Annotated in this window: 72 protein-coding genes, 2 tRNA genes and 1 rRNA gene (1 of these 75 running past the window's edge); 12 read left to right on the top strand and 63 right to left on the bottom strand. The window is 56.7% G+C overall.

Annotated elements, in window-relative coordinates:
- From nrdI to WG936_RS05600, 4 genes are all read right to left on the bottom strand, one after another.
- On the bottom strand, positions 1–207 hold the 5' portion of the coding sequence (nrdI, locus tag WG936_RS05615) for a class Ib ribonucleoside-diphosphate reductase assembly flavoprotein NrdI (protein ID WP_339564999.1). The gene continues 219 nt to the left of window position 1, outside the view; 207 of the gene's 426 nt are visible here — the first part of the coding sequence; the start codon lies at positions 205–207; its stop codon lies beyond the left edge, outside the window.
- Between the two features lie 170 nt (positions 208–377).
- A complete protein-coding gene (gene nrdH / locus WG936_RS05610) occupies positions 378–611 on the bottom strand; it encodes a glutaredoxin-like protein NrdH (RefSeq protein ID WP_339565000.1) in 234 nt (77 codons plus the stop codon).
- Positions 612–1033: 422 nt separating this feature from the next.
- Complete coding sequence (ykgO, locus tag WG936_RS05605; protein WP_012732041.1) at positions 1034–1156, bottom strand: type B 50S ribosomal protein L36; 123 nt, start codon at positions 1154–1156, stop codon at positions 1034–1036.
- Positions 1157–1297: 141 nt separating this feature from the next.
- Positions 1298–2647, bottom strand: coding sequence for a sugar porter family MFS transporter (locus WG936_RS05600; RefSeq protein WP_339572363.1), 1350 nt, complete (start codon positions 2645–2647; stop codon positions 1298–1300).
- Positions 2648–2682: 35 nt separating this feature from the next.
- On the opposite strand from WG936_RS05600, the gene nadE reads away from it, so the two are divergent.
- Positions 2683–3525 (top strand): ammonia-dependent NAD(+) synthetase, encoded by an 843-nt coding sequence (nadE, locus tag WG936_RS05595; RefSeq protein WP_339572362.1) that lies wholly within the window; start codon positions 2683–2685, stop codon positions 3523–3525.
- Between the two features lie 43 nt (positions 3526–3568).
- On the opposite strand, the gene WG936_RS05590 is transcribed toward nadE, so the two are convergent.
- The gene (locus WG936_RS05590) at positions 3569–3988 is read right to left on the bottom strand and encodes a pyridoxamine 5'-phosphate oxidase family protein (RefSeq protein ID WP_339565003.1); all 420 of its coding nucleotides are present in this window, start codon (positions 3986–3988) and stop codon (positions 3569–3571) included.
- A 531-nt stretch (positions 3989–4519) separates the two neighbouring features.
- Between WG936_RS05590 and WG936_RS05585 the strand changes: the two genes are divergently transcribed.
- Positions 4520–5128, top strand: coding sequence for a hypothetical protein (locus WG936_RS05585; RefSeq protein WP_339572361.1), 609 nt, complete (start codon positions 4520–4522; stop codon positions 5126–5128).
- Positions 5112–6134 carry a helix-turn-helix domain-containing protein gene (locus tag WG936_RS05580; RefSeq protein WP_339572360.1) on the top strand — a complete coding sequence of 341 codons (1023 nt, stop codon included), beginning with the start codon at positions 5112–5114 and terminating at the stop codon, positions 6132–6134. The genes WG936_RS05585 and WG936_RS05580 overlap by 17 nt, the downstream gene beginning before the upstream one ends.
- A 118-nt stretch (positions 6135–6252) precedes the next feature.
- On the opposite strand, the gene WG936_RS05575 is transcribed toward WG936_RS05580, so the two are convergent.
- A complete protein-coding gene (locus tag WG936_RS05575; RefSeq protein ID WP_339572359.1) occupies positions 6253–6435 on the bottom strand; it encodes a hypothetical protein in 183 nt (60 codons plus the stop codon).
- Positions 6436–6769: 334 nt separating this feature from the next.
- On the opposite strand from WG936_RS05575, the gene WG936_RS05570 reads away from it, so the two are divergent.
- From WG936_RS05570 to WG936_RS05560, 3 genes are all read left to right on the top strand, one after another.
- Positions 6770–7216: a hypothetical protein gene (locus WG936_RS05570; RefSeq protein ID WP_339572358.1), complete on the top strand. Its 447-nt coding sequence runs from the start codon at positions 6770–6772 to the stop codon at positions 7214–7216.
- A gap of 26 nt (positions 7217–7242) precedes the next feature.
- Complete coding sequence (locus WG936_RS05565) at positions 7243–7560, top strand: hypothetical protein (protein ID WP_339572357.1); 318 nt, start codon at positions 7243–7245, stop codon at positions 7558–7560.
- Between the two features lie 115 nt (positions 7561–7675).
- Positions 7676–8107, top strand: coding sequence for a hypothetical protein (locus tag WG936_RS05560; RefSeq protein WP_339572356.1), 432 nt, complete (start codon positions 7676–7678; stop codon positions 8105–8107).
- A 39-nt stretch (positions 8108–8146) separates the two neighbouring features.
- Here the strand turns inward: WG936_RS05560 and WG936_RS05555 are convergent, their stop codons facing one another.
- From WG936_RS05555 to WG936_RS12255, 48 genes are all read right to left on the bottom strand, one after another.
- Positions 8147–8608, bottom strand: a complete 462-nt coding sequence (locus WG936_RS05555) for a hypothetical protein (RefSeq protein ID WP_339572355.1) — start codon at positions 8606–8608, stop codon at positions 8147–8149.
- The gene (locus tag WG936_RS05550; RefSeq protein ID WP_339572354.1) at positions 8595–9128 is read right to left on the bottom strand and encodes a hypothetical protein; all 534 of its coding nucleotides are present in this window, start codon (positions 9126–9128) and stop codon (positions 8595–8597) included. Before WG936_RS05550 ends, WG936_RS05555 begins: the two co-directional genes overlap by 14 nt.
- Before the next feature lie 5 nt (positions 9129–9133).
- Entirely contained in the window at positions 9134–9373 is a 240-nt protein-coding gene (locus WG936_RS05545) for a holin (protein WP_339572353.1), read from the bottom strand.
- Positions 9373–9600: an Acb2/Tad1 domain-containing protein gene (locus tag WG936_RS05540; protein ID WP_339572352.1), complete on the bottom strand. Its 228-nt coding sequence runs from the start codon at positions 9598–9600 to the stop codon at positions 9373–9375. Before WG936_RS05540 ends, WG936_RS05545 begins: the two co-directional genes overlap by 1 nt.
- Positions 9600–10976: a peptidoglycan DD-metalloendopeptidase family protein gene (locus tag WG936_RS05535; protein WP_339572351.1), complete on the bottom strand. Its 1377-nt coding sequence runs from the start codon at positions 10974–10976 to the stop codon at positions 9600–9602. Before WG936_RS05535 ends, WG936_RS05540 begins: the two co-directional genes overlap by 1 nt.
- An 81-nt stretch (positions 10977–11057) precedes the next feature.
- Positions 11058–13301 (bottom strand): hypothetical protein, encoded by a 2244-nt coding sequence (locus tag WG936_RS05530; RefSeq protein ID WP_339572350.1) that lies wholly within the window; start codon positions 13299–13301, stop codon positions 11058–11060.
- Between the two features lie 12 nt (positions 13302–13313).
- Complete coding sequence (locus tag WG936_RS05525) at positions 13314–13820, bottom strand: hypothetical protein (RefSeq protein ID WP_339572349.1); 507 nt, start codon at positions 13818–13820, stop codon at positions 13314–13316.
- Between the two features lie 5 nt (positions 13821–13825).
- Entirely contained in the window at positions 13826–14230 is a 405-nt protein-coding gene (locus WG936_RS05520; protein WP_339572348.1) for a phage gene 29 protein family protein, read from the bottom strand.
- The gene (locus WG936_RS05515; protein ID WP_339572347.1) at positions 14230–15903 is read right to left on the bottom strand and encodes a Gp37-like protein; all 1674 of its coding nucleotides are present in this window, start codon (positions 15901–15903) and stop codon (positions 14230–14232) included. The genes WG936_RS05520 and WG936_RS05515 overlap by 1 nt, the downstream gene beginning before the upstream one ends.
- Positions 15888–16757, bottom strand: coding sequence for a phage tail protein (locus WG936_RS05510; protein ID WP_339572346.1), 870 nt, complete (start codon positions 16755–16757; stop codon positions 15888–15890). The genes WG936_RS05515 and WG936_RS05510 overlap by 16 nt, the downstream gene beginning before the upstream one ends.
- Positions 16758–16759: 2 nt before the next feature.
- Entirely contained in the window at positions 16760–21862 is a 5103-nt protein-coding gene (locus WG936_RS05505; protein WP_339572345.1) for a phage tail tape measure protein, read from the bottom strand.
- Positions 21863–21877: 15 nt separating this feature from the next.
- Positions 21878–22180 (bottom strand): hypothetical protein, encoded by a 303-nt coding sequence (locus WG936_RS05500; RefSeq protein WP_339572344.1) that lies wholly within the window; start codon positions 22178–22180, stop codon positions 21878–21880.
- Positions 22181–22311: 131 nt separating this feature from the next.
- A complete protein-coding gene (locus WG936_RS05495) occupies positions 22312–22668 on the bottom strand; it encodes a hypothetical protein (protein ID WP_339572343.1) in 357 nt (118 codons plus the stop codon).
- A gap of 108 nt (positions 22669–22776) precedes the next feature.
- Positions 22777–23343, bottom strand: a complete 567-nt coding sequence (locus tag WG936_RS05490) for a hypothetical protein (RefSeq protein WP_339572342.1) — start codon at positions 23341–23343, stop codon at positions 22777–22779.
- Positions 23344–23354: 11 nt separating this feature from the next.
- Complete coding sequence (locus WG936_RS05485) at positions 23355–23810, bottom strand: hypothetical protein (protein ID WP_339572341.1); 456 nt, start codon at positions 23808–23810, stop codon at positions 23355–23357.
- Positions 23807–24073 (bottom strand): hypothetical protein, encoded by a 267-nt coding sequence (locus tag WG936_RS05480; RefSeq protein WP_339572340.1) that lies wholly within the window; start codon positions 24071–24073, stop codon positions 23807–23809. The genes WG936_RS05485 and WG936_RS05480 overlap by 4 nt, the downstream gene beginning before the upstream one ends.
- Positions 24042–24257, bottom strand: coding sequence for a hypothetical protein (locus tag WG936_RS05475; RefSeq protein WP_339572339.1), 216 nt, complete (start codon positions 24255–24257; stop codon positions 24042–24044). Before WG936_RS05475 ends, WG936_RS05480 begins: the two co-directional genes overlap by 32 nt.
- Positions 24238–24627, bottom strand: coding sequence for a hypothetical protein (locus WG936_RS05470; RefSeq protein WP_339572338.1), 390 nt, complete (start codon positions 24625–24627; stop codon positions 24238–24240). The genes WG936_RS05475 and WG936_RS05470 overlap by 20 nt, the downstream gene beginning before the upstream one ends.
- On the bottom strand, positions 24621–25019 hold the full coding sequence (locus tag WG936_RS05465; protein WP_339572337.1) for a hypothetical protein: 399 nt from the start codon (positions 25017–25019) through the stop codon (positions 24621–24623). Before WG936_RS05465 ends, WG936_RS05470 begins: the two co-directional genes overlap by 7 nt.
- Before the next feature lie 11 nt (positions 25020–25030).
- The gene (locus tag WG936_RS05460) at positions 25031–25372 is read right to left on the bottom strand and encodes a hypothetical protein (protein WP_339572336.1); all 342 of its coding nucleotides are present in this window, start codon (positions 25370–25372) and stop codon (positions 25031–25033) included.
- A 2-nt stretch (positions 25373–25374) separates the two neighbouring features.
- Complete coding sequence (locus tag WG936_RS05455; protein ID WP_339572335.1) at positions 25375–26346, bottom strand: major capsid protein; 972 nt, start codon at positions 26344–26346, stop codon at positions 25375–25377.
- A 23-nt stretch (positions 26347–26369) separates the two neighbouring features.
- Positions 26370–26996: a hypothetical protein gene (locus WG936_RS05450; RefSeq protein ID WP_339572334.1), complete on the bottom strand. Its 627-nt coding sequence runs from the start codon at positions 26994–26996 to the stop codon at positions 26370–26372.
- A 3-nt stretch (positions 26997–26999) separates the two neighbouring features.
- A complete protein-coding gene (locus WG936_RS05445; RefSeq protein ID WP_339572333.1) occupies positions 27000–28145 on the bottom strand; it encodes a hypothetical protein in 1146 nt (381 codons plus the stop codon).
- Positions 28142–29467, bottom strand: a complete 1326-nt coding sequence (locus tag WG936_RS05440; RefSeq protein ID WP_339572332.1) for a phage portal protein — start codon at positions 29465–29467, stop codon at positions 28142–28144. Before WG936_RS05440 ends, WG936_RS05445 begins: the two co-directional genes overlap by 4 nt.
- 3 nt (positions 29468–29470) lie before the next feature.
- On the bottom strand, positions 29471–30085 hold the full coding sequence (locus WG936_RS05435) for a terminase TerL endonuclease subunit (protein ID WP_339572331.1): 615 nt from the start codon (positions 30083–30085) through the stop codon (positions 29471–29473).
- Positions 30054–31127, bottom strand: a complete 1074-nt coding sequence (locus tag WG936_RS05430; RefSeq protein WP_339572330.1) for a terminase — start codon at positions 31125–31127, stop codon at positions 30054–30056. The genes WG936_RS05435 and WG936_RS05430 overlap by 32 nt, the downstream gene beginning before the upstream one ends.
- Positions 31117–31581, bottom strand: coding sequence for a hypothetical protein (locus tag WG936_RS05425; protein ID WP_339572329.1), 465 nt, complete (start codon positions 31579–31581; stop codon positions 31117–31119). Before WG936_RS05425 ends, WG936_RS05430 begins: the two co-directional genes overlap by 11 nt.
- Before the next feature lie 607 nt (positions 31582–32188).
- Positions 32189–32797, bottom strand: coding sequence for a hypothetical protein (locus WG936_RS05420; protein ID WP_339572328.1), 609 nt, complete (start codon positions 32795–32797; stop codon positions 32189–32191).
- 3 nt (positions 32798–32800) lie between these two features.
- A complete protein-coding gene (locus WG936_RS05415) occupies positions 32801–34006 on the bottom strand; it encodes an HNH endonuclease (RefSeq protein WP_339572327.1) in 1206 nt (401 codons plus the stop codon).
- A 645-nt stretch (positions 34007–34651) separates the two neighbouring features.
- Positions 34652–34888 carry a hypothetical protein gene (locus WG936_RS05410; protein WP_339572326.1) on the bottom strand — a complete coding sequence of 79 codons (237 nt, stop codon included), beginning with the start codon at positions 34886–34888 and terminating at the stop codon, positions 34652–34654.
- Positions 34885–35367: a hypothetical protein gene (locus tag WG936_RS05405; protein WP_339572325.1), complete on the bottom strand. Its 483-nt coding sequence runs from the start codon at positions 35365–35367 to the stop codon at positions 34885–34887. Before WG936_RS05405 ends, WG936_RS05410 begins: the two co-directional genes overlap by 4 nt.
- On the bottom strand, positions 35364–35750 hold the full coding sequence (locus WG936_RS05400) for a hypothetical protein (RefSeq protein ID WP_339572324.1): 387 nt from the start codon (positions 35748–35750) through the stop codon (positions 35364–35366). Before WG936_RS05400 ends, WG936_RS05405 begins: the two co-directional genes overlap by 4 nt.
- Positions 35743–35928 carry a hypothetical protein gene (locus tag WG936_RS05395; protein WP_339572323.1) on the bottom strand — a complete coding sequence of 62 codons (186 nt, stop codon included), beginning with the start codon at positions 35926–35928 and terminating at the stop codon, positions 35743–35745. The genes WG936_RS05400 and WG936_RS05395 overlap by 8 nt, the downstream gene beginning before the upstream one ends.
- Complete coding sequence (locus tag WG936_RS05390) at positions 35915–36286, bottom strand: RapZ C-terminal domain-containing protein (RefSeq protein ID WP_339572322.1); 372 nt, start codon at positions 36284–36286, stop codon at positions 35915–35917. The genes WG936_RS05395 and WG936_RS05390 overlap by 14 nt, the downstream gene beginning before the upstream one ends.
- A 151-nt stretch (positions 36287–36437) precedes the next feature.
- A complete protein-coding gene (locus tag WG936_RS05385; RefSeq protein ID WP_339572321.1) occupies positions 36438–37136 on the bottom strand; it encodes a hypothetical protein in 699 nt (232 codons plus the stop codon).
- The gene (locus tag WG936_RS05380) at positions 37126–37362 is read right to left on the bottom strand and encodes a hypothetical protein (protein WP_339572320.1); all 237 of its coding nucleotides are present in this window, start codon (positions 37360–37362) and stop codon (positions 37126–37128) included. The genes WG936_RS05385 and WG936_RS05380 overlap by 11 nt, the downstream gene beginning before the upstream one ends.
- 165 nt (positions 37363–37527) lie before the next feature.
- Complete coding sequence (locus tag WG936_RS05375; protein WP_339572319.1) at positions 37528–37833, bottom strand: hypothetical protein; 306 nt, start codon at positions 37831–37833, stop codon at positions 37528–37530.
- Positions 37830–38111, bottom strand: a complete 282-nt coding sequence (locus WG936_RS05370) for a hypothetical protein (RefSeq protein WP_339572318.1) — start codon at positions 38109–38111, stop codon at positions 37830–37832. The genes WG936_RS05375 and WG936_RS05370 overlap by 4 nt, the downstream gene beginning before the upstream one ends.
- Positions 38112–38333: 222 nt before the next feature.
- Entirely contained in the window at positions 38334–38738 is a 405-nt protein-coding gene (locus tag WG936_RS05365; RefSeq protein ID WP_339572317.1) for a hypothetical protein, read from the bottom strand.
- Positions 38738–39376, bottom strand: a complete 639-nt coding sequence (locus WG936_RS05360; RefSeq protein WP_339572316.1) for a hypothetical protein — start codon at positions 39374–39376, stop codon at positions 38738–38740. The genes WG936_RS05365 and WG936_RS05360 overlap by 1 nt, the downstream gene beginning before the upstream one ends.
- A gap of 256 nt (positions 39377–39632) precedes the next feature.
- Entirely contained in the window at positions 39633–39791 is a 159-nt protein-coding gene (locus WG936_RS05355; RefSeq protein ID WP_339572315.1) for a hypothetical protein, read from the bottom strand.
- Positions 39769–39987, bottom strand: a complete 219-nt coding sequence (locus WG936_RS05350) for a hypothetical protein (protein WP_339572314.1) — start codon at positions 39985–39987, stop codon at positions 39769–39771. Before WG936_RS05350 ends, WG936_RS05355 begins: the two co-directional genes overlap by 23 nt.
- 107 nt (positions 39988–40094) lie before the next feature.
- Entirely contained in the window at positions 40095–40331 is a 237-nt protein-coding gene (locus WG936_RS05345; protein WP_339572313.1) for a hypothetical protein, read from the bottom strand.
- Positions 40328–40552 carry a hypothetical protein gene (locus WG936_RS05340; RefSeq protein ID WP_339572312.1) on the bottom strand — a complete coding sequence of 75 codons (225 nt, stop codon included), beginning with the start codon at positions 40550–40552 and terminating at the stop codon, positions 40328–40330. The genes WG936_RS05345 and WG936_RS05340 overlap by 4 nt, the downstream gene beginning before the upstream one ends.
- Positions 40549–40746: a hypothetical protein gene (locus WG936_RS05335; protein ID WP_339572311.1), complete on the bottom strand. Its 198-nt coding sequence runs from the start codon at positions 40744–40746 to the stop codon at positions 40549–40551. Before WG936_RS05335 ends, WG936_RS05340 begins: the two co-directional genes overlap by 4 nt.
- Entirely contained in the window at positions 40730–40867 is a 138-nt protein-coding gene (locus tag WG936_RS05330; RefSeq protein WP_339572310.1) for a hypothetical protein, read from the bottom strand. Before WG936_RS05330 ends, WG936_RS05335 begins: the two co-directional genes overlap by 17 nt.
- 76 nt (positions 40868–40943) lie before the next feature.
- Positions 40944–41126, bottom strand: coding sequence for a helix-turn-helix transcriptional regulator (locus WG936_RS05325; RefSeq protein ID WP_339572309.1), 183 nt, complete (start codon positions 41124–41126; stop codon positions 40944–40946).
- Positions 41127–41209: 83 nt separating this feature from the next.
- Positions 41210–41452: a helix-turn-helix domain-containing protein gene (locus WG936_RS12255; RefSeq protein WP_445227935.1), complete on the bottom strand. Its 243-nt coding sequence runs from the start codon at positions 41450–41452 to the stop codon at positions 41210–41212.
- 78 nt (positions 41453–41530) lie between these two features.
- On the opposite strand from WG936_RS12255, the gene WG936_RS05320 reads away from it, so the two are divergent.
- The 3 genes from WG936_RS05320 to WG936_RS05310 all read left to right on the top strand — a co-directional run bounded on the left by WG936_RS05320 (position 41531) and on the right by WG936_RS05310 (position 42724).
- Positions 41531–41950 carry a helix-turn-helix domain-containing protein gene (locus WG936_RS05320; protein WP_339572308.1) on the top strand — a complete coding sequence of 140 codons (420 nt, stop codon included), beginning with the start codon at positions 41531–41533 and terminating at the stop codon, positions 41948–41950.
- Positions 41934–42341: an ImmA/IrrE family metallo-endopeptidase gene (locus tag WG936_RS05315; RefSeq protein ID WP_339572307.1), complete on the top strand. Its 408-nt coding sequence runs from the start codon at positions 41934–41936 to the stop codon at positions 42339–42341. Before WG936_RS05320 ends, WG936_RS05315 begins: the two co-directional genes overlap by 17 nt.
- A gap of 137 nt (positions 42342–42478) precedes the next feature.
- Positions 42479–42724: a hypothetical protein gene (locus WG936_RS05310; protein ID WP_339572306.1), complete on the top strand. Its 246-nt coding sequence runs from the start codon at positions 42479–42481 to the stop codon at positions 42722–42724.
- A 136-nt stretch (positions 42725–42860) separates the two neighbouring features.
- Here the strand turns inward: WG936_RS05310 and WG936_RS05305 are convergent, their stop codons facing one another.
- The 5 genes from WG936_RS05305 to pgm form a co-directional block, all read right to left on the bottom strand.
- Positions 42861–44210, bottom strand: a complete 1350-nt coding sequence (locus WG936_RS05305; RefSeq protein WP_339572305.1) for a tyrosine-type recombinase/integrase — start codon at positions 44208–44210, stop codon at positions 42861–42863.
- A gap of 179 nt (positions 44211–44389) precedes the next feature.
- Positions 44390–44462 (bottom strand) — tRNA-Ala (locus tag WG936_RS05300).
- Between the two features lie 174 nt (positions 44463–44636).
- Positions 44637–45359, bottom strand: a complete 723-nt coding sequence (locus WG936_RS05295) for a thioredoxin domain-containing protein (RefSeq protein ID WP_339565004.1) — start codon at positions 45357–45359, stop codon at positions 44637–44639.
- Between the two features lie 38 nt (positions 45360–45397).
- Entirely contained in the window at positions 45398–45877 is a 480-nt protein-coding gene (locus WG936_RS05290) for a MauE/DoxX family redox-associated membrane protein (protein WP_339572304.1), read from the bottom strand.
- Between the two features lie 55 nt (positions 45878–45932).
- Positions 45933–47594 carry a phosphoglucomutase (alpha-D-glucose-1,6-bisphosphate-dependent) gene (gene pgm, locus WG936_RS05285; RefSeq protein WP_339572303.1) on the bottom strand — a complete coding sequence of 554 codons (1662 nt, stop codon included), beginning with the start codon at positions 47592–47594 and terminating at the stop codon, positions 45933–45935.
- A gap of 287 nt (positions 47595–47881) precedes the next feature.
- Here pgm and WG936_RS05280 point away from each other — a divergent pair, with 287 nt between their 5' ends.
- The 3 genes from WG936_RS05280 to WG936_RS05270 are packed head-to-tail and all read left to right on the top strand — an operon-like array spanning position 47882 to position 49924.
- On the top strand, positions 47882–49300 hold the full coding sequence (locus WG936_RS05280) for an alanine/glycine:cation symporter family protein (protein ID WP_339565007.1): 1419 nt from the start codon (positions 47882–47884) through the stop codon (positions 49298–49300).
- Between the two features lies 1 nt (position 49301).
- Positions 49302–49619 (top strand): fluoride efflux transporter family protein, encoded by a 318-nt coding sequence (locus tag WG936_RS05275; protein ID WP_339565018.1) that lies wholly within the window; start codon positions 49302–49304, stop codon positions 49617–49619.
- Complete coding sequence (locus WG936_RS05270) at positions 49616–49924, top strand: fluoride efflux transporter FluC (RefSeq protein ID WP_339565008.1); 309 nt, start codon at positions 49616–49618, stop codon at positions 49922–49924. Before WG936_RS05275 ends, WG936_RS05270 begins: the two co-directional genes overlap by 4 nt.
- 79 nt (positions 49925–50003) lie before the next feature.
- On the opposite strand, the gene WG936_RS05265 is transcribed toward WG936_RS05270, so the two are convergent.
- The 4 genes from WG936_RS05265 to rrf form a co-directional block, all read right to left on the bottom strand.
- Positions 50004–51386 (bottom strand): GntP family permease, encoded by a 1383-nt coding sequence (locus WG936_RS05265; protein ID WP_339565009.1) that lies wholly within the window; start codon positions 51384–51386, stop codon positions 50004–50006.
- Positions 51383–51910, bottom strand: coding sequence for a gluconokinase (locus WG936_RS05260; protein WP_339565010.1), 528 nt, complete (start codon positions 51908–51910; stop codon positions 51383–51385). The genes WG936_RS05265 and WG936_RS05260 overlap by 4 nt, the downstream gene beginning before the upstream one ends.
- Positions 51911–52093: 183 nt before the next feature.
- Positions 52094–52166 (bottom strand) — tRNA-Ala (locus tag WG936_RS05255).
- 87 nt (positions 52167–52253) lie between these two features.
- A 5S ribosomal RNA gene (rrf, locus tag WG936_RS05250) occupies positions 52254–52371 on the bottom strand.
- Positions 52372–52379: the final 8 nt, after the last annotated feature.

The following is a 52379-nucleotide window of genomic DNA, read 5'->3' as shown; positions in this document are numbered from 1 at the left end:
GCGGATGACTTGGACCGGCACTGGGCGTGGATTGTCTCCAGAAATTGACGCTCCGCCGCCATAGGTCGGGCAGACAAGTACATAGGGTTCATCCACTATCAGCGGTTCTTCCGCCTTCAACAAGGGGATTCGTGCGTGCGGAAGGCCAAGCTTTTCGACGAACCGGTGCGTATTCCCAGTGGCGGAAGAAAAATAGACGATGAGCATTGCTTTCTCGCTAATCTACTGCGTCTTCGCCGGGCATAAACTGGGCGAAGACATAAATAAAGGCCGCCGGTTCAAAGAATGAACCTAGCGGCATGGTCTCCCGTGTTCTTTGCGAGCCACAGTGATGCGACTCGCCCTCTAAGGATGCTGGGAGAGGAAGATCTTAAGTCTTAAGCGACTTCTGCAGCTAGGCTACGGATGCGTTCTGGGCGGAAACCGGACCAGTGTTCACCGTTAACCTCAACCACTGGGGCCTGTAGGTAACCAAGGGCCATGACATAGTCACGAGCGTCATCATCAAGACTGATGTCGACGATGCTGTAATCCAAACCTGCTCGGTCCAGTGCCTTCTTGGTTGCGGTGCACTGTACACATGCTGGCTTGCTATAAACGGTGATTGCCATGTTGATCGATCCTTAGAGAGTTTGGTGATTTTTACTCCACCAGCAGGGCCCGAGTTTCGCATGTCCGGGCTTTTCGGTGACAAGAAAAGACACTATACGTTGTGGTAAAAAAGCGCAATGGACACTAGATATAGTAGTTACAAGGATGATATTCGCAGGAGACGACGCTTTAGAGCACTACATGTTGCGCTCAGCCAGCCAAGGTAATTACATCGTTGTGCTCCCAAAGAACTACACCCATGACATTTCCCCAGCTCGCCCAAAAGTGCGTTATCGAATCGTTATCTACCGTTCACTGAAAGGTCAAATTCGCTGGTAATGACCAGTTTGTCTCGGCAAGCACTTCGTCTCCATGCAGCGAAAGCAAAAATCCGCCACCCTACCCTCACAGGTAGAAGTAGCGGATTCAAAGCTGGATCCAATTAGCCCTGACGAGCCTTGAAGCGTGGATCCTTCTTGTTAATGACAAAGACCTTGCCATGACGACGCACAACCTGGGCGCCCGGCTTGTTCTTCAGCGACCGAAGGGATTTACGGACCTTCATTCGGGCGCTCCTTTCTTTATTGCGCGATTTGTAGGAAAGTTCACTGCGGGAATGCAGCAACTCAACAATGGCAGGCAGCTTTTGCCAGCCATGACACGAAAAACTATGTTAACCGACGCGCCCCCTAAACTCCAAAACGCATCAAACCCCCTCCGTACGCCGGCGCATCTCAGCCGAAATATCTGCAAGATCGCGACCGGTAGTTTCTGGCACAGTGACCCGAACAAATACCAAGGCAGCAACCCCCAACACTGCGAACAGTAGGAATGAGACTGGACCTCCAACAGCATTCACCATCGGCAAAAATCCTTGGGCTACCGCCCAGTTTGCCAGCCACAACCCAAGGCCCGCGATCCCCATCCCGAGCCCACGAGCCTCAGCAGGAACCAATTCGCTGAGCAACAACCACGTGGTCAAAGACACCGCCGACTGTTGAAACGCAATGAAAGCGGTCATGAGAAGCAAGACCATCCAGGAAGCGCGAATGTCGTGCTCTGCGAATCGATACGCCACTGCAAGCAGCACTAGCGACAACGAGGTCCCACTCAACCCGATTGTGAGCAACCTACGACGTCCAATTCGATCCACCAACATCATGCCTACCCAACAGGACACAACGCTGACTGCACCTATCAAAATGGAGGTGTACACGGCATTCTCAGTCGAGATCCCCACCATATTCATCATTTTCGGAGCGAAGTAGACGATCGCATTAACGCCGGTTATTTGCTGTGTAATACCCACCAGAATGGCCACCACCACAGCACGTCTGATCCACTTTTCCCGCAGCGCCAACCGCTCGGCAGCACGCAGCTCTTTAGCTGAGGTTCCGCCCCCAACCAGCTCTGTGTACGGAATCCCAACCCGAGCAGCAATGCGCCGCGCATCTTCCTCCAGGCCGCGACGCCGAAGCCACACCGGAGAATCGGTCATAAACAGCATGCCAACTGCCAGAATGAGACCAGGTACCGCGGCGAGCCCCAGCATCAAACGCCAATTTCCAGTATGCGCAAGCGCCGAATTGGTCAGGAAAGCTAACAACTGGCCGACCACGATCATGAGCGTGTTGAGCGAGACGAGTTGCCCTCTGATCTGGGCAGGCGCCATTTCCGAAATGTACATAGGCACAACGATTGACACTAGGCCTACGGCAAATCCCAGCAACGTGCGAGAAGCTCCAAGTTGCAGCACCGAATTCGAAAGCGCACAGGCTAAGGATCCGAAAACGAAGACTAAACCGCCACCGATCAATGTACGTTTTCTGCCAAACGCGTCCGCAACTCGGCCTCCCAATAACGCCCCCACTGCTGCCCCAACCAACAGCATGGATGTCACAGCTCCCTCAGCAGCGGGCGACAACAGGAAATCACGCTCTATATAAAGGAGTGCGCCAGACATCACTCCCGTGTCATAACCGAAAAGGACGCCACCCAAGGCTGCGACGGCGGCTACGAGACGGGCATAACCAGGCACCAATTCTTGTTTATTCACGCTCTCAACCCTGCCACTTCACTATGCTCGGTGTCATGTCGCATTCCGCAAATTCCACGCGTGCCGAGATCATCACTGCACTGCACACCAAGCCGCAGATTGCTCCAGCCGAGGAGATCCAGCAACGAGTGAATTTTCTGTGTGAATACCTGAAGTCCTCCGGCATGAAGGGTTACGTTCTCGGCATCTCTGGTGGCCAAGACTCCACCCTGGCTGGGAGATTGGCACAGTTGGCCGTCGAGAAGCTGCGCGCAGATGGCTACCAAGCCGAATTTTGGGCAATGCGCCTACCCCATGGTGTTCAGGCCGACGCTCACGATGCGGACATCGCGTTGGACTTCATTCGCGCGGATCATGAAGTGACGGTGAATATTAAGGCCGCGACCTCCGCCATAGAAAAGGAAATTGCTGCTGCGCTTGGGCAAGATTCCCTCGGGGACTTCAACCGCGGCAATGTCAAAGCGCGTCAACGCATGATCGCGCAATATGCACTTGCTGGTGAAAAAGGGCTTTTGGTCATCGGTAGCGACCACGCCTCTGAAAATGTGACCGGTTTCTTCACCAAGTTCGGCGATGGTGGCGCGGACATCTTGCCGCTGTTTGGACTATCCAAGCGCCAAGGCGCAGCTTTGCTGGAAGAACTAGGAGCGCCACAATCGACTTGGCGCAAGGTCCCGACTGCGGACCTCGAAGACAACCGACCGATGCAACCAGATGAGGAAGCATTGGGGGTAAGCTACCGCGACATCGACACCTATGTGGAGGGTGGCGAGACGCTCCCCGCTACAGCGATCGAACGCATCGAGCACCTGTGGCGCGTCGGCCGTCACAAGCGCACCACTCCGGTGACGCCACAAGATACCTGGTGGCGCGAGTAGAGCGGCCACCGAGCGCCCTGCTAGCCGACGCTTTTAGGGACAACTAGTAGCGCTCGGGCTCCTCGCCCAACTCGAAGAAGCGTCCAGAGATCTCCCGCGGCTTAATGCGAACAAAGTTGTACTTCAGCGTCGGAATCCACGGCTTCAGCGACAACGAATCCGCACGGTCAATCTCTTTGGTAGAGGTGAGAATGGTGGCATCGCCGCGGACGATGACCGACCACGCGGTGCCATCGCTAACTTGGTCAGCCTCGAACAACACCTCGTGATTTAAGGCCACGGTGAACAGCTTGTTGCCCTCTGCCGAGCGGAAGTAGATTTCTTCGCCATCCAGCACAAAGTTGACCGGATAAATATCGAATTGGTCATTGCGGTGCACTACCAAACGGCCTAGTTGTACGCTGCCAAGCTTCTCGAGTGCAGCTTCACGATCCAAAATACGGACAGAGGAGTTATCAGACATAGTTCCATTGTTCCACCGCGCCCCGTTCAATGTCTGCTCGCTCCGCCAGCGGGGGTAAGGGGCAACTACTCTCCCGCGCTACCAGTAGGTTGTCAATCATTGAAGGCGCAGCTCGGATGAGGCTAGAACTAACCTAAAGTGCTCAACGATCGTGGTTTCCGACCGGATGTGACAAACGCGAAACACTCCACACCAAGAGGTGTGGAGTGTTCTATTTTGTGGAGCTAAGGGGACTCTTACGCAAGTGTGGATCTACCTGCAACAACGGCGAATTCAAATCCTGCAGTGGGGGAAGCGTGGGGCTTACATGCAAACTTCACACCGATTTTCCGGCGCGACAGACACACTCATGACGGAGGAATGTGAGCGCCTGGTGTCCGATGCACAAGCACGTGAAGTGTTGGAGGCGGAGCGCCTGCGGTCGCGGGGCAAGGTGATTGGTTAAGTGCCCAATCTCGCATGTTTCATTGTGTGGTATATTATCGGAGGTAGCGATATTTTCTTACCATTTGAAACATTGGAGCTCGCGTTATGCGCCATTCGCCAGAACAGTTTCATGAGACGATGAACAAGCTTGCCGCGCCGGTTCAGTTCGCTCTCACACAGGGAATCAAAAAAGCGCGGAAGGCAAACCTGGGAGCGTTTCGAGCAAACAAGAAGTCGTTGCTGTCCCACATCGTTCGGAGTGGCGCCTACGACTACCTGCATGACAATCCCGTTGAAGGATTCACCTTGGACGAGGGCGCTCACAACTTAAACCAAGCCGTTTGCCTCCGCGAAGAAGACACTGGCCTCGAAATCAGGCTCGCGAAAATCAAACGGCTGAGCTTGGTTGAAAGCCCCATCCCCCAACTTGATCAAGACCCTGTGATCCAACAACAACTGGCCCTATACGAGTTGGAAATGCAATCGCCCGGTCTGGCATTTATCAGCTGGGAACAGCCCAATTCGGTAGACTCCTACGATTTCAGTCTCTTGGCCATCAGGCAATCACGTAAGGGAAACATTCGCAAGGGAGAAGCTGACCTGGCGATTCAACTCTCTCCCGGTCAATCTGAGATGATCCCTAAGACCTCTTTTGACCCCAATGCGATCTACAACTATGAGCTAGAAGACGAGAAGAATGAGGATTTTTCATAGCCAGCGGTTGAAGGACCTGCGTCATTCCATGGGCATGACGCAGAAGGAATTCGCTCAGCACCTCGGATGTACCCAATCGTCGCTCTCCGAAGTGGAGAATGGACGCAAGGAGAACCACGACCTCATCCAAAAGGCAGTTTTTGCATTTAAGGTTCCTTCCTCCTACTTTGAAGCGTCCCCTTCTCGTTACGGATCCGGTGCCCTCAATTTCCGTACACACAAAGTGCCGGCAAAAGTACAGGACGCATTTGCTTCAACTTTCTACGAAGCCGAGCGAGAGCTACTTTCAGTACCCTCTAACACGTCTGTCATTCATCTTCTCGATGCCGACCTGAACGATCGAACCGCTCCACTTCCACTATCCCTGATCGAAACTGCGGCGATTGAAACCAGAAAGCGGCTAGGAATTCCAATTTCAGGTCCCGTCTTCAATGTCACCCACGCGATCGAAAATGCGGGGCACCGGGTCTGTACCATCACCAACAATTTCGTCGATATTTCTAGAATTGATGGAGCATCTAGTCCAGCTTTCAATCCCGAAGGACGTGGCCTAATCGCCACAACCGAGAAACAGGACGGTGGCCGCGTCCGATTCACCCGCGCCCATGAGCTCGGCCATCTAGTCCTCCACACGTCAATCCGACCTGGCATCGAAAAGGTACGTGAATCGGAAGCAAACCTGTTCGCGGGCGCATTTCTCGTTCCAGAAAAGGACGCTCGGGAATTGTTCAGCGAGTACTTGACGCTAGAAGGGTATGCGAGAATCAAAGCCCAATACGCCGTCTCAATCGCGGCACTCATCATGCGGGCGCATCACCTCGGCCTCGTATCTGCGAAGCGCTACCGCTCCCTGTTCATACAGCTAAGCTCCCGAGGCTGGCGAACTGAAGAACCCGTTGACATTCCGGTGGAATGGGCAACTAGTTTTGAGTCTTTCACCCGAGATCAGTCTCCATCGCAATCAAACCTTGACGCAGTTGTGCACGTAGATTTTCGCCAAAAATAGATACTGCCCCGCGCGCACTGGGGGAAGTGCCGCGGGGCGTGGTCCGGAGCTATCGGGGGACTGCTCGACAGACATCTCAATCTTAACGCGGACCAGATGACGTCGCTCGTTAAGTTCATTACCCCGGCTCCTTTGCCCAATTCGAACCTTCTGCTGGGAACAGATACTTGGCGACGACGGTAGCCAGACCAACGACCTGAACTATCGACGTAGTAAGCCACGCAATGATGACATTCTCCGGTAACGCCTGGTGGCGGACAACCACTTGGATCGTTGCATACGTGAAAAAACCCAGGTTCATTAAGAACTTGGGTTAGCAGCATCTCGCATCATTTCCCAGGTGGCAATGGCCGAATAGCTGGAATTGCGGGTACTGCTGGAATGGGCTTTCGGGCAGGATACGGGGAAACCTCCCCCCTTCAGCATGCGCGGGCAGCCCACCTAAACTAGACTCCCCGTCGTCAGGTCGCAGCCTCCCCCAGGCTCCCTGACCACGCCCCGCACCACCCCCCCGGTGCGGGGCACTTACTTTTTTGTGGCCTCCAACACCTTAGCACGCATAGTATTGCGCGTTACTACTAACGCGTGTTACTATCAGTTTATAGGCAAGAGAGATACAAACAAAGGAAAAGAAAATGAACACCAACTTCACCACCATCAACGAAACCGAATACTTCAACATCGTAGAATGCACCGAAGCGTTCCACCACTACATGCACGGTGACTACAGCAAGGGCGGCTTCTACATCCAAGCCAAGAAGAACGGCGCGACCAAGAACCTCCGATTCGCCACCGCAGAAGCTGCCCGCGAATACGCCATCAAGGGCGAGCAGCAAGCCCTCGCTACCCTCCCCCAGCGACGCGCACAGGCAGAAGCAATCAAGGCGCAGGCCAACGCGCCTAAGCCAGCGCTGAAGGGCAAGATCACCAAGCGTCAGGCCGAACTCATCATGAAGCTCATCCGCGACGGTCGCCACACCGAGGGCGGCTTCTTCTCCGGCCCTACCACGGTAGAAGGAGTCAATGCCATGACGAAGGATGATGCTTCTACCTACATCACCTCCCTGCTGGGCGACTACTAAACCACCAAATCAAAGGAGCACACGAAATGACCATTACAGTCGCAGACCTCGAAAAAGCCCGCTACGCCACCCACGAAAACGCCCGGGCCTTCATCGACACCCTCAAAAAAGAATGGGACGCAATCCCCAAAATCGAGCAGGCACAGATGATGTCGAGCCTCGACTGGGCAAATGGTGTGACGCGCAGCGCAGGCACTGGACGCAATGCGCTTCACCCCGACCTCGACACAGATGATTCCGGGGCTACGCTGCTTGACCTTTGGAGTGAAGCCCGTAAATGGATGGGTGATCACGCGGGCCAAGAGACGCGGAAAATGTACGCCCACAAAGCCTGGGCAGAATAGTCGCCGGATCGCATAAAAAAAATCCCCGCTAGTGCGGGGAATAGGGCCAATTGAGCAGTCAAGACGGCTCATCCCCGCGAGCGGGGAACACCACCAAGAATACACGAAAGACAGAATGATGTTCCAGGTACGAATGCTCACCGCCGGCACCTATGAGGGCCGCACCATCGAATCGGCAGTACGCAAGGCTTATGGCCCGGACGCGGTAGCTCGGAAATCAGCGGACATAAATGACCCTCACTGGGGGCAGGTAGTACAGCAGGTCGATGTGGCCTCATGGATGGTGCTCGATACAATCCGCGAGGTGGAAAAGCTCACAGTCGGAGACGCAGAAGAATTGGCCCCGATCCGCGAGCTAGGCTCCGAAATCTACGAGGCTAAGCGCACGCTCGAAGCCCTGGAGCGCGAGATGGAGCAGCGTATCATCCAGGCCCACGAGGACGGGGCCACGGACTACGCCATCTCCCAGGCCACCGGATACGACCCAAACGTCAAAGGTAGGGGCTACACGCAGCCCCGCGTGAAGCGCATCTGGAAACAGGCATGAAAAAAGACCCCCACCACCGCAATAGGTGATGGGGGTTAACTAGGCAGTGTGAGTTTTCCACTGCTCGCGGAATTCCAGATAGGTAATGAACCGCGGCGGAGGCAGCGTCACACCTGCATCAGCGGCCCAGATCTCAAGATCCCGGGCCCAGGCGATCACGTAGACGATGTATTGATGCTGCAGCCGCTCGCTATCGCGCAGCTCCTGGATCTCCGCCCGCAGATCTTTCTTGTCCTGTGCTGCCTGCGCGGAGACTTCATTCACGCGTTGCCGTAGATCGGCGATCTGACCTTGGGTCGTCGAGCGATCCGCTTCGATAGCGCGGCGTTTGCGATCCTCCAGCCAGCGCGCCAGGGCACCGAAAAACCACCAGATGCCGTCTAGTTTCGCCATTTTCTCACGTGAGAAGATCCCGAAGACAAACACCAGGAAAAGAAAGACCAGCAAAAACTTGCCGAGCGGTGAACCTCCTATCAGGTCGGTAAGATCAATCGTCTCCATTCCCTCCGCGCTTCCTCGCGGTCAGCACCGCGTCAATCAGGATCAGTGCCACGCACAGGACCGCCCACTGCGCCGCGAGCGACGCGTAGCTAGCGGGAAAACGCCAGTCGTCGACAGGCACAACGCAATACCAGTCGGCGACATTGCGTGCCCACCAGTGCGCGGGCTTTTCCAGGATCCCCTGCGACTGCGACAGCGGGATCCACAGGAAAGCCTTGCTTGTCGTGACCGCTGCGAAACCCGCGTTTGTGGCCCCCGCCAATAGACAGCCCAGGGCCTGCAGGCGCAGCCTGCCAACCAGCATCCCGACGATGATCGTAAGGGCAGAGACAAGGCAGGCCACGCCCCACACAATTTGTGGGATCTCCGACCCGACCTCGACGACGCCGATGGTGAAGATATCGCCCGTGAGGTAGTCGCTGGCAAACCCCAGAAGTCGGAAGACTCCGATGATCAGCAGCCAGCGGATTACCCACTCCATGACGATTTGGTCTTTCACCCGCTCACATGCGGCATTCATGGTGTTTACTCTTTCGCGTGGGCAGGTGGCGGGCTCACCAGCGACGCAGTACCCGGAGCACCGACATTAACACTCACGATGGAGCTTAGGACGGAGACAAGGGAGGCAGTCGCGGCGATCGCGAGAGCATCCATCCAGTCAACGGAGATGATGGTCACCCCAGCGCCGAAAACTACGAGGAGGGCCTGGGCGAATGTCTTGATGGCGCGCTCGCTGGTGTCGAGCCAGAAAGTCTTACTGCGCATCAGTGAGATCCTTCCTCGTCATGTCGGGCAATTGCGGCGTTGCCCCACATCATGGCTTCCTCCAGCTTGGTCAGTGCGAGAGCTTTCTCGCGACTGTCCGGCGCGGTCTCGTCAATTACTTCGGCGGCGCGTAGGCAAGCCTGCCTGATCGTCGCGTGGTTGGTGCGCTTTATCTCGGTGGTCGCTGGATGGAAATCGAACCGGGTCTTCAAATCTGGCGTCGCCATTACTGAACCCCCTCACCGATCTTGCGTGCCGCTGCGCGGTCAGCGTCGGTGCCCCAGATGAGCAGCGCGATCATATCCACGAGGGTCAAATGATCGTATCCCTTGGCGCGGATGGATTTGAGCAGGTAGGCGGCGGTGAATCCTGGGTACTGGCCTTCGTCGCGCCCGCCGGTCAGCTCTCGGCGGATCGCCTTGACGTCCAGTCCGATCGGGCCGACGAAGCCCTTGATGAAGTCGGCAATGGATTGGAAAAGGTTCATGTCGGTCTCGCTTTCTGTGATGTTGAAAAGGGCCGCGAGTTGATCTCGCGACCCACGGAATGCATTGACGTCGACCTCCGCAAATCCGGCGACGTCAGCCTTGGAGGAGAATTGGAGAATGTCGGGGCGACGGTCGCCGAGCGGGTACTTCCAGCCGTTGTGAGCATCGCCGCCGTCTGCCTGATAGATCTCACTTGGGGTTCCGTCCCGGTCGCCGCCGTAGTTGGAGCACCACAGCGCCCCGAGCCCGTCCATCGACGGCTCACCGCCCGGCATGTACTCCCAGTACCAGCGACCGCTGTAGACCCCAGGCACGTGATAGCCGCGGCGTTCCAGCTCCCGCTTGGCCTCCCACACATCCTCACCTGTGAGGAGCTTGCGGTACTCCGGCTCTGGGCCGACGCTTTCGACGTCGATCCAAACACTGATGTCACGGCGACCGCCCATCTGCACATCGATTACATCTACCTGCTGCGCGATACTCGTGCCTTCGCTCGGGGCCCGCAGGTACCAGTAGGCGCTGACCAGAAGCCCGGCGGACTCTGCGTCGGCAAGATGGCTGCGGAATGCAGTATCGGCGTGGGTGCCATCGCACAGGCGCAGGATCGCGAACTCCATCCCTTCGTCCCGCGCTTGCTTAAGGCTCATGCCGTCCTGGTGCTCGGAGACATCGACGCCGAAGATTGTGCCTGGTGCGCTCACTGGTGTGGCTCCTTCGCTTGGGTGAGGGCAGCCCTGCAGCCACACCTCCGGATCAATCCGCTGGCTACCGTATCCGCTCTGCCACACAGTCAGGTGCAGATGTGGTCCGGTGGACTGGCCATTGGAACCGACGTAGCCGATGAGCTGACCAGCATCCACCCAGTCACCGGGCGCTAGTCCAGTGGCGGAGGCATCCCACATGTGCCCGTATTCCGTGCATCCACCGCCCTCACTTTCGGGATGGTCGATAACAATCCACTGCCCGTAGCCGCTAGCAGCGCCGATAAACTGCACGGTGCCGCCAGCGCAGGCGTAGAACGGGGTGCCGTCCGGGGCTCCGAAGTCGAGGCCGCTATGGTGAGCGCCCCAGCGTGGGCCGAAACCGCTAGTGAGCGTGTACGCTTCTTGCTTCATGGGCCATTGTCTAGGCATACAAAGTCCTTTCATGAGAAAAGCCCCCACCGTGTGGTGAGGGCGTTAGTTGAGAGAGTGGGGCTAGGCAGGAATGATCTTGTCTGACCCTCCGACCTGGTACCAGGTCGATGACGGCGCAGCTCCATCAGTGACATACAGTCGCTGAGTTTCCAGCACCCACGCCATGGCCCCTGGTGCTTTGCCCTGGGTATTCACCGCGTGGGTGGCACTGGAAAGCTGTGCACCTGTGACCATTTGGTTACCCACACGCTGCCAGCCGGTCGCGCCCGTGCCGGAGACTTGGAGTTGTCCAGCTCCACCGCGCATCCACGTCCCACCCAGGGAGGTCCCGGACGCGGAATCGTACATCCCATCCAGGTGTGTGGAGTAGTCACGTGTCGCAGTAGACAGCCCGCTTGTGCTGAGCCGAGTTGCGGCGCACTGGGAGTAATGATGCGTTGCAGCGGCCGCTGCGGTGGTGGCGTTGAATCCCAGGCGGGTGATTTTCTTCGCTGCGACGGCATCTGCTTCACTCGCCCATGCGCCGTGCTGCGCCCCGTCTACTAGGACCTGTGAGAGCCACACGTCGCGCCCTGCGAGCACTACACCGTCCTGCGTAATTCCTGTGCTCGTCGTACTACCCGCACCTCGGATTGCTACCTGGTCGAGGCGAATCTGTCGCGCGCCTTCGTAGATGTACAGCCCAGTATTTGCGGCGTTGAGGATTTGCACCCCGGATACAAGAGCGTTGTAGGCGTTGATTCCTAGACCGATTCCTGCTGGGGAATCGATCATAATGTCCCGAATCAGCAGGTCAGCGAGCCATGGCATCGGCCATCCGCCAGTAAAATCGCTGTCGTTGCCGTCGGAGCGGTGGAATGAGATACCCCCGGCTTTGGCACCTCGGCAGATCACGCCTTGGACGATGGTCTGTCGTGGGAGTCCGAATTTACTGATCTGGTCGGCGACAGCAGCGCGGGCAGCTACGGGGTCGGTGACGCGCCCGGCGCTATCGCGGGGGACTTCTGGGTACATTTCGGACAGCATGTCCGTTTTAATGACAATGTTATTCAGTCCGTTGTTGTCGAAAATCACACCACCACCAACGAAACCGCCATCGACCCCGGCGAAAGCGTCCAGCCCGTCGCCCCCACGGGAGCCGGAATACCGCCCGCCGATCACACGCGGGTCGCGCGTCTTGACCCTAAATTTGAGATTGTCCAAATTCGCGCCCTGGGAAATACAATTCAGAAGCGTCACAGCCTCGGACGAATCAATGCGGTACCCGTATGAGCCCACTCCGGTCATGTCCTCGGCCACATTATTTGCCAGCGTCGCATCGACAGCCGTACCTTCCAGGGTGTCGCTAGCCCCACCGACCACCACCGATGCGGTGTGACCACCGGTAAAACGACAGCTAAGCGCCTGCGCCCCATTCGACCCCGGCATGACCCACACGCCGGATGCGTGCAGCGTCTGAGCTTGAGTGGACCGATGGACCGTAATCCCCTCTATGCTCCCGTCTACCCTGAATCCGGACGCGCCATGGCGGATCACCGCCCTGCTGCCAGGCGCCCCACGCAAGGTGGATCCTGCTGGCACATGGATCCCGCTAGGCTCGTCAAGCGTCACCTCAAGATTTTCCGGCCACTCGACGACATTCGATTCAGCGATAGCAGCAGATATCCATGGCGTCGCATCCTGATCGGAGGTGTACCCAGCGGGGATCCGGGCGGCAAGATTTACGGGACGTGAATCTGCTCGCACGTAGGTGCCATTGAGTCCGCTCTGAGTGAGATATGGAGGCAGAGGGGACCCTGCGGCAGATGCAAGATAGGCTTCATTAAGTTGATCTGATTTTTCTTCAAAGTCTTTTTGAAACTTTTCACCGACCATCTTTAGACCAGATAAAGCATCATCCTTCACAGACTCCAATTGGTTTTGCAGAGATGAGCGTGCAGTATCAAACTGCTTCAGCATCATATCTACAAAAGCGGTAATTGGCTTGACATAGTAAGGGCTCCAGTTAAACGCAGCGGAGATAAGATCTCCAATGTCTACTGAAGCTTCGTCTGGCAGCATCACTTGCCACGACGTTCCGTGCGCCGGTCCCCCTTCGAGAACAATTCGTGCTGGACCGGGCCTTAGCGGAGGAGTCTCTACGAAGCCCTTCGTCTCGTCCATTGGCATCCGGCAAAGCTCTGTTGTCGTGATGGATGACCGAGACGTCGCAGATGAATCCACAGCATGGACCACAAAGAAATTGTCTTTCTGGTCAAACGGTTGACCCGCGACGTTTTCGACTAGCCCTCTGATTACTGGCATTGAAGTCTCCTTTTATGCTCTTTGCTCAAGTTCTTCGACTCTGCGAAGCAGCACTTCGAAGTCGGTTTTTGGGACGTACTGAGATAAATCTTGCGGAGCACCAGCATCATCAAGCGCAGCCTGCAAACCAGTCACGTCAGCGATTGTGTGAGTGTGCTGTAGTGAAGCCTTTAGGTCGATCGCCTTTCGCAGCTCTTCAATCTGTGTCAGCGCAGGCTTGTAATCCTCATCCATCGCCTGAGCTAAATCCTGGAAACTTGGCTCTAGCTCCGGCGGAGGCTTCGGCGCGTCGAGCTCACCACCGACCGGTGGCAGCCCGACAATCCCGCGGAGGCCATTACGTAGAGCGCTGACAATGTTCTTGATGATCATGACGATTATGTCGAGAAAACTCACCTTCGCTTGGCCCCAGGCATTGTCAATCGGCTGACGCATGATCTGCTTCGCCGAGCTCTCAGTCATGCCCTGCAAGGTCTTCACCGTCGCGGTGTCCTTAGGCACTGCCCTATCCGGCACCATGGCCATTAAGTTCTCACCTCAGCTGTGTCCAACGCTGGCCCATACTGCGGCTGAGATATCAATCCCTCAGCTTCCAGCTTCTTTACCAGCTCGATCTTTTCTCGGCGGCTGAGGTGATCGATCGACGGCGCCGTGATCTCCGGCGGTAGCTCAGCGTCAATCGGCACCCATGTTCCACCAGCTCCAGCGAGCCAACTTGATTGGTCAGCAGGCGGAACGTATTTGATCTGCTGCTGGGTCAGGTCCAGGCGTGCACCGCAGTCGTAGAGTCGCTGCGATATCTGGCGCAGGATCTGAGGAGGCATCAGCAGCGGTGCCTGCTGCTCCAGCCCTGGCAGGCACACAAGCGCCCACAGGAACATTTCCTCGGGGTCATTGATATTGCACTGATCTAGAGTCGGGATACTCATTAAAGAACTCCTTGATCATGGACGGTTGAAATCAGTTCGCTCAGTTTTCGGATTGAGCGGGATGTCGGAGACTCCGCTGCCTGCTGGTCGCCAACCGCGATCTCCCATCCCATCCCCTCACGCGACCATGAGAACGTCAGATCCGAGACTTGCTCAACGACCAGCCGATCAGGGGGCAGACCAATGATGGTGGAGCCAATCCGGTCACCCAGAAAGAAGTGCCCAAGGCCGTTTTCTCCAATGAACCACGGCGCACCATCGGCGACTTTGAGCTTGTGCGAGGTGCGCGCCCTGGTCTCCCAGAAGCCCTCACGCATCGCGATCAATCCGCTCAACGTGTATGCACGGTCACCGCCCTTTGCGAAATGCTCGTGATAGTGAGACCAGCCTGCACGACGCGATCTGATCGGAGACTTGATGCTCATCCATGCGAGAATCGTGTCGCTATAGATGGGCTTAAGTAGGGTGTCGATGATAGTGCCGGCAGTCGGTTGAAAAACGAACATACCCAGGTTGTTCCCTGCCAGCTGGACGGCTGCAGAGATCCCTTCGTTCACGCCCGGCATTGAGTGCCCACCCGCGTTGACCTGTACCGCCTGCGCTGGCTCATGGACGAACTCCGCGGCCTCGACCCCAGTGATCGCACCATCGCGGTACGTCACGAATGGAGCTTGCGGCAGAGTACCCAGCCAATCTTTTCGCTTGTAGGCGTCAGGCATATCCGGGTTGGGGACTATCGTCTCGTCCTCATCGATGAGGTTTTCAGCGAGATTGGTGATAGTCCTGATGAATCCGGTGAAGATATTGCCACCAGTGCCAGCACCGGTCTCGCTGTAGCGCCCGGACTTGTCCACGATGTCGATCACCAGCGTGCCGTTGCGAAGGGTGGCACCCGGCCATGGAGGCTCATCCCCGTCGAGGAATCGCCTGCACTCCACCATCAGCTCCGCATCCTCAAGCGTCGGTGCCGCCATGTCATGCCAGAACTTAAACCGCGAGCTGGCGATAGTCCACGGACTATCGTCCTCTAGCAGTGATCCAGGTTTTACTACGATCGGCCACTCATCCGGATTGAAAGCCTGCGACCAGGAGGCCGGATCGAGAGGATCATCAGGCAGATGCCACAGCGAGGTATTGAGCCGCACGACGTTCATCAGCAGCATTGTTTTGAGCACCCATTTTGCTGGGCCTGCGAGGATCGAGACACGCGGGAACTGAATCGCCGCAGGTAAGAACGGATTTGACCAGCACTGAATCCGCTTTACTTCCTCGTAGTCATGGAGAAACTGCAGCTCTACGAATCGCTGCCCCTCTTCGGTCTTTTTCAGCAGATCCTTGCGGAGTCGACCACTCCATCGGGCACCGTCTTTATCCACCGTGAGATGGATATTTTCAGTCTCGCGCCCCTGATGATCGAGGACCCACTGGCTGAGGTGATGATGCACCGGCAATTTGAGGATGCAGCTGCCCGTGTCATTCTTGACCCACGTCATCGTCCCTTCATTTTCACCAGCGACGATTCCGCCAAATTTCCAGTCTCCATCCCACAGCCTGACCAGTGGAGGTGTGCGACGAGCATCCTCACGTCTCTTCCGCTGCCCCTGACAGGTCTGGAAAATTCGCTCCAGTTCAAGCTCAACCGCGGCAGAGAGATTAATTACGTCCGTAGCCATTCTTGATCACCTCCATAGGGTCGCCGCCAGTTCCTGACCATTCGGACCTGGCATGCAGCATCTGGTCCACCACCAGTGACTGAGACTGGGATCTCAGTCGGTGGTGTATGCGGCGGCACAGGATGCAAAAACATCACGCCAGCAAAGCGCCCCGCGATGTTGCTACCGTCAGCTGCCACATACGGCTCATTGAATGGGTACGTGTCGATACTCAACCCTTGACCTGCAAGCAAAGTTGGGGTGCTGATGACACGTGAAGCCCACCTGTCGTTGCTCCAAGAGAAATCCGGAAGAGTCCACTTCCCCGGCGCGCTGCATATCCAGTGCGGGTAAAGGGGTGTGTCGGTGGGGTTGGAGACTGTGACGAATCCGGATCCTTCTCCGGTGGGGGCGGTGAAGGTGTCGGTGTCAGTGTCCCCGACCCAGCGTGGCCAGGCGCCGCGCGCTTGCAGTACGTATTCTGCCTTTTTGATGGTGGTTGGGTCGTGTGCTCCGAGGTATTCGGGGATCTCGGTCATTCGCAGTGTCAGGGTGCGGAGGCCGTCTGATGATCTGGCTCGCAGCTGGAATTCGTCATCTGGGGTGCCGAGGGCTCGACGGAAGCGCGAGTCCTGGAGCTGGAAGTTGTACGTGGTATTGCCTTCAACTTCGACCGGCAGAACGACGTCAAAGGGCTCGGTGCGAAAGCCCATGTACGTTGAGCCTTCTTGGAAGGCCCCTTGTGTCCAGATTGCTTTCACTGGAGCTTCCAAGAGACCTTTGACGTCGGTCATCACTTCGACGCCCTGAGCGCCCTGAGCGTAGCCGTGGATATTCCAGCGGCTGCCGTCGCATCCAATCAGCTCAAGATCCATTGCTACCCTCCCAGGTGCTTCATTGTTGCCGCCAGTTCACGTGCTTCGAGCTGGCGGAGCAGGTCCCGACTGTCGGGGCCGTGCAGGTTGTAGGTGGTGGTGCGACTGCCGGCGATCTGAGTTTGTTGTGCGGTGGTACCGGCTGTCGAGGATTGCTGTGAGGCTTGGCCGATTCTGGTGAGCTGGTAGCCACGTCGGCGCGCCCACTCAGCACCTACACCGAGCGAGGAATCATCGTCAGGCAAGAAGAATTCATCCTTGTCCAGGCGATCCCCAATCAGGCGGAAGGCTCCAGGCGGGACTGCTGTTGCTTGCGACGCCGAGAGCATGCCTCCGCTGGCCATGGCCATGACATTGATGCCGAGTCGCTTTTTAATCTGCTCGAAAATGTCCCCGACTACAGCGGGTGGCTGCACGCCGGGGCGATCACCGACTACAGCTCGCGTCATTTCGCCGTACACCGCCGCCATATCGGCAGGGCTGGCTTCTCGCTTGCCCTGGCCTGTCTGCGGATCCACGATCTGCTCTTTCACCTTGGATCCGAGGGTGCCGTCCTTGTTGACCTTGTAGGTCTGACCTCCTCTCTCCGCTTCGATTTGACGCTTGAGCTTGTCAATCTCCTGCTGCTGCTTGGTGACAGCCAGCTCCGCCGATGCACGAGAAGACGGGCTTGACTTTTCGGTCAGCTCATTGACCTTCATCTGTTTGATCTCAAGCTCGGATTCGGCGTTCGCCAGCTTTGTCTCAAGCTCCATGATCTTCGCATCATCGACCTTGTTGACCTGCCCGCCTACGCCTGCAGCATCTCCTCCCTGCGCATCCTGGTACTGCGCATACGCGGCTAGCGCAGGCGGTGTGTCAGGAATCCCGAAGACTCCAAGAATGTCCTTGACCTGGCCACTAGCAAACTCACTCGCAGCAATCCCCGCGACCTGAGACCAGGACGTCGGAGCATTCGACTTCGAGGTGGTGCCAGGACTCGACCTGGCACTAGGCGTGTACGCCGAGGCGGAATCAGCGTCGTAATAGTCGGCATCAGATATTCCAGATCCAGCACCTGCTGCGAGCGGGAGATGGCGCTGATTTGTGTACTGGCTATGGTCAGCTCCAGCCGCGCCTCCACCGATCTGGCCGTTGCCTCGTCCGCCACCCATCTCGACGTTGACCCGTGAGCCGTCCTCAAAATGGATAGTGCCGGAGGTATGACCGCCCCACTCTCCGCCGTTGAACCAGCCGATCGCGAGACGAGGGCCACTGCCAAGACCCGGCAGGAATCCGATGCCGGCAAGCTTCTGATCCTCATCCATGGTGGCCATGTAACGACCATTGGTGGCTGGTAGACCTGCTGCGAACAGTGCTCCCTGTCCCTGGGTACTCGAACAATCACCCCAGTTGCTGCCAGAGAAGACGTATTCCGCCATCTCAAGTGACCGCGCTGCGCGCTGCCCGTTAACGTCTTCGCCTCGGAAGAAACGCAGCAACTCATCAGGTGAAGCGACGCGACCACCATCTTTATATCCCTGCAGCTTTGGGAATACACCAGCATTGATAGCTGCGAGCTCGCGATCATACTTCTGTGAGCTACGGCCATTAATGACCCACTCATTCGCGTCCAAGCGCGCCAACGGCATGCCGCTGGCATCCACGCCAAGAAAACCGTCAGTCTGTCCAGTGCCCGGCCCAGTGCCTGGCAGACGATAGCCATTGTGTGGCTTCGACTTACCACCGCTGGCATACTGCTGGCCGACAGCAGTACCACCGGAATCTGTTGCCCTACCGCTGCTGTAGTACTCTTTCCACTCCTGAATGCGGATCGTGACCGTCTTGTCTTTGAGAGAGTCAAGATGTGATTGAGAATCACGCACACCGGCTTTGAGCGGCTCGTTATTCACGTCTGCCGTCGGCTTGGCCAGCATGCTGCTCAGCAGATTTAGCTGATCCTCAGAGAGATTGATCCCAGCATCAAACAGCGCTTTATCAAGGTCAGCCTTTGGGATCGCTGACTCAGCAGTGAGCGCTGCCAGTTCACCGACCGCAATGTCCTTGCCCTTAAGGACCTCATCAATGATGAGCTTCGCTTGGGGCGACGGCTTCTCGATATCCAGGGCGTCGATAATGCCCTTGGCATGCTCAGCTGACCCATCGAGCTGAGTGGTGTCCATGAGGATTTCCATCTCAGCGACGCTGCCGTCAGTCTCCGGCATGCCAGTGTGCATCCACCAATCCAGCTTGTCGCGGGCTTCCTCATCCTTCATCGTGAGCTTGACTTCACCGGTTTCCCGGTTAATCGTCTCCACATCAAAGCCGAAAGACCTCAGCTGTTCCTGGGCTTCCTCGCTCTTGACGATGAGGTTCTTCGTGATCGGTGTGCCCTCAAACGTCTCCGCCCACGCACCGACTTGGGCAAGCTCAGCCTGTGCAGCGTCCGTTTCAACATCCGCGATGATTGACATCTTTTCAGGTGTCATCTGCATCTGCTCGAGTAGCTTCTGCCACTCTTCCGTGCCGATGCCCGCGGCCTGGCGCATAGCTTCCAGCTCATCACTGGACCTAGCGAAAACTGCATTCGCGTTCTCACCGGACGCTACGCTGCGCTGCATCGCACTGCCGATTTCGTTAAGAGCTTCGTGCAGGGCAACGCCGCTCTTAGCGGTGACGTCAATACCGCCCTCGGCGGTTAGCGATGCCCCTGCCACCTCATCCAGGTTCTCACTGACGTTAGCCAGTGTTTTGGTCAGTTCAGCTGCAGCCTGCTCGGCGGTGATGTTAATGCCGGCCAGCTCCATGAAAGCGGTGCGTAGCTTGTCGGTGCGACTAGCAGCATCCCCGGCTTGCTCACCAACTTCTTCAATTGCATGTGCAGCTTTTGCCCCCGATGGCCCGATGCGTTCAAAAGACTCTTGAGCAGCCAACATGCTTTCACGCATGCCATCAAGCTTGCTCACCAAGAACTCGCCACCGCGCCCTTGAGCCATAAGCTGCTCACGCAATGCACCATAAGCTTCTTCCGCCCCGATAGCCGTCGAAGCAAGATCCCGGTTAGTTAATCCCAGATCACGCAAGACCCCATCGGCAGCTTTGGCATCATCAGCGAGCTGCCGGATCTGCAACTCACCTTTGCGTTCGTCTGTTGACGTTCCTCCCAGCGATTCGAAGAAGTCTCCAGCTGCCAACTTCCCGCGCTGAAACCAACCAAGATCCTGGCTGGTGATGCTCGAAATTGACTGCCGCAGACTTTCAACAGATTTTTCAGCAGAGTCAATCGCCGCTCCACCCGAAGCCAGTACATCAAACATGTTTCGATAAGCATCGGTTGAAGCATGCGACAAGTTTTTAGACTCCGCCAAAACCGCATTCATCGCTTGCATGCCAGCTACAGCAGAACCCACTGCCATCGTTGCGCCCGTCAAAGCAAGAGCCCATGGTCCACCCAGAGCGCTCATAAGTCCAGACGCGCCAAGCTTTAGCCCAGCAAAGCCTCCAGCTACACCGCCTTTAAGAGCTCCTGCCATTCGTGCAGATCCAGCGACTACCGAATTCGTTGCCGATTTAGTCGCAAATCCGATCGCCTGCGACGATGTTGTGGCTGTCAGCGCATGGATTTTCCATGCTGTAGCAGCCTCCTTATGAGCAGCAGATGCTGCCATCAAACCGCTACTGGACTGGCGAGCTGCCGTAGCAATTGTCTGGAAGGCTGGAGATCGGGATTCTAGGACTGCGAGAGCCGAGCCCATTCGACCGATTTCAGCGCCATTGGCTTTTGCCAGGGACTGTTGGACCTGCATAGCTTCGCCAAAATTTCTGACGGCGCTGGTCCCCTTTGAAGCACGTCCTGGGAAATCAATCCATGCACTCAGTGCCAGGCCAGCAGCAGCCATTCCTGCGGCCTGAGCCAGTTCCTCATGTCCCTTGGCGAAATCAAGAGTGGCAGATGCTGCGGGCTGCAGTGCCTTCCCGATCTCGCCAATCTCACGCACAGCGACCTCAGCACCTTTTGCAGCTGAACTCCCAAGCTTTTCTAGAGACTTAGCGCCTAAATCCGCACCCTTGATCAAGCTGTCATCAATAGCTCGATAAACTCCGAGCGCTGCTGCTTCGGCGGCGTTTTCTAAGCGTCCGAGAGCGCCAGGCAGTCCTTTGTTGTTTTCCTCACTCAGTTTTGCGGCCTGCCCCTGACGGGTGACAGCCTCTTTTAATTTGTCGAACCCCTCCCCGCCCTGTACTGCTGCGACACCTGCAAGACGCATGGCATCGCTACCGAAAAGTGTGGCAGTCGCGGCTTGGTACTGTTCCTCGGTCATCGACTCTGATGCAGTCTGCAGCTGCTCCATGAGCGACCGCATACCTACAAACTTGCCCTGGGCATCGTATACGGTCAGCCCAAGGTCTTTGATCGCCCCTTGGGCAGGCTTGCTTGTATCCGTGAGCGCGAGCATTGAAGACTTGAGCAGTGTTCCTGCGTCGCTGCCCTGAATGCCTGCATTGGCGAGCATCGCCACGGATGTGACCGTGTCGTCTATGCTCACACCGAATTGGTTTGCGACGGCACCTGACTGCTGCAGGGCCTGCGCCACACCGTTGATCTCAGCGGAGGATGCGTTAGCACCGCCAGCAAGCAGATCAGAAACTCTCGCAGCTTCACCAGCTCCGAGGTTATACGCTTGAAGCGCCTGTGACTGAATAGTCGCTGCTGATGCAGCATCAATCTGAGCAGCAGCCGCCAGCTGCAAGGTTCCCTTGGCAGCGTCCATCGACTGCTCGACAGTAAAACCACCCTTAGCCAACTCCGTCATAGCAGCAGCAGCATCAGACGCACTCGTCGCAGTCAGGTTGTTGTCGTTACCAAGCTCACGTGCCTTGGCTGACACCTGGTCAAGCTGCGCACCGGTAGCCTGAGTAACGCCAGACAAGGTGTTCATCTGAGTTTGGAAGTCCATGCCAGCAGCAGTGATGCCCTTGAAAATCTCGGCGCCGCCCATAGCAACACCGAGACCCGCGCCGATTTTTCCGGCGATGCCAATGGCACCAGACAATCCGCTTTCGAGTTTAGGGCCAAAGCCCTTAACGTCAGGCTCGACGAGAATGTCAATCTTGCCACCGGCCATGGGGAACCTCCTGTGCTAGCTGTGTCTCATTGCCATCACTTCACGGAAAGTGGGCTTCTTCTTCACTGGTGCTTCTGCTTCCTGCCGCGCGAGTTTGTATGCCAAATACATCGCGTCTTGGAGAGCCTGTGGCCTGGCAGCGACGGGCTGCAGGAGCGGTAGTGGTGGGGGCTTGATTCCGAGCTTTTTGCGGCGCGCTTGCTCTGCCTTTAGTTCTGGATCATCGGGATCCGTATTCCAGCTCGAATACTCGGAATTGAGCCAGTAATCAAGGCGGTCGACCAACTTGGCGATGTTTTCTTCGTGCCAGCCCCACAAAGGCCGAAGATTATCGATCAGGATCCCGAGATCGACATGCCACATAGAGGCAAGCGCGTCACGGAAATCGAGGTGGTAGTCGCGCCTGAAACCGACCAGCGCGTGCTGGAAGCTTTCAAGGCTGGTGAAGACTACACACCAAACCGGAAATTTCCTTCGTCATCGACCAATCCTGCGATTTTTAGGGTCGCGGAGTTGATATGGCGGATTTCACCCACTCGGAATTCGAGGAGATGCTCGACGTAGCTCTTCACCACATCAGGCTCGCTATCAGAGAGCAGCGAGTACATTCCATGCATCTGCTCAGCAAGAGTCATCGGCTCACCACTATCAGTGACCGCATTGACCCAGTAGAGGAGTTCGTGCACCTCAGCGCCCGTGAAATTCTTCCGAATCGAGATATCGCTTCCCTCAAGAGTGATGATCTGCGACTCGCCGCCACTAACTGCAAGGGCGGTCTCGAGAATGTTGATTGGTTGAGAAGTCATTGCGGACCTTTCTATTGAATTTAGTAGAACAAATGGCGGACCTCGACTGGAGGCGTCGTGAAAGATAAAGGGCCCACACCGGTCCGCGATGATGTGGGCCCGGCGCGATTAGACTCCGGTTGGTGGAGCCGTTGGGTCCGTCATGCCGTCTGGGAGTGCTGGCAGGATTTCCTTTGGCTTGGTGAGGAAGACGAGGTCGAATTCCCATCCGTCGATGTTTTGTCCGTCGATTTGTGCTCGGCTGGCTGGGTTTCCGAGAGTTACCCGTTCACACCAGATGGCGCCTTGGTCGTCGCCGTCTTCGAAGCGGGCGAGGAACGAGAATTCTTCACCGATTCCCTTTTCCAGGATGTAGAATCCGGCGGCGTTTTTGGAGATTGTTCCGCCTTGTGCTCGGGTGAGTGCGGTGGCTTCGGTGTTGTCGACGGCGCGGAACTTCATGCCTTCTTCGAGCGGGTCGCGGGCGACTTTGTATGGGGCTTCGAAGTTCCAGACCTTTTTCTTATCGATTTTCTGGGTGGCTGACTGCGCGAAGCCGGCTTCGATACCGCCGTAGTGCTTCATGCCGTCGAGGGTTTTGGCGAATGGGTCTTCGGGCATCTTCATTCCGGCTAGGCCTCGGAAGGCATCGCCGGTGAGCCACAGGTAGGCGAGTTCTGGATTCGCGGTTGACATCGCGGTCCTTTCTAAGAGATTTGTGCGCGGTGGCGCACGTGGATTTGGAAGCGCACTGGCGCGTAAAAGAGCGGCTTGTCTGCGCCGCGTTTGAGGTCGAAGAGTTGGACGGGCCCGTCGATCCATGTGGCGTTCCACGCGGTGTGGGCATCGATCGTGACGTTCTTGGCGCGGCCGAGAATTTCACCTGCCATCGCAGCTAGGTTCCATGCCGTAACGTCGGGATCTTCGTCCAGGTGCGAGACCTCGGTACCGGGTACCCATGGGGTGACCTGGACCACGAGGCGTCGCGCCATCGGGTCTGCTCCTACATGTCCTGTTGTCGCGACGAGGACATGTGGGCGCTGGAGATCATCTGGGACAAGGCGAGTGGAGATTTTCCCGCCGTGGAGGAGATCGGTGAATTCTTTGCTGTTTTGGAGGTAGGAGCGGATTTCTCCGGCAATGTACGGGAGCGGTTTCCTCATCGCCGCCGCCTCGGTCGCATCCCGGAGTAGCGCCCGAAGGCCATCGCGGCGGATGTGAGCGCGGCGTGGGCAGGGGTATCGGAGGTTCCGTATTCCTTGTGGATCGCGGTCTCGTCGTTGTCGACGACGCTGACTTGAGTTCCGGAGATTTCGACGCCGATGCCGCTGGCGTACTCACCTGTCAGGACGGGTGCGTTGGCTCGGGCGGCTTCTGCGATTTGGTGGGCTAGCTCAGCTCTGCTCTGCAGACTTTGCTGGCGCACTTCTCTTGGCAGTCGGTCGTGGTAGATCGTCAGTTTTGCCGGCATCGTTATCCTTCTTCGACTCGACCTTCTTGAGCAGGTCCTTATGGGCTTTGGATCCCACGGCGCAGAACACGATGTTGCCGTCGTCATCGGGAGCTGCGTAGGTGATCTCCGCGGGGGAATTAGGTTCTTTCTTCGACATGGTCTTTCTCCTTTGCTCGTCGAACTTGGATTGCTAGATACTCGGGTGGCTGTCGAGGGATACCTCGTGGCATTCCCTCGGAGGTTGCTTGCCAGACCCGGCCATTGGGGGAAATGAATTCGTCATTAGAAGCGACCTCATACTCTTCAATTCCCGTCTCGGGGCGATAGAGCAGAATGCGGCCGTCTTTAACGGACGTCGGAGTGATCTCCTCAAACGCTGACCAGTGAGGTTGCTGCACAAGGCCGCTGCCGGGCAACTGCTGCCTAGGAACTGGTTTTGGTTCCCCGGTGATGGGATCGTCTTCGTTCGTCACACCGGCTGGGCAGTGGATCCACCCAGGCTCGAAAAGAATCGCTGCGCTCACCATGGCATTACCTGGTCTTTAACTGGACGGCGGATAGAGAAGGCGCCCGTCGCCTGTGAAGGCGAGAGCGCCATTACCTCGTCAAGGGTCAAATAGATCCAGGATCCTTCTCCGGCGCCGCCAGAGTCATCCCATTCCATCTGCACTTCGGGATATGCCAGCTTCGACATTCCGGAGCGCTGAAACCGCGATACGGCGCGATCTACCATTGCCTCGACAATGTCACCGACAAGGAGCGGATCTAGCTTGCTTTCATCGGTTCGAGACTTGGTGTCAGGGAATCTGGAAGCAATCAGGCGCTCGGCCTGGTCGATCCAGCGGGTGATCTTCCCGATCAGCACTGAATCGGCATTTTCCCAGATTTCATTAGGGGGCGATGTTAGCCAGACGGCCATGACGCACCTCCTTATTCAGCGTCAGTAGCTGCAGCCTCGTGCTCGTCCAGAGCATGATTGATCTGGTCTGCAGTCATGCCCTCGACGTCGACGCCGACGATCGTGGCATACAACTCAAGGAGAGACTTCTTCGCAGAGCGTGGCGGACGCACGGGTGGTTGATCTTGGGGCGGCTCAATTCCCTGATCATCCGATTCCGCTGTGGTGTCCTCGTCGGCAGCTTGGTCTTCTTCGATGACGTATCCAGCAGTGCGGTAATACTCCATTTCAGTCGGTTTTTCGCAGATGCCGGCAACGAAAGTATCCTTGCCTACGGTGCCACTGAATTCAGTGTTCGGGCTCTTGACGATCATAATTAGCGCACCTTCACATTCCGCAGCACAGCGGCTGCCTTGGTTGCCTTGAGAACCGGGGCGATTGGGCCCATTTCGACCTCGCCCTTCTTGACGGCACCGGCGGTTTCGAAGTCTGGGAGCCAGACCTTCATCATCTCGCCAGTGGTCGTGGTGACGCCGTGGAAACCATCCATGCCCACACGGACCGCGTACAGAGACGTCGTGCCAGTCTCGGAGATCGGAATCACTGGATCGTTAGTTCCGTCCTTTGCACCTGCGTCGACGAGAATCAGGTTGCCGATCTGTTCACGAGTAACCTCGTGACCATTCGATCCGATCAGGCCTTCGACTGGAGCCTGGACGTACATGTTGGCCCGGCGCGCAGCTGCTCGTGTTTTTGCTAGAGCTGCCTTGTTGCCGATGAGGAAGGTCGCTGGACCGTCGAGGAGAGCCTGGAGTTCGTCCAGGTCATCGAGGACCTTCATTGCGCCATTAGCGTCGGTGAATGCAGACCAGTCGCGGGCAGTGGAGTCCTCGGTGCTTGCTCCGAGGAGAGCCTTATACAGGCCATCAAAGCCGTTAGCGTCAACAGCGATATCGCCGTTGACTACCGCGTCACAGAACTTTGCGTTCGATGCCTTGATGAGCTGGCCGGTCTGCAGTGCGATCTCATCAGAAGTCGCAGAGCCGAGGTGAGCTAAAACGCGGTCGATCGTGTAGGAGCCACCGAGAACAGCGAGGTCCACGGTGTGCTTTGTCGTGGTGACGTGAGCTGGAGTGTACTCAGTATTCAGCTGACGGAACGACGCCGTGCGCTGAGTCGCCAGACGGCGGTAGGAATACGACAGCGTTGCTCCTCCACCGGCAGGATTTACTGCGGTGTCAAAGACCAGGCTATCGAGAAGTGCGGATGACTTGCGGAACTCGTCGATGACGGCCGCATCATAGTCATCCTGGGTATTGAGCTTGGCATCAGCCAGAGTGATTGCCATGGGCTAATCCTTTCGGTTCGTTTTTACTTGACTCCGAGCTTCGCTCGGGTCGCTTCCGCGAGATTGCGGTAATTGGTTTTCCCCGCCTGGCCTTTGCCTTGAGACAGGTCTTCCACGCTCTTGTCAGGGCCAAGCGCTTCTTTCAGCGACTTGGCATCTGCGGTGAGTTCTTCGAGCGTTGCGCCGGTAATGCGGCCCGCCATCTCGGCGGGGAGACCAGCAGCAGTCAGTGCCTTGACTTTCAGGTCATTGAGCTTGCGCTCAGCCTCACTCTTTTCAAACGCGGCAATGCGCTCACGAGCCTTGTTCAGGTCATCCTGGACCTTTTGAGCCTCGGTCATTTTCTCGCGCTCATACTCAGCGAGTTTTGCTTCGAGTGCCTGGCGCTTATCCCGCTCGCGCGCTAGATCTTGCAGGACTGACTGCTTGGATCCTCGCGCCTTGGGATCCTCATCCTCTTCATCCGAGGCCTCCTCGTCAGTTGAATCATCGTTGGTGTCCTTGTTGGACTGATTTTCTTCGGTGCCAGCAATCTTCTGGTCGCCAGTGCGTTGATCGGCAGAGGGAGTGGGAGAGCCACCAGTGATAGCTGCGCCGTCACCTGCCTCTACTGCACGAAGCAGCCAATTCTTCTTAAGTCCTTTGTGCATCTTCTAGCTCCTCACGAGTCTTTGGAATGTGCGGTCTTGTGCCGCAAGAATGTCTTTGTCACGGATAGCCCACGACCACTTTCCGGAGAGATCCGGAGAAGCGTCTGTGAGAAATCCGTTCTTGTGCAGCAGGTTCAGCGCCATGTCAGCATCGTCACCTGCCATACGGTAGATCTCCTCAGGCATCAGCCTCGGACGCACAGTCCGCATGTACCGATCCCCTGGAGATTTGGCCATCTGTCGCCCATACGATCGGCGAAGATAGTCGCTCGCCCAGCCCCGATTCGTCGTTCCTTCCAACGTGGTTGTCGTCTCAACACCGAAACGATCCGCCGCGATCGACATACCCCGGCGCGCGTTGACAACTTGTGCAGGGTCAGCGCCGTCTCGAATTGCTTTGGCGCCTGCTTTGGTGAAGATCTTGTTCTGATCCTCTGGCGGCAGTGAGTCGAAGTACTCTTTGACGTCGAAAACCTGGGCTTTGAGCTTGGGGTCTCCACGTCGCTCGTCGTATCTGGCGATTGGCACAGCATCGCAGTCGCATCCAGGGTGTCGGTCGAAACCCATTCGGGGGCTGGATCCTGTCTTTCCTGCGAGGATCGCGCATCGAGCACAACAGGGTGGCGTGGCCATGCGGATCCAAGCTGTTTTTGGCCTGGCTGCCATGTGCACCGTCTTGGCTACCCGGGATGTGTCAGACAATGCGGTCTGCGTCGAGATCGCGAGCGTTGTCCACGCAGCTTGCCATAGCGGGGCGAGGGCTTTCGGCTCTGCGGCCTCAATTCCTGTGGACACTCTGAGATTGGCGGCGTAGGCCAGACCCATGATGGGACGACCGTCGCCTGCAGCACCGACGAATCCAGCCGGGTCAACATGTCGATCGATGGGCCCTCGGTATCCCTGCTCGGCAAGCTGAATATCGACGGTCATCGCAGCGATGGCTACGAGCTCTGCCTGTGCCTGCGCTAGGACGAATTCAAACAGCTGTCCGTTTTTCTCCATCCATTGCGCGGGATCCTGGGGCTTGCGGGGGCCCCAGATTCGCTCTAGGAGCGCGAGCGTGCGGTGGATGATCTTTGCTCGCGCATTCGCAGCATCAATTGCAGAGCGAGGCATGGAAGCGAGCTGAGCTGACATCATGGTGGTCACATCGTCACCTCACGACCCAAGCGGTCGATGCTGAGTCCACCTTCCTCCTCCTCGAGCCAAGAAATTTCCTGATCGATGCGCTCCTGGCTCCAGCCAAGCTCCTGCATCGCTCCCCGGCGCGAGTAGATTGCTTTTCCTCCGGAGAGCTTATTGATGGCGTCGGCGCGCTGTGCCTCGGTCGGTGTGCCTGGATTGTGCCAGACGATCTGGATCTGGCCGTCTGGCCATTCGCGGGTACGGAGGCGTTCGGAGATGCCGAGAGCCCAGGCAAAGGCAACGCCTGCCTGACTGTTGAGCCTTTCGACTTGCTTTACCAGGCGTGACTCATCAGCGCGGATGGATCCCTCGGCGGCAGGGTTTGCCGTATTCTGCCCCATCATTCGGACAGGCAGTCCGGTCACTGTAGAAGCTTGCTCGGCGAGCATCTTGATCGTGTCATGGAAGCCCTTGAGCTCAGCCCCCGGGAGCTGCTTAACTTCAGCCTTCGGATTGGACAGTAGCCACACGGCGCCGAGATAGGTCTCCCACACGTCCTCTACCAGGTTGCCGTTCTCATCCTGGAAGTCTTTCTTAGTCATGCCGATGCCGACCTTTTGCGGCGTGGCCACGGTCTCCATCGCGAGCTGCAGCTGCAACATCACGCGGCCGGCCATGTTGACGAGTGGCTTGAGGTCAGCCATCTGGGTTTCTCCGGTGTACTCGTCACCGGACATCAAGCGATTGAATTGCATGATCACCGGCACGCGGCCAAGTCCATGCTCAACGACCTTCTTTTCTTCCCACTTGCCGCGCTTTTTGGAGAGCAGCAAGGTGTAATCAGGCCGGTAGAGGGTCATGTGTTCCGCGAGCCCTGTCTTGTTGCGCCAGATTCGGAGCGCTCCCGTGGTCTCTTGCGTCAGGGTGTCAATCTCGACAGCAAGATTCTTCGGTGATTCGACCCGGATCCTCGGGATTTCTCCGTCCGGATTCGACGCCACCGATAGACAAGCACGCCCAAGCACGGCCATATCCCGGTTGAATTTGACCTGTTCGGTATCCAAGTTGTTCGCAGCCCAGTCCTGGCGCAGATCCGAATCCTCAGAGTTTTCCCCGGCGCGCAAGATCATACGCACGTCCTGGCGCTCGGTCATGACATCGACGTACGTTCGGCACCAGTTGAGGGGAAAAGCGAAGGGCTGCACGTCTGGTGGTACGGAGATGCCGAGGTTGCCGATATCCTGCAGTCCGCGGTAGTAGGATTCGTTGATCTTGTCCGCGCGCTTGTTGCGTTGGATGTCACGGAATAGCTTCTCGATGGTTGCTTGATCGTCTTTCGCTACCATTGGTCACCTCCTGCGACGTCCGAGAACGATTACTGAGTTGTCTTCTTCGATGTCCCAGCCCTTGGCGCGTGCGTCCATCGCTGCTTCGTGGGCGAGGACCATCGCCATAGCCGGGTCAATTTTTTGGTGGTCGGTGGGCTTTCCGAGGATGTAGGTTTGCCCTGGCTTAGCTATTTTTTTGGCATTGGCGACTGCCGTCGCTGTCAGTGGGCACCCATCGTGGGTGATACGACCAGTCGAAAGATCAATGTCGAAACGGGAAAGGGCCGCGTACATGCGCTTGTACTGGTTTGTTGGCCACTCAAAGACGTGTTCTTCGCCATGTTCGAGTGCCCAGTCTCCGATTTCAGATCGCCAGTCTTGCGGGTCGCAGTACATGCGCTCGACCTTCCAGCTTTCAAAGATCTCGCTGACCGCTACACGGACCTCATCACGGGGAACTTTTCCGCCCCACTCGGCAGGATTCCAGATAGTGGGTCGCCGATCGGGGCCGTATCGCGGTGTGAAGATCATCCCGGCGCGCGACTCGGCTTTAATCGCGGTCCAGTCGTTGTTCTCGGAGCCGTCGAAACCTAAGCAAATGGATTCACCTGCTGGCGGATTGGGGAGCCAGTGCAAATGCTGCCTCCCATCGCTCGCGTCTCATCCAGGCACCAGATGAGTAAGTGATCTTGTTTCCGAAAAAGCGCTCGGCCTGCTCCGGATCCTTGATTGACAGTTCGGCAGCTTCTGCCATGACTGCATCTATTGAGACCCATGGAGAGCCGCGATATACCGCTTCGAGGATCTTTCGACGATCTTCGAGGTTTGACCATGCCAGTCCCGCTGGCGGCGGGATATAAAACCGGAAGATGTCCTCGACCGGCGATTCATGCGTCTGCTGAGCGACAGAGTTGAGTGATGAGTCATAGGCGTTAGTGGTTTCGATTGCTCGACCACCCATGCCGGCCAGGCCACGACGCTGAGTCTCTGCGACATCTTTCATGCCATTGCTCTTCGTCCACAGGCCGACCTCGTCTTGAATCGCTGCACTAATCGGGTTGCCGAGGCGAGACCTGGCCGACGACGTCACGACGTCGATGCGGTCCGATTTTTCGCCGCCAACGTTGCCGTAGATCCGGACGAATTCCCCACGGTCAACCATGAGGTGCTTGAGCGGACCAAGGCTGATCATTGATGTCAGCGGATCAAAAATATTGGTGTGCACCTGATCTTGAGAGACTGCAGTGAGCTGAATCAACGGCGACGGATGCCTACGTCCCTTGGGCTCTCCTGGTAAGTAGTCGTGAATAAAGCCGCAGCTGCATCCCCACTCGGAGCATCGGTACTGCTCACCTTCCTTGGCGAAACCGTCAAACTCTGATGGTCCGACAGCAAGCAGTGCAGTCATTGACGCTGACCATGGTCCTTTGCCTGTCTTCTGTGGAGCAATTGCCTGGGTACGGCGGTATTGGAAAGCATCGGATTTAAGCGGCTTCCCCGCCCACTTAATACCCTTTCGAATTTGACCATGCTTGGCCGAAATCCAGAACTGCCAATCCGACCACATAAACGGCTCACCTCGGTCGAATCCATCAGGGACTCGACAGTGCGCCTGCACCCATGCATCCCAGAGGTCTCCCAGCGTCGGGAAGTCTACGATCCAGTCATTAACTGCCATCTACTGCGCGAAGCCGACGAGTTCGGGCAGGCGTGGATTGCGTCGACTTCGCTGCCTCCTCCGTCTCGGGTTCACCAGCTTGGATGATCCAGCCGTTTTCACGCAGGCCCGCTGGGGTCAGCCCGATGGCATCTGCCAAGCGCAGCACTTGCGTCATAGTCGAGGGAGAAGCGTCCCGAGCCTCAGCCTTGACCGACCACCGCACGTAATGTGCGATCTGCAGCCAGCGCCACTCCTCTTCGATCCAGGCAACCGCTTGAGGAAATCTCCAGACCTTGCGCCAGAGCGCCCGCTCCCGAGTATCGCCCTTGGGGAATGGCCACGGCGGCACCTTGCCGGTGTATCCCTCCTTCGGGAGCTTTCGGTAAACATCTGCCAGTCCACGCGCATCTGAACGCTTCGATCCCAGATCCGGCGACGGTCCTGAGCGATTTCGAGCACCACCACTAGCCATTTTCACCACCTCTCATGGGCAACTCTAGCCCCTTGCGTTACGCTACATAGTTCAAAAAACAGCAGGTCACGGGCACTTTTTGAACCCTGCACACCTTTTTGCCACCTCCCCCACGGCTGGGCGCAAAATCGCGCTAGGACCCCTCCCCCACCCCAGTATTCGACCAGGTCATTTGTGAAGCCGATTGCGAACCTCGGCACCGTGTCGAGAGTTGCAACTCCGACACAGCACACCAAGCTCCTGATCCGATGATCCGCCAGTGGCGAGCGCGTTCCAATGCTGGGCAGTGAGATCTTCAGAAGGGTGCGGAGGCCGCTTGTATCCGGGGCACCAATCCCCATACAGCTTTCGATGCTCAGCTACCGCAGCAGCACGCCGATCACGAGTTGACCCAAGGTCTACCTTCGTTGGCACACTCGAACGTTGCTCACGCTCATACTGTGCAGCATGTCCACTGCACCGACCACGATAGGCCGCGAGCTCGGGACATCCAGACTCGCAACAGATCTGCCGCGCTCTCGCCACCACGGTCACCTCCACCCAAGCAAGACGAAAGGCCCCGAGCACCCATCGGATACCCAAGGCCTAACTCTTTCTGACGATCATTCTATAACATCGCTGTGCCAATATTGAAGAACCTACCTTGACCTGCCTTTTCCAATACCTCAGACAGCCGCACTACCAACCGACCATCAGGTAACAGCTCTGACGAAATCAAACCCGCCTGAGCCCACCGATACACGCTGCGCTTCGACACCCGCACGCCCAAATGGCACGCCCACGACGCCACTGACTCAGGACTACCAACCTCCACAGGATCAACCTCACCACCACGAGGCTCCACCACATCGGACACCAGCTGTGCCTGTGCAATCAACTGCGACGCAGCAAGATCCAACCACGGCATAGCCTCAAGCTGAAACAGATGCCGCTGCAACCACGCAGCCCGCGCCCGAATCGACCGCTCCTCCGGCAATGGCAAAACCTCGGCAGACACAACTGCCAGCTTCACCGACCACCCACACAACAGCGACTCAGTCTCCGACTTAAGATCCACCATCGCAACCTGCAACGGTGGCCGAGACTTCCCACCCTTCGGAGCAACACCCGCCGACTCACCCGAACACGACTGACGAGGAAACAACAATTGATCCAGCAAAGGACCGCACCTCTCAAGATCACGCAGATGCTTACCCAAATTCCATGAATCATTCATCCCTTAAGATCCTTTCCCACGACGACCACGCCTACGCCTCCGAGCACGAGCAGATACCGAACCGTCCAGGCCAGGACCTGCCCGACCTGACCCGTCCCGTCCCGACCCGACGAATCTGGATCCGTCACCTCGTTGATTCGGATCGCGGCTCAATTCCGGCTCAATGTGACTGATGTGATTACCTTGGCCGCTGCTCGCCTTAAGCTGCTCCCCGCCTGGTGGCTTATTAACTGCCTGAGTGGCGTTGTCTTGCGCTGGCCTGGCTTGAGAAGCTTCAACGCTGCTCACTGCTCGCGCTACATCGCTTGGAGCCTCCGAACCACTGGATGCGGTCGGGGCTTCTACAAACGGAGCTGCGGTGGCTGGTGCAGAGTTGTTGCTTCCCAAGACCTCTGACATTGGAGCCGTCACCCAATCGGGTGCGTCTGCGACGTTGTCTGATCCTCGCGCTGCACTACTGCTGGCATCTGCTCGCGCTACATCGCTTGGAGCCTCCGAACCACTGGATGCGGTCGGGGCTTCTACAAACGGAGCTGCGGTGGCGTCGCCAGCATTGGCTGCTGCGGTGGGAAGGTCGAGGCGGAGCTGCCTTGGACGGACAGTGATCCCGTTTTCACGAGCCCAATCCGAGTCATTGATATAGGTAATCGTCTTGTCTGAGTAATAAACCTCTTGATCTGTTGGAACTGGACGTAGGGCAAGCTCAATCCCGTTGCCGCGCTTGGTGTTGCACTCACGGCACGCGACCACGAGAGTTTCCACAGTCGAATCGACATGCCCCGTGAGGCTGTCGATTGTCGCGCCACGGTTGGACTTTTGGTCCCCCCACTTCACGGTCTTCCCGCAGAACCGACACTGATCGCCGTCGCGTACACGTACCGGAATCATTAGCTCAGGCTTTCTGCCGTCCGACTTTCGAAGGCGATCAATCGTGACCTCCTCCTTGGTCCGCATGTGCAGCAGCTCCTCGTGCTCGATGATTCTGATCATGGGGCGGTCATCGACCTTAATCTCCTCAGCAAGCCCCGCTTTAATCCAGATCTTGATCAGCTCTGCAGCCCGGCCTGGAGCCACCATCCACACCATGCCCGGCGCGACGACGTAGTCGGTGAGGTGTGCGGCGCTGATGGATGCGACGAAGGTTAAGGCTCCCCAGGCTTCATTTCTGAGGCTGGTATTGCCGTCGCAGACTTCTAGGAGTCGGAACATTAGGGGATGTGTGGTGATGTTGTCACCCAAGCGAAGCCACGGCATCAGTGATTACCTCGATGTGAGGCTGTAGCCCTGTGAGGCTTGAGTGGTTGCATCGTTTGTCCTTATGGGCGGTCAAGCGGTTTTGAGTGCTTGACGGGAAAATAGTGGATAGCAGCGTTGGCAGAGTCCTTCTCCTACATGTTGGATTCCTTTCTTTGCTATTCGACGGCGGTCTTTTGATTGGATTTGTGGGCGGAGTTTTTTGCCGCATCCTGAGCAATGCGATTGCCAGGGGGAGTTGCTACTGCCGGCTTCTTTGATGTCGCTGTACCGTCCGGCCATGATCCCATCGACTCTCTCGCCCGCTTTCTCTAGGTCGGCTAGTGCTTGCTCGCAGATATCAAGTAGTGGGCACCTGTGGCATAGGATCCTTGCCTGACGATGTCTTTCCGCGAGATCTTCAGCTGGCTCCATTGGTCTGCGGCTATCCCAGAGCGAGGGATGATTCCTGTTCCCTCGATGCTCTGTCCGCTGGCAGATCCCGACGCCATCAGACGGCTGCATTGAATGTCGGCGCCTCAATAGCTTCTTCGCGGTCGTGTGCGTCTAGGCGCATGTGTCCAACCGTGGAGTACACATGCGGGGCGATGATAAAATTCCTCATTTTTGGGCCTCCCAGTAGATCGCGAGAGCGGTGAGCTTTGCTGCGGCTTCCTTCAGATCATCTAGGGAGCCAAACGTAATGATTGGGATGGTTTTACCGTCAGGGGAGGGTCCATTTATTTCTGCTTGGCCGTTTTTGAGGTACACCCAGTAGTTGCCTTCGTCGTTGCCGATTGCTCCGCCGTCTAAGGTTTCTAGCGTGATCTCTTTTGCTGCTTTGTCGATGTCAGTCATTGTTGCTCCATGAGTTGCTTTAGATGGGCTAGTGCGTTGTCCAGAAGGATGTGCCTACTCTCGGGCACTACGCCTCCCTTGCAGATCCTGAAAATCGTGTATTGGTAGGGCTGAGTTTCACCGTTAGCGAGCACATACACGGCGCTGCCACGGTCCTGCAATTGAGTCAAGTAACGAGTGATGCTTTCTCCCATTCGGTGACGTGACGTTTCCAGCTCCATCGGTGCTGGCTGGCCGTCTGGTGTCCACGCGCGAGGAAGATCAAAACGCGGGGTAACTTCGTCAAAGTATCTGCCAGGGAGTTTGCGGTCCCCGCGTTGTCCTGTGTACGGCTCAATCACATCTACGCTGCCGTCTCCCTCGTTGACTAGGATTCGGTCGATAATTCCCAGTACTGTGCCGGTGTAGTGCTTCACGTCGCACCACATGCCTACGCATTCAGCCCGCTGCTCCGGGGTCATTTCAGCAAGAGTGGTCATTTTTGGCCCTTTCTTGCTATCCGGTCACGGGTTGCGCGCACATCAAAGGCACGCTGGCGAACTTCCTCTAAAACCCGGTCATCATCGAAAGGTGTGAACGGGTCTTTACGGATTCCGCGGAGTTCCGTTCTTAAATCAGGGTATGCACAGTCGGCAAGCACATACCATCCGTCTTCATCCTTCTCACACCAATCTCCGTAGTAGTCGCGTATGGCTTGGTCGGCGGCACGTTCAATGGCGGACTTAAACGTTCCGTGAGTGTCCATGCGCTCCCACGCGAAAGACCCGCCTAGCTTGATGGTGACGATTCGGGCTGATACCCAGCAATTCTGCTTCTTGACTACTACCCAGCGCTCCGGCTCTGTAGCTATTCCATTAGCCATTGTCCGCCTCCTTTAGTGCGTCCTCGGACTCTCGGAATATCGCGGCTACATCCTGCATGGTGGTAGCTACTTCTTTGGCTTGTTCCCCCATGGCCCACACACCCACAGACACGGCCCGCATCCCGTTATGGAGACGGAGGGCCGCTTTTGACCGCTGCTTGCTTCTACGCCACGCCATTAGCGGTGTCTCCTAGGTGGGTGATCTGCACTTCGTACCCGTCGGCTTCCAGCAGGTGTTTGATTTTCTCCCCTAGGGCTACACTGCGGTGCCAGCCACCCTCGCAGAAGATGTTCATCTCCCGGTCATTGATCGCACGGCAGGCAAGGTAGTGGGCGTTCATGAGGCATTTGTCCGCGTCGATTCGGAGCATTGCTTCCCAAACGCTCAGGTCGGTGCCGAAAACATCTCCCACGATCTGCGACGGGTCTGGCATGAGTGCGGCGTTCGCTGCTGCCTGGGTGTCGAACGGGGTCACGGGCAGGCCAATGAACGTTGATATTTGTTCCCGGCTTCCGGTCGTGATCTTGATACTCATTTCGCCTCCTATAGTCGCTGGAGTTCGGATTACCTCCAGACTGGCCGGTTTCGCGCTTAGTATTGGATGAAGCCGAGATCGACGAAGATGTCGATATCTAGGCGCTCATCAACGATCGGCTCACAGGGAACCGAGATCATTCGTTGCATGATTACGCAGCCCCCTTGGGTGGATTCGCTGGCGTGATCTTGACGATTTCAGCCTTAGCTCCCTGAGCCTCATGCCCGTGTGTTGATGTCAGCGCGAAGCTGTGACCAATCAGCAGAATTCGACGGACGGGGTCAGGAGCATCGAGAGTGATCAAACGTGAATGATGCCCCATCACAGACGCGACAGCGCTGACGAGCTTCCATTGGTCCGCATGAACAAACCCCTGATCGATAGCTTTACTTTCGATGGCCCGTGCGACTGCCTTGGAAGGATCACCCGGCAACCGAGGCTCGGCCAGGCGAGCAACCTGGGTCGTCCGGCGCCCATGCCCAGTCTCATCCGTGGCATTGATCCACGGCTCAGTGATGATCAGCCCGATCTGCGGCAGCTCATCATCCAGACCCGAAGCAGCCGTTGACCCCATCGCTACGATGCGCTTTGCCTCCCCCGCGGTGATCTCGATGAGACGATCACGTTCCTGATGGACGAGATCAATCATCGTCGTCGGGATCCGGATCTCGATCGTGGACTCGTGGCTCATGGCATACACGCGCAGCTGCTCAATATCCGGCATGATCTCAATACGGACAGTCTCAAGGTCCTTCTTGCCCGCTACTTTGCAAGCCGCCTTAAGCGCCTGCTGCAGCTCCGATGCGTACACGATGACCTTGGATGGAATGGTCTCTGATTTAAGCGACATTGATGAAATCCTCCGGTAGTCGCCAGTCGACCCCGGCCTCGTCATCGCGAGCTACGATGACACCGCACAGGCCCGTCAGAGACGGTGCGGAATCAATAGCCCCTGCCTGCATCTGGCATTGCTCAAGACGCTGCAGGACATTCATGTCCGGGTGATGACTGCGGATATAGATTTTGGTGATTTCTCCGGTGCCGACATCTACGGCCGCGGTTGAGATATGGATCATTGTTCATGCCTTTCTAGTTCTTCGAGGATGTCCGTTTGACCTGGTGTTGGCTGGTGAAGTTTCTCGTCTTGCTTAGTCAGCCACTGTTTTATGGAGATTTGTCGTTTGCGCGGGAGCTTGGCGAACCAATCGATGGGGTCTTCGTCCATGAGACACTCAGCTCTCTCATCCCTGTCCGTCGAGAAGCAATTCGTTGGCTCCGATCAGTCGGGGCCAGATCGAGTAGCCTTCCCGACGAAGCTCATGCACATTCGACGCGTTGACATCGGAAAGAAGATCAGTCAAGGTGTCGTACCAAAAGACATCCCCAGCCAAGCTCTGAAATCCGTATTCGTATTTCAAACTAGCGATGGTGCAGAGCGCATCCTCGATATCTTTTCCGTCCACCAGTGTGGGCAAGGATTGATCTAGCTGGTAGCAGGATTCACCTCGCGCAGTGTCGAGCAGCTGCTGCGCTTCCTGCGGTTTCATAATTTCGACTCCGAATGATCGGCCGCAGCAAGGCTCTCCTGTACTGACGCATCGAAGATCCCAAACGATTTCACGCGCTTCCACGGGATCCGCTGTGGATGAGGCGCGGAAGCCTGATTAATCGGCACCGACTTTTTGTTCAGCCACTGAAACATTCGCCATTTTGCTCCAGCGTTGTCCTCAACGTGCGTGCACCCCTTAGCCTGCAAGAGTTGCTCCAAGGCTTTGATGTCGGTTGGCTCCTGGCAATCAATAGCGACAAGCGGACGATAGATCATGACGTCACCTGCTGCACAGGAGATGGTGTTTTGTACAGTGACTTACGGAACACCCTGCTAATCGATGCCCGGAATCCAGTCGACTCAATCTCGGCGACTAGCCGTCGAGCTTTAGCCTCCGTGTCAGTCGTACTCACCCATTCCCAGTATTCGGAGCCATCAGACTTCACACCAGTGCACCTCCGGACTTCGAACCGGGGTCGACGCCGCTTCGAGCGAAACTCAGCGTTCATCGAAATCAACCTCGCTTTCCTCGAACTCCTTAGTGGCCTCGTGGATCCGATCAAGAAGATCCACTTGCTCGGCAGGCGACAGCTGCGACGAACCGTCGATAAGATCTCTGGTCTCGGCCAATAAACTGCCCAACAGCCCGTTTTCCTCCGCCAGCTGCTCAATATCAGCCCGTGCATCAGCCAAGTCCTCGCACGCAGATCGTTCGCGAGTCTTCGCCCCCGACAAATTCAGCTGGATCTGGAAGATGCGTTCTTGTTGCGAGCGGACGAGATCCACAAGCTGCGACGTCACCGCGTTCTGAAGGGACAGCGCGGACGAAAACACTGCGAGAGGGTCCCGACGTGGCAACTCCTGCGAAGGGGCCTCAAAATCAAAATTTATTTCGGCGCTCATTACTTCCCACCTTTCTGTAGTAACTGGCATTTGCCCTCGAACAGCATCCACAGCTCATCTGCCGAGAAAACCCCATCATGACCGGTGACCTTCCACCGATTTTTCGTGTGTTTCACAGCCACCAGGGCGGACGTCTTGTGCCTCACGAGTGACGCGTTCGGCAGATTTCGGAGACGTTCCTCGCTATCGATTTCGGGCAGCGGACTATTCGCCTCAAGCAAAGGCTCAGCGATCGATGTCTCCGCCGCCAGGCCATCTCCCTGTGGCAAAGGCTTGCCATCCATGCCCCACGCCCGCAGGGGCTCACGGGTCGGGGTAATCGATGTCGGGTCCACACCGAAAGACACTCGGCCGGTCGCCGTATTCACGACCACTGGTGCATCGTCGGCGTCACCGACATACACCGCCCAACATTCAGTGCCTGCAAGATGGACATAGCGTCCACGGGCGCCGGAGCGCTGCTCCTCCGGGAAATCAGCGAGTGTCGGCAGAGGCAAGAAATCCTCGAGGAAGTCCCGAATGGAGGATGCCTCTTCGAGATCGACCTCGCCAGAGTCGTAGCCTGCCTCATAGAGATCCGTCAGACGATTAATCACCTCTTGCAATTGGTCTTTCGTCATCGATACTGCGGTAGTCATCGAGTACTCCTAGTGCTCTTGAATGGCTTAACTGCGAGGCAGGTGTTGAAATGGCGCTCATAAAGTGGCCGGCGGTCTTCTCGTGCTTTTCGGAGCTCACCTCGCGCAAGCTCACGCACCGTATTGGTCTCTGCGTCTGAGATCTCGAATCGACCACGAAGGTTAGGGTCCGGGTCAAATGCAATCCTGATGTCAGCCGTGGTCGTCATGAAAACGACCGGTCGACTGCACGCAGCGCAGGCATACTGAATGGATTTCACAGCCACCACCCCGTGATGATCAGCGCGGGCAGGGCCCAAAGCCCGATCAGAATCACTGCGGTGGCCACGAGCATCGATGCGACAATGATCCGCACCTCTTGCTCCTGGCGCTCAGCATCGCGCAGCTGTAGCTCAGGCGGCGGGACGTGCGTCATTACGCTCAGCCTCCTCCAGCGCTTGGACCGCCCAATCAAGGATCCACTCAAGAGTGGACGCCTGAGATGTCATCCCCAGCGACGCGCGCCACGGAGTGACCCATCGCCGAGCGACATGGACGCTGACAAATCGACGTCCGCCGATCGTGACGAATCGGTAGATCTGATCGCGAGGCACATTAAACCCCGTGATCATCAAACGAAGATCCCCGACCTCAATATGAGGTGTGCCGCGGAACCGGGTCAGTCCAACCAAACGAGAGTGCTTGTCACATCGAATCCTGTGGATTTTGTCCGTTCGGTTCATCGGAACCATCTCCCAGAAGATTGCTCAGATGCTGATGCTTTCGGATTCGTCTTCAGTTGCTGAAGCTCTTGATCAGCAGCAGTGATCTGCATATCGAGAGCCGTCACAACACCTGACGCTTTCTCAGCTGCAACTGGTGCAGGGACACCTTGAGTGCGCCACAGGCGGTAAAGATCGACCTCGATCGACTCCATTGCGCTGCCGACCTTTTTCTCTTCAAGGGATGCGCTCATGGCCGCTCCCGACGATCAAGCACGTCATGGCCACCAATGCGTTCTCGATAGCTCGATGGGTGGCGACGGCGCGCGACGTCACGGCTCCATGACAATCCGAGCATTTCATCAATCTGGCGACGTTGATCCTCCATCCGCTGGGCGACAGTCGCGTAGTCCACGATTAGCCACATCAGCAGGAGGTACAGTCCCAAGATGGAGATCCACATTAGGGCGGTCATGATTCGTCGACTTTCGGGGAGTAGACGCCTACGGCCTCGGCCAAGGCCGTCAGGTCCGCGTCTGGATCGTCAATGGTGGACGGTGCTACGATATTGGTGCAGGTGTCGTTATGTACTTGCTTTTCCTGTGGAGTGGCTGCTCCACAGGATTTCTTTTTGCCTTGGTTCATTTCGGTATTAGAAGCGGAAGACATGCTTCTGTTCCTTCCTGCGCTTGGCGGGTACCGGAGTCTCGGAGTTCCCGAGCTTGATTTCAATTAGTGCGAGCGCATAAGCGATAACCGCCAAGGCTCCAATGAAGATGAAGAAGGTCATTCTTTGGACTCTTTCTTTTGCGGCTAGATGACTGTAATGAGTTGGGTGAGCATGTACTTCGTTGTGATCCTCGGCATTAGGCGACCTTGTAGATGCCGTCTGCGACAAGGTTGTTGACATCTGAGGTGCGGTAGACGATCTTTCGCGGGGACAGTCGGACCTGGCCCAAGCGCCCTTCATTCACCCACCTCCGGAGAGTTGATCGTGAGATCCGGAGGTGACCCTGGACCTCGGCACCGGTCATGAATTTTGGAGACATGGCTTGCCCCTCTTTCCTTGTTTGAGCTCGTGCGGCTTCCCCTCCGCACGAGCAAGCTTTGCTGGGATTGGCCTTACGTAAAGTCAGGCGGCAGCGGCTCGCTCTGCTTTTTGCACCAGACCCGAAACGCTAATGTTCAGCATTCGTGTGACCGCAAACAGCTCGTCGACGGTGAACGACCTATGCCCTTTAACGCTCCGTCGCAGCGTTGATATTGGGATTCCAGTTGTCTCTGCGACCTCATTCACACTGATTTCCTGCCGTGCCAATTCAGCCCTTACCTCTGTTGCAATTTCCCGAGAGCGGGAACTTAGTCCATTTGGCATATTTCCAACACTAGTTCAACTGGAATATTTGGTCAAGTCTATTTGAACTTTTTTAGCCAATGGGGAATAATTGCCGATATGAGTCCAGAAAAGAAGGCAACGATCGAAGATTTTGGATACGCCGTCGCAAGGCAGCTAACAGCGCGGCGCGCCCACCAAGGTCTGACGCAAACGCAGCTAGCGGACGCAACCGGAATCTCCCAGAGCCAGCTTTCAAAACAACTGCGCGGACTAAGGGCAATCAACATGGATGAACTAGCCCTCATCTGCCATGCGCTTCACATTGACATGCTCGAAATTATTCGATTGGCCGAAGCCGAGATCGCCGCAAGTCAAGCAAGCAACGTCCTCCCCTTTTCTCAACGACCGGACACCAGTTCAGGCAATTCCGAAAGTGACATCGAATTCGCTGCGGAAGCTCGACGAAAGCGCTATGTTGCTTTACACGCCGAGGCAGAGCCCGAGATGGGAGACGACGATTATGGATCCGGAGCTTAAGCTCATAAGCGAAGCCGAACTTCTCAAAGTTGAGATTGAACCCGATCGGCTAGGTTACCTAGAAGAAGGTGACCTAGCCGGTTTTTTCCCTGAGATACGCACAATCTTCTACCAACCTTGGCTAGGGCCACGCAATCGCATATCCTCCATCGCCCACGAACTGGGACATGCCGCACTTGGACACATCGTTGATCCTCCCGAGTGGTTACACCCGCGGCAAGAAAAAGAAGCCGATCTATGGGCAGCACGATTGCTCATCCGAGAGAATGATTACATCGCCGCCGATCATCATTGCGATGGACATCCCGGCGCGATCGCCCAGGAGCTGGGTGTGACACGTCGCCTCGTTCTTGCGTGGCGGACGTTTATCGAAAGGGAGATGGCATCTTGAGACGGCTGGTAGCGGTCGCACTTTTGGCGGTCACATTGACCTCCTGTGCCCAAAAGGATTTCAAATCAGAGGCTGAAAAGGAGGCTGCTTACGATCAGCATATGTGCGCCTCGCACAAAAGGACTTCTACTGAGGCGATGATTCCTTACCTCCAGCTCCAGGATGGCCTCGGCAATATTCCAAAGAGCGACCGCGCTGAGTACAGGGATACGCTCCTTGCGATGCGCTCTACCCCCACACTGGAAAAGGTTTTGGATAACGACAAAGATGGCAGATGTTCTGGGTGGCTTTGGCAATGGACGCAGTCCCAGCCTGACTACAAGGATCACTATGCGGACTTCACCTTCGAGAAGGCTCAGTCGGAGGGGTTGGTTGGAAAATAGTTACAAGGTGCAGCCTTTGACAGTTTGGTCTATCCTCATGAATGTCTAGGCGAACCCCCGCCCTAGACCACGCCCCGCGCCCCGTACCTCCCCCGGTACTGAGTGGCGCGGGGCTTTTAAAATTCTTACCTGTTGGTCATGTTACAGATCGTCTCGACTGATTCCGGCGGGACGCCAAATCAATCACGTTATCCGACAGCTGGAAGACCTCCTCCGCCGCCGTCTGAATCTTTCCGCTGTCAGAACTCGTCACTAACTCGATGTCCCCAGCAAATTGGAATGCCTCCTCGCGAGAGGGCGTATCCTCTTCCATCTGCGAAGCTGCTGACGCATCCAGCATTTCCCCGACGGCGGCCAGGCCTTCCATGCGATGCGTCTCCGAGACGCGCATATAGATCTCTGTGATGGTCTTGAGGTCAGTCTGACCGAGGATCTGGCCAATGGCCACAGGCGTCATACCCGCCTCCGCGAGAGCTGTATTCATCCACACACGACCGTAGTGCGGGCTAATCTTAAGCCCCTCATGCCCGGCGCGCGTTTTGGCGCGTGAGAGGGCGGTGCGGTAGCTGGTGTCCATGATGAGCTTTCCTGCTGCGGTGGGGCACAGGATGGCGTCTGGTGCGGTTCCGACGGCGTTGAGGTGTTGGCGGATGTCGTGGTGGAATTTGTGGAAGATCGGTACGTCGCGGTAGGCGGCTTCGGTTTTGGCGGTGTCCTTGCGGACCATGCCCACGCCAACTTTTCGGTAGGCGGTTCCTCGGACGTGGACAATGATGGCGTCGCTGGTGACGGTGATGTCCTGGCGGCGCAGGGCGATAGCTTCGCCGATACGCAGCCCGTGGAAGAAAGTGAGAATCGCGAGGATCTTATGAGGTCCTTGCATCTCGTCCACGATGGATTGCATGACCTCTGTCTCGGGCAGCTCTTTGCGGGTGGCTTTGACCTTCTTTCGTGCCATGTCCAGGGCGACGGGGTTGAGCTGGATGATGTCGCGATCGACGGCCGCATTCATCGCGGTCTTGAGTCGGCGGTAGGCGTGCTGGTTGTAGACCTGGTGCCCGAATTGGGCGGTTATCGCATCCCACCATTCGGCGACGTCGCGGCGACGGAGGGATTGGACTGTGATGTCGCGGAGACGGGCAGCCTTGCCTTCTACCTTGAGGATGCGGCGGTCGATGGTCGCTCGGTAGTCCTGCAGTGTAGAGGGCTCTAGATCGCCCTCGCGGAGGGTAAGCCACTGTTCGATCCACTGACCGACCGTGAGAGCCTTGTCGTCGCGGGTGAGGGCGCGGGTCGCGGGCGGTGCCCACTCCCCGAATTCAATGAGCTTTTGTTCTCGGCGGAGCCATCCCGCGGCGTCATCATAGGTGAAGAAAGTCTGCGGTGCCTTGTGCATTCGCCCATCTGGCCCGATATAGCGGGCACGGTATTTGCCTGAGGGTAGCTCGTCAATCTGCCCGAAGCTTCGCCTGGCGCGCTTAGCCATATCCTGCTCCATTTCGTGGGGCTTTCGTGGGAGATCAGCCCCTTCGTGGGGCTTTCGTGGTGTTCGAAAGAATCCCTATGAACCCTTATGAACCCATCTGAACACTAACACCCGTGCAGGTCAACGGCCTAGCAATGACGAAACCCCACACCAGATAGGGTGTGGGGTGTTCGAATAAGTGGAGCTAAGGGGACTCGAACCCCTGACCCCCACACTGCCAGTGTGGTGCGCTACCAGCTGCGCCATAGCCCCATAAAGCTTCCTTGAGACTACACCGAACCAAATAAACTAAACAAATTGCCTGTTCAAAGGGGTAATTCTTCCGAGTCCAAAACAGATCTGGCGAACGGCCCTGTATGGCTGCCCCCTGCACAAGTACACGCGGGCCCCGAGGAGATACCTCGGGGCCCGCCAATCACACTCTGATTAGGATGTAGCTACTTCTACCCAGTTCTGTAGGTCGTCGATATCCTTGCCGTCCTTGATGATGCGCGGAGAAGAAACCTTGCCGGTCTCAGTCTTGAGCTTTTCTTCATTTGCCTTGAACATGGCCACTGCATCTGCATGATCGGCCGGGGCCTCTGCAATCTTGGTTGCGGTGTCTTCGGATGCACCGACCTTGCGGGCTGCCTCAGCAAAATCTGCCATGTTCCACTTGGAGTAAATGTCCTTCTGCTTCTGCATCAGCAGGTCACGGTAGTTCCAATAAGTCGAAGCATCCTCGGATTGTGCGACCATCATCAGCGCATTACCAGCGCGAGTGGAGTGACCATCCGCATTCCCGCCATCGAGGAAGTTCAGGGTCCGCACATTGACGATCAGCTTGCCAGCATCTACGGCCTCAACCATCTGCTTATCAGTTGCGGTAGCAAGTTCGGAGCAATGCGGGCAGGAAAAGTCTTCGTACAGATCCACTTGTGGGGTGGCGTCAGTAGCTTTGTCTGACTTCAAAACGTAAGCATTGTCCTTCATCTCCATGTCAAAGGAGACTTGAGTTTGCGGTACCTCTTCAGTGACGTTTTCAATCTTGGAGCTCTTACCACTCCAGAAAATGTAGCCCACCACCACTACGGCGATCAGCAGAATGGTCAACAGCGCCCAGAGAAAGCCGTTGCTCTTCTCATTTGGGCTCTTAATCTTGTTACTCACGTCTTGTTAATACCTTTGTTTGTATGGATAGAGATGGCCTAAGGGTGCAATGCAAACTTAGTAAATGGAAACTTTATCGCCCAACCCGCCATCGCCAGGAACAGCAGATCCCTGAGAATCGCCAGCCACAGTGAGCTTGAGCTGCTTGCTTCACCTGCGGAAAAACAACCGCAATTGATCTCCAGGCCTCGAGCTGCCGCAGAGGCAAGCCCGAAGATAAAACACACCATGAACAATGCCGTTATTGCTGCTGCCGGAACAATAAAAAGTCCGAGCAACAAGAGCAGCCCTAGCGCGAGCTCTATTGGCGGTAGCACTGTCGAAATAAGTGAGACCATTTCTGAGGGAAACAGCTCGTAGGCCTGTACTGATTGACGAAAGGCCAGCGGGTCGCTCATCTTTTGAAAACCGGAAATGAGCCACACGAGCGCCAGCCCGAACCGTGACACCGCACTAATCAGCGAAATTCCCAACCGTCGGGAATTGGGTTGATGATCAACAGTCGAGGTCACGGTCATATTCGTCATTCTATTAGATCAGTTTGGGAAAGCCTAGGAGCAACGTCTGCCTCGGCTAGGAGTTACCTAGGACTTCAGAAACCAATTCCTGTGCTTCTTGTTGGACTTGTTTTAGGTGATCGGCACCCTTGAAGGACTCCGCATAGATTTTGTACTTATCCTCGGTACCAGAGGGACGTGCCGCAAACCATGCGTTTTCAGTGGTCACCTTGAGTCCACCAATCGCAGCGCCATTTCCCGGTGCCTCAGTCATTTTCGCAGTGATCGACTCCCCTGCCAACTCCGTGGCGGAGACTTGCTCCGGACTCAGTGCCTTAAGCACAGCCTTTTGCTCTCTGTTGGCCTCAGCATCAGTTCGGGCATACTCCGGAGCACCATACTGTTCTGCCAGTTCTGCGTAGCGCTGGGATGGGGTCTTGCCCGTCACCGCAAGGATCTCCGCGGCCAAAAGATCCAGAATGATGCCGTCCTTATCCGTCGACCAAACTGTGCCGTCATGTCGCAAGAACGATGCGCCAGCGGACTCTTCACCACCGAAGCCCACACTGCCGTCGATAAGCCCTGGGACGAACCATTTAAATCCCACTGGCACCTCGACTAAGTCACGGCCCAATGCAGCAACTACACGGTCAATCATGGAGGAGGACACGAGGGTTTTACCCACTGCAGTGCGCTCCCCCCAACCCGGACGATGCGCGAAAAGGTAATCGATGGCTACCGCCAGGTAGTGATTCGGGTTCATCAGGCCGGCATCGGGAGTGACGATGCCATGCCGGTCAGCATCAGCATCATTACCAGTAGCAATGTCGAACTTGTCTCGGCTAGCAATGAGCGAAGCCATAGCGTTCGGAGAGGAACAATCCATGCGAATCTTGCCATCGGTATCTAACGTCATGAAGCGCCAGGTGGCATCGACCGTCGGATTGACTACGGTCAGGTCAAGTCCATGCGTCTTAGCGATGTGCCCCCAGTAATCCACCGAAGCGCCACCCATAGGGTCCGCACCGATCCGGATCCCTGCCTTCTTAATCGCCGCGATATCGATGACATTTGGCAGGTCCGCCACATAAGAATCCATGTAGTTGTAGGCGGTAGCCCTTTCATCCAACACGCCTTCGACCCGGGTGAGTTCAATTCCTTCGAGCTCCGTTTCGAGCAGCTCGTTAGCTCGCTTGGCGATCCAGTCCGTCGCGTCTGTGTCCGCAGGCCCGCCATGGGGCGGGTTGTACTTGAAACCGCCATCGCGAGGAGGATTGTGGGATGGTGTGATCACGATGCCATCAGCGCGGCGTGGATCTGTTCCCAGCACGCCTCCTGCTAGCTGTGCATTGTGCGAGAGGATTGCGTGAGAGACTGCGGGGGTTGGGGTGTATCGGCCGCGGTCGTCGACAAGCACCTCGATGTCAGTAGCCAGCAGCACCTCTAGGGCGGACAGCATGGCTGGCTCGGACAGGGCGTGCGTGTCCCGGCCGATAAAGAGCGGGCCTTCGATGCCTTGCGACGCCCGGTACTCCACGATCGCCTGTGTGATGGCCAAGATATGGTTTTCATTAAATGCCGAATCAAAAGCGCTACCACGGTGGCCGGAGGTGCCGAATGCCACCTGCTGCTCAGGCACAGACACATCCGGCTCCAAGGTGTAGTAAGCCGTCACCAACGATGCGATGTCGATGAGGTCTTCGGATTTGGCAAGCTGTCCTGCACGCTCGTGAGCCACGTGAAACTCCTTTGGCTGGTGGAAAACTTTCTGGTTACACCTTCCATCTTTCCTGTTTCCGTCCCGCTACGCAGAGCACTGCATATCTCCCCCTACCCCATCGGACGGTGCTTGCCCACCATATTTTCCTGCTATCCCGCCCATCTGGGGGTTTTACCTGCAGGATTCCCGCGAATTTTGGCGAAACGGTTTCAAAATTCACTACCCACAAGGCAGAATGTAATCCAAGTCACCGGTCGCAGCAGAGCTTGGTGTACCTCATTAATTCCATTCGGCGAAAGAATCCAATGTCTGATTTCACAACGCTTTTGGGCGACATCGATACGTTCGTCTGGGGTCCGTTCTTCTTGATCCCCTTGTTGCTCGGCACAGGTCTAGTGCTCACAGTTCGACTGCGTGGATTGCAGTTCCGCACACTGTTCACTGCACTAAGACACGGCCTGATAGACCGCAATGATGGCGACGGCGAAGGAGACATCAGCAATTACCAAGCGCTGACGACTGCACTCGCCGCAACGGTGGGCGTGGGCAACATCGTAGGCGTAGCCACAGCGATTTCTGTGGGCGGACCTGGCGCGCTCTTTTGGATGTGGGTTACTGGCCTCGTAGGCATGGCATCCAAATACTCCGAGGCATTTCTTGGCGTGCGGTTTCGCACAAGTGATTCTGCCGGGGAAATGTCTGGCGGGCCACAGTACTACCTGGAGCGTGGCATCAAGGGGCCACTAGGAAAAATCCTGGGATTGTCTTTCACTCTCTTTGCGATTGTCGCCAGTTTCGGTATCGGCAACCTCACTCAGGCAAATGCCGTTGCTACGGGCATGCACGACGCGTTCGGGATTGCCCCTCACGTCTCCGGGATCATCATGTTTATCTGCCTGGGAGCAGTGCTGCTCGGTGGCATTCAGGCAATCGGAAAAGTGACCTCGGCGTTCGTACCACTCATGATCCTCATCTACATTGTTGGCGCTCTTGCCGTCCTGGCGATTAACGCAGCGAAGATCCCCGGGGCGTTCGCGCTGATCTTTAGCGACGCTTTCACTGGTTCCGCAGCAACCGGCGGCTTCCTCGGTTCCGGCATCATTCTCGCCCTACAAATGGGCGTTGCCCGCGGCATCTTCTCCAACGAATCCGGCATGGGTTCTGCTTCCATCGCCGCTGCAGCTGCGAAGACGTCCCATCCGGTACGCCAGGGGCTGGTCTCCATGACACAGACCTTCATCGACACCCTGGTGGTGGTTACCTTTACCGGTTTGGTCATCATCTCTACTGGCACCTGGAGCCAGGGTAAAGATTCAGCAGGCACCATGACCGCAGATGCTTTCGCCACTGCGTTGCCTGGCCACTGGGGCGGCTCCATCGTGTCCATCTCCCTGGTATTTTTCGCCTTTTCGACGATCATCGGCTGGTCCTACTATGGTGAGCGCTGCGTTGAGCGCCTGTTTGGCCGCCACGGAGCGCTGCCATATCGACTCATTTTCACCATCGTGGTGTACTTCGGTGCCACCACTGAGCTGGAAACAGTGTGGACGCTGGCAGACCTTGCCAACGGCCTCATGGCACTACCAAACCTCATCGGCTTGTTGCTGCTCTCGGGTCTCATCGCCAAGGAAACCCTGGCGTACCTTAAGTTCGATCCGAAGCTGACGGCCTCTCACGAGGATGTCACCGACTACGTTGCACAGGAAGACAACGGCTGGAAGTAGTATTCCAGTTGTGAAGGACTATCTGTGGGTGGGCTGCGGCGCCGCGTTGGGCGCTGTAGCCCGCTATCTATTAGCGCTGCTGTTAGGCCCCAGCGTCTGGGTAATAGTCACGATCAACATCATCGGCTGTTATCTAATGGGGCGTACGCGCCCCGGGCTATTCTGGGGCACCGGGTTTCTCGGCGGCTTCACCACTTTCAGTGCCTTCGAACTCTCCTTGTTTGCTGAGGATCGTCTCATTGTTTTGGCGCTGACGGTGCTTGGCTGTCTGGGGGCTTGGCAGCTTGGCAACGCAGCTTATCGACGGGTCTCGCCATGAGCACTGCGATAGTTCTCGTCGCGCTCGGAGGCATGTGCGGTGGTGTCATGCGCTTGTTCCTGTCTCGCCGGCTGCCGCCCTTGTGGGGCACCTTCTGTGCCAACGTCGTGGCGTGCGCGCTGCTGGGCTGGGCGACTTCCACAGCGGAATCCCCTTTCTTCCTAGCTGCGGGGCTAGCTGGCGCGTTGTCCACCTGGTCTACCCTCGCCAAGGAAGTAGGAACGCTCCCCTTAAGGAAAGCCTGCGTCTACTTGGCACTCACCCTGCTGGCCGGTACCGCAGCGATGTGGATCGCCATAAGCTAGCCTGCTGCTCTGGCATGGCGAAGGCCCGACCAGGATACTTCCTGGTCGGGCCTTTAGGATGGACGTCGAGAAGCAGCGACTAAACCACCAAGCCGAGCAACAACACAGACAACAGCCCGACGATAGACAACACGGTCTCCATGAGAGACCAGGTCTTGAATGTCTCACCGATGGTCATACCGAAGTACTCCTTCACCAGCCAGAAGCCAGCATCATTGACGTGTGAGAGGAATACCGAACCGGCACCGATGGCCAGAACCAACAAAGCGATGTGAGTATCCGTCATTCCGGCAGCAGCTACCGGGGCCATGATGCCGGCGGTGGTGATGGTGGATACAGTGGCGGAACCGGTAGCCAGACGAATCGCTACGGCTACCAACCAACCAGCTACCAACGGGGAAAGGGGCGCCCCCTGAATCCATGCACCAATGACCTTTGCGACGCCAGAATCTACGAGCGTTTGTTTGAAGCCACCACCAGCGCCAACAATCAATAGAATGCCGGCGATCGGGGCGAAGGAGCCACCGACTAGATCCGAAACTTCCTTCAGATTCTTACCTGTAAGCAAGCCAAGTACCACCATTGCGTACAGCGTTGTGATCAGCAAGGCCACCAGTGGGCTGCCGACAAAGCCGAGCGCCGTTCCAATCAGAGACTTAGGCTCGACACCAGTGGTTTCAGCAACCGTATTGGCCAGCATCAAAACGACGGGCATCAAGATGACTGACAGCGCGGTAGTAAAGCTTGGACGTGCCTCGCGCGGAATGGCATGCTTGGCATCAAATGTGTCTGGTGCCTGAATCGGAACCCACTTAACCATGATCTTTGCCGCAATTGGGCCGGAGATAATCACCGTCGGGATGGACACCAACAAGCCAAATCCCAGCGTCAAGCCAAGATTCGCCTTCAGCGCGTCAATTGCAATTAGCGGACCAGGGTGTGGCGGAACCAAGCCATGCAGTGCGGACAGACCTGCGAGTGCCGGAATGCCGAGCAAGACTACGGGGATCTTTGTGCGGCGAGCAACCAGCAACACCACCGGGATGAGCAGCACTAGGCCGACCTCGAAAAACAACGGGATGCCAATAATGAATGCCAGCACTGCCATGATCCACGGCAGCTTCCCCACGGAGGTTCGATCCAAGAAGGTATCTACGATTTCATCGGCGCCACCGGAGCTGACGAGAAGCGCACCAATGATCGCACCGAGCGCGATGAGCACACCGACGCCGCCAACCGTTGAGCCCAAACCTGAGCTAAACGACGTAAACGTTTTAGTCAGCGGGATGCCTGCCGTCAACGCAAGAGTGGCTGAGCCGAGCATCAGGGAAAGGAATGGGTGAATCTTGGCCCAGCTGATGAGCAGGATGATTACTGCGATACCCAAGCACGCTGCAAAAATCAGTTGGGAGCTAGGGGCGTTTGTCAAAGGGGCGGTATCTGCCGCTAGAAGTGAGATCATTTCTGTGAATCCTTCCGTGCAGCGAGTTCTGCAAGAACGGTATCGACGATATCCGCGATAGGACGGGCAATATCGACGGTGAAGCCGTCTTCTGCAGGTGCAAGCGGCTCTAAGGTAGCAAATTGGGAGGGGAGCAACGTAGCAGGCATAAAATGTCCTACTCGAGACGACATCCGCTGTGCGATGAGGTTCTGGCTTCCTGAAAGATGGACGAACACTACGTCGCCGTCGGCTTGTGCCAAAAGGTCACGGTAGGACTGCTTAAGTGCGGAACAAGTAACGATGGTGTTGTTGCCGGCCTTTGCATGGTTGCTCATCCAGCTTCTGAGGGTTTCAAGCCACGGCCAGCGATCTTCATCGTTGAGCGCTACACCTAGCGCCATTTTGTCCTTGTTTGCTTGCGGATGGAAATCATCAGCTTCGGCGTAGGGCCAGCTGAGGTGGCGCTCCAAGGTACTAGCGACCGACGTTTTACCGCAGCCACTCACACCCATCAACACCAGATGAATAGGTCGATGGTCCATCGAACCCTCCTTGTTGAACAATTTATGTTCCTATCAGTATTCCCTGTAGTGGGACTGATACCAAAACGGCGAGCAATGGAGCTGAAAAGGGGTGCCACAATCCCCTACTAGAACCACAACAGTGGGGGCGAATCCTCGTGCTATACAGCCCGGACCACCCACTCAATTGTGGTGTTGTTTTTGTGGAGTATAGGAGAATCGAACTCCTGACCTCCTGCTTGCAAAGCAGGTGCTCTACCAATTGAGCTAATACCCCAAAACACACGAAAAACACGCCCCACACCCCACAACCGGGGCATGCGACGTGCTTAACGTGAACATATGTGATTTGTTTAAATTTTTAGGCCGGCGGTGACCTACTCTCCCACACCCTCCCAGGTGCAGTACCATCGGCGCAGAAGGGCTTAGCTTCCGGGTTCGGAATGGGACCGGGCGTTTCCCCAACGCTAACAACCACCGACACAATCAA

The organism is Corynebacterium sp. H127, assembly GCF_037482665.1.
Taxonomy (GTDB): Bacteria; Actinomycetota; Actinomycetes; order Mycobacteriales; family Mycobacteriaceae; genus Corynebacterium.
Note: the sequence above shows the minus strand (reverse complement) of the source record. Positions and strands in the feature narration are given on the sequence as shown.

Excerpts from the sequence above, each read along its gene's own strand:
- WG936_RS05410 (WP_339572326.1), bottom strand. The coding sequence starts at position 34,888 with ATGACTGACATCGACAAAGCAGCAAAAGAGATCACGCTAGAAACCTTA.
- WG936_RS05415 (WP_339572327.1), bottom strand. The coding sequence starts at position 34,006 with ATGTTCCGACTCCTAGAAGTCTGCGACGGCAATACCAGCCTCAGAAAT.
- WG936_RS05450 (WP_339572334.1), bottom strand. The coding sequence starts at position 26,996 with ATGCACAAAGGACTTAAGAAGAATTGGCTGCTTCGTGCAGTAGAGGCA.
- WG936_RS05530 (WP_339572350.1), bottom strand. The coding sequence starts at position 13,301 with ATGCCAGTAATCAGAGGGCTAGTCGAAAACGTCGCGGGTCAACCGTTT.
- WG936_RS05290 (WP_339572304.1), bottom strand. The coding sequence starts at position 45,877 with ATGACCGTGACCTCGACTGTTGATCATCAACCCAATTCCCGACGGTTG.
- WG936_RS05325 (WP_339572309.1), bottom strand. The coding sequence starts at position 41,126 with ATGTCTCCAAAATTCATGACCGGTGCCGAGGTCCAGGGTCACCTCCGG.
- WG936_RS05555 (WP_339572355.1), bottom strand. The coding sequence starts at position 8,608 with ATGGAGACGATTGATCTTACCGACCTGATAGGAGGTTCACCGCTCGGC.
- WG936_RS05505 (WP_339572345.1), bottom strand. The coding sequence starts at position 21,862 with ATGGCCGGTGGCAAGATTGACATTCTCGTCGAGCCTGACGTTAAGGGC.
- WG936_RS05540 (WP_339572352.1), bottom strand. The coding sequence starts at position 9,600 with ATGGCGACGCCAGATTTGAAGACCCGGTTCGATTTCCATCCAGCGACC.
- nadE (WP_339572362.1), top strand. The coding sequence starts at position 2,683 with ATGTCGCATTCCGCAAATTCCACGCGTGCCGAGATCATCACTGCACTG.
- WG936_RS05395 (WP_339572323.1), bottom strand. The coding sequence starts at position 35,928 with ATGGCGTGGCGTAGAAGCAAGCAGCGGTCAAAAGCGGCCCTCCGTCTC.
- WG936_RS05350 (WP_339572314.1), bottom strand. The coding sequence starts at position 39,987 with ATGATCACGGGGTTTAATGTGCCTCGCGATCAGATCTACCGATTCGTC.
- WG936_RS05490 (WP_339572342.1), bottom strand. The coding sequence starts at position 23,343 with ATGTCAACCGCGAATCCAGAACTCGCCTACCTGTGGCTCACCGGCGAT.
- nrdH (WP_339565000.1), bottom strand. The coding sequence starts at position 611 with ATGGCAATCACCGTTTATAGCAAGCCAGCATGTGTACAGTGCACCGCA.
- WG936_RS05510 (WP_339572346.1), bottom strand. The coding sequence starts at position 16,757 with ATGGATCTTGAGCTGATTGGATGCGACGGCAGCCGCTGGAATATCCAC.
- WG936_RS05320 (WP_339572308.1), top strand. The coding sequence starts at position 41,531 with ATGAGTCCAGAAAAGAAGGCAACGATCGAAGATTTTGGATACGCCGTC.
- WG936_RS05315 (WP_339572307.1), top strand. The coding sequence starts at position 41,934 with ATGGATCCGGAGCTTAAGCTCATAAGCGAAGCCGAACTTCTCAAAGTT.
- WG936_RS05375 (WP_339572319.1), bottom strand. The coding sequence starts at position 37,833 with ATGAAACCGCAGGAAGCGCAGCAGCTGCTCGACACTGCGCGAGGTGAA.
- WG936_RS05385 (WP_339572321.1), bottom strand. The coding sequence starts at position 37,136 with ATGTCGCTTAAATCAGAGACCATTCCATCCAAGGTCATCGTGTACGCA.
- WG936_RS05370 (WP_339572318.1), bottom strand. The coding sequence starts at position 38,111 with ATGATCTATCGTCCGCTTGTCGCTATTGATTGCCAGGAGCCAACCGAC.
- WG936_RS05345 (WP_339572313.1), bottom strand. The coding sequence starts at position 40,331 with ATGAGCGCATCCCTTGAAGAGAAAAAGGTCGGCAGCGCAATGGAGTCG.
- WG936_RS05425 (WP_339572329.1), bottom strand. The coding sequence starts at position 31,581 with ATGGCTAGTGGTGGTGCTCGAAATCGCTCAGGACCGTCGCCGGATCTG.
- WG936_RS05575 (WP_339572359.1), bottom strand. The coding sequence starts at position 6,435 with ATGAACCTGGGTTTTTTCACGTATGCAACGATCCAAGTGGTTGTCCGC.
- WG936_RS05390 (WP_339572322.1), bottom strand. The coding sequence starts at position 36,286 with ATGAGTATCAAGATCACGACCGGAAGCCGGGAACAAATATCAACGTTC.
- WG936_RS05580 (WP_339572360.1), top strand. The coding sequence starts at position 5,112 with ATGAGGATTTTTCATAGCCAGCGGTTGAAGGACCTGCGTCATTCCATG.
- WG936_RS05460 (WP_339572336.1), bottom strand. The coding sequence starts at position 25,372 with ATGATCGTCAAGAGCCCGAACACTGAATTCAGTGGCACCGTAGGCAAG.
- WG936_RS05545 (WP_339572353.1), bottom strand. The coding sequence starts at position 9,373 with ATGCGCAGTAAGACTTTCTGGCTCGACACCAGCGAGCGCGCCATCAAG.
- WG936_RS12255 (WP_445227935.1), bottom strand. The coding sequence starts at position 41,452 with ATGCCAAATGGACTAAGTTCCCGCTCTCGGGAAATTGCAACAGAGGTA.
- WG936_RS05465 (WP_339572337.1), bottom strand. The coding sequence starts at position 25,019 with ATGGCCGTCTGGCTAACATCGCCCCCTAATGAAATCTGGGAAAATGCC.
- WG936_RS05455 (WP_339572335.1), bottom strand. The coding sequence starts at position 26,346 with ATGGCAATCACTCTGGCTGATGCCAAGCTCAATACCCAGGATGACTAT.
- WG936_RS05280 (WP_339565007.1), top strand. The coding sequence starts at position 47,882 with ATGTCTGATTTCACAACGCTTTTGGGCGACATCGATACGTTCGTCTGG.
- WG936_RS05260 (WP_339565010.1), bottom strand. The coding sequence starts at position 51,910 with ATGGACCATCGACCTATTCATCTGGTGTTGATGGGTGTGAGTGGCTGC.
- WG936_RS05565 (WP_339572357.1), top strand. The coding sequence starts at position 7,243 with ATGACCATTACAGTCGCAGACCTCGAAAAAGCCCGCTACGCCACCCAC.
- ykgO (WP_012732041.1), bottom strand. The coding sequence starts at position 1,156 with ATGAAGGTCCGTAAATCCCTTCGGTCGCTGAAGAACAAGCCGGGCGCC.
- WG936_RS05420 (WP_339572328.1), bottom strand. The coding sequence starts at position 32,797 with ATGAATGATTCATGGAATTTGGGTAAGCATCTGCGTGATCTTGAGAGG.
- WG936_RS05340 (WP_339572312.1), bottom strand. The coding sequence starts at position 40,552 with ATGACCGCCCTAATGTGGATCTCCATCTTGGGACTGTACCTCCTGCTG.
- WG936_RS05570 (WP_339572358.1), top strand. The coding sequence starts at position 6,770 with ATGAACACCAACTTCACCACCATCAACGAAACCGAATACTTCAACATC.
- WG936_RS05535 (WP_339572351.1), bottom strand. The coding sequence starts at position 10,976 with ATGAAGCAAGAAGCGTACACGCTCACTAGCGGTTTCGGCCCACGCTGG.
- WG936_RS05590 (WP_339565003.1), bottom strand. The coding sequence starts at position 3,988 with ATGTCTGATAACTCCTCTGTCCGTATTTTGGATCGTGAAGCTGCACTC.
- WG936_RS05470 (WP_339572338.1), bottom strand. The coding sequence starts at position 24,627 with ATGGTGAGCGCAGCGATTCTTTTCGAGCCTGGGTGGATCCACTGCCCA.
- WG936_RS05585 (WP_339572361.1), top strand. The coding sequence starts at position 4,520 with ATGCGCCATTCGCCAGAACAGTTTCATGAGACGATGAACAAGCTTGCC.
- WG936_RS05560 (WP_339572356.1), top strand. The coding sequence starts at position 7,676 with ATGATGTTCCAGGTACGAATGCTCACCGCCGGCACCTATGAGGGCCGC.
- WG936_RS05365 (WP_339572317.1), bottom strand. The coding sequence starts at position 38,738 with ATGAGCGCCGAAATAAATTTTGATTTTGAGGCCCCTTCGCAGGAGTTG.
- WG936_RS05515 (WP_339572347.1), bottom strand. The coding sequence starts at position 15,903 with ATGGCTACGGACGTAATTAATCTCTCTGCCGCGGTTGAGCTTGAACTG.
- WG936_RS05405 (WP_339572325.1), bottom strand. The coding sequence starts at position 35,367 with ATGACCACTCTTGCTGAAATGACCCCGGAGCAGCGGGCTGAATGCGTA.
- WG936_RS05430 (WP_339572330.1), bottom strand. The coding sequence starts at position 31,127 with ATGGCAGTTAATGACTGGATCGTAGACTTCCCGACGCTGGGAGACCTC.
- WG936_RS05520 (WP_339572348.1), bottom strand. The coding sequence starts at position 14,230 with ATGAGTATCCCGACTCTAGATCAGTGCAATATCAATGACCCCGAGGAA.
- WG936_RS05440 (WP_339572332.1), bottom strand. The coding sequence starts at position 29,467 with ATGGTAGCGAAAGACGATCAAGCAACCATCGAGAAGCTATTCCGTGAC.
- WG936_RS05475 (WP_339572339.1), bottom strand. The coding sequence starts at position 24,257 with ATGTCGAAGAAAGAACCTAATTCCCCCGCGGAGATCACCTACGCAGCT.
- WG936_RS05400 (WP_339572324.1), bottom strand. The coding sequence starts at position 35,750 with ATGGCTAATGGAATAGCTACAGAGCCGGAGCGCTGGGTAGTAGTCAAG.
- WG936_RS05310 (WP_339572306.1), top strand. The coding sequence starts at position 42,479 with ATGATTCCTTACCTCCAGCTCCAGGATGGCCTCGGCAATATTCCAAAG.
- WG936_RS05495 (WP_339572343.1), bottom strand. The coding sequence starts at position 22,668 with ATGACTTCTCAACCAATCAACATTCTCGAGACCGCCCTTGCAGTTAGT.
- WG936_RS05360 (WP_339572316.1), bottom strand. The coding sequence starts at position 39,376 with ATGACTACCGCAGTATCGATGACGAAAGACCAATTGCAAGAGGTGATT.
- WG936_RS05265 (WP_339565009.1), bottom strand. The coding sequence starts at position 51,386 with ATGATCTCACTTCTAGCGGCAGATACCGCCCCTTTGACAAACGCCCCT.
- WG936_RS05380 (WP_339572320.1), bottom strand. The coding sequence starts at position 37,362 with ATGATCCATATCTCAACCGCGGCCGTAGATGTCGGCACCGGAGAAATC.
- WG936_RS05355 (WP_339572315.1), bottom strand. The coding sequence starts at position 39,791 with ATGACGCACGTCCCGCCGCCTGAGCTACAGCTGCGCGATGCTGAGCGC.
- WG936_RS05525 (WP_339572349.1), bottom strand. The coding sequence starts at position 13,820 with ATGGTGCCGGATAGGGCAGTGCCTAAGGACACCGCGACGGTGAAGACC.
- WG936_RS05335 (WP_339572311.1), bottom strand. The coding sequence starts at position 40,746 with ATGTCTTCCGCTTCTAATACCGAAATGAACCAAGGCAAAAAGAAATCC.
- WG936_RS05330 (WP_339572310.1), bottom strand. The coding sequence starts at position 40,867 with ATGACCTTCTTCATCTTCATTGGAGCCTTGGCGGTTATCGCTTATGCG.
- WG936_RS05550 (WP_339572354.1), bottom strand. The coding sequence starts at position 9,128 with ATGAATGCCGCATGTGAGCGGGTGAAAGACCAAATCGTCATGGAGTGG.
- WG936_RS05485 (WP_339572341.1), bottom strand. The coding sequence starts at position 23,810 with ATGAGGAAACCGCTCCCGTACATTGCCGGAGAAATCCGCTCCTACCTC.
- WG936_RS05305 (WP_339572305.1), bottom strand. The coding sequence starts at position 44,210 with ATGGCTAAGCGCGCCAGGCGAAGCTTCGGGCAGATTGACGAGCTACCC.
- WG936_RS05270 (WP_339565008.1), top strand. The coding sequence starts at position 49,616 with ATGAGCACTGCGATAGTTCTCGTCGCGCTCGGAGGCATGTGCGGTGGT.